The following is a 56,552-nucleotide window of genomic DNA, read 5'->3' as shown; positions in this document are numbered from 1 at the left end:
AGCGGCTAAGACTGGCTCGCCAGATCAATCTGGCTGTCAGACAACTTGGTCACCGCGACCCCTTGCCGGACATGTGAGTCAAAAGGTCTTGCCCTACTGTCTGTTGTGCATCCATGCTTTGCCCGCCGGCTACTGGCCGCGCGGGCCGTTTTCGATATCGGTAATGATGCCGTTGCGCACCGTCACAAAGCGCATGAACTCGTTCTTGCCGAAGTTGTAAGTCCAACGTTCACCATATTTGACCTGCACCATGTTGCCAAACTGGTTCTCCTCGTTACGGGTAATATCTTCCCGCAACATGGGCTCGCCGCACTTGAGCAGCATCTCGGCGGTGCTGTCACCCTCGCTGATCAGGGCGTTCTTGCAGCGCATGGCATCGGCACTGGCCGGAATGCTCAGCAGCAACAGAGCAAGCCCCGCTACATTCTTCATCTTATTGCTCATCGGGTTCTCCTTATCCTCTCTAATGAGTCGCAGTATGCCTGTTCCCGTTTCTGAAAAAACCAGTAAAAAGCGTAAAAGTGCCGCCCTTTTCTGCTCTCCAGCCCGCTGGTCGCGACAAATGCTGTCTATCACATAGCCCAAAAACAAACGGCGACCCGAGGGTCGCCGTTTGCATCAAGCCAGCAGGATCACAGGATGTCCAGCAGCTCGACTTCAAATACCAGTGCAGAGTAAGGCGGGATGGAGCCCGCGCCACGGGCACCGTAGGCCAGATCGTGGGGGATGTAGAGCTTCCACTTGGAACCAACCGGCATCAGCTGCAGCGCTTCAACCCAGCCAGCAATCACGCCGGTCACCGGGAATTCAGCCGGCTGGCCGCGAGCGACGGAGCTGTCGAATACACCACCGTGGGTGAAGGTACCGTGGTAGTGCACACGCACGGACTGACCGGCTACCGGAACGGCACCGTTGCCTTCTACCAGCACTTCGTACTGCAGACCGGAGTCGGTCACCTTCACTTCAGCGCGCTTGGCGTTGTCAGCCAGGAAGGCTTCGCCGTCAGCAGCGGCGGCCTTGGCGGCAGCTTCCTGCTCTTCTTGCATACGCGCAGTGATCACCTGGAAGGCATCATTGATATCGTCACGGCTGACCGCGAACTCCAGACCATTCAGGGCATCTGCCAGACCTTGTTGCAGAGCCGGGATATCGAGACCGGCGAAGGCTTGCTGCGCCAGCTGATCACCCATGTTGCGGCCGATGCCATAGCTGGCCTTCTGTTCGATAGAGTCGTATTGGGACATTGAGATGTTGCTCCAGATCCATGTAGTAAAGAGGCGGGATAATATCAGACTTTTGGCCGGGGTGCTGCCGGGGGCGCCCCTGATTTCCCCGTCAGTGGGAGGAACTTCACACAAGATGCGGATGAACGCCGCCCAACGGCGGCGATCTGCTTAACCGCGATCCAGCAAGGCTCTGACCGCAGCCACCTTGGCGCCATCGGTGATATTGACCCGACCATCATCCGAAGTGCCCATATTCACTCCGTGCGGCACCATGCCACCGCGCCAGCCCATGCCGGACATATGCACTTCGCTCACTCCGGTGAACTCGATGATGGTACGCACATTGTCGGCATTGACCCCGGCGCCCGGCATCAGGCTGGCTCGTCCCGCCAGCGCCTGTTGCATCTCTTGCAGGGTTTCCAACCCAGCCAACGCGGTCGGCGCATGGCCCGAGCTTAAAATGCGCTCGCAACCGGCAGCGACGATGGTCTCCAGATCGAGGCGCCAGTCGGAGGAGAGGTCGATGGCGCGATGGAAGGTGACTCCCAACGGGCCAGCGGCATCCACCAGCTGTTTGAGCTTGGCAGCAGGCACCCGCCCCTCCTCATCCAGCAAACCGACCACCACCCCTTGCAGCCCCGCAGCGCGTGCCGCCGCGATATCTTGCAGCATCATCTCGAACTCGCCGTCATTGAAGCAAAAATCTCCGGCCCGTGGGCGGATCATGGCGTAGACCGGCACAGTAGCGTGGCGGGCAGCCAGCAGCATAAAGCCGTAGGAGGGAGTCAGGCCGCCCAGACCCAATGCAGAGCAGAGCTCGATGCGATCCGCCCCGGATTGCTGGGCGGTGAAGAGGGATTCCAGGTTGTCGATACAGATTTCAAGACGGGTCATGAGGACTCCTTTTTCGGGGAGATCAGACCCCACATCTGATCTCATAGATTGAGCAAGGCTGCGCCGCGCACACCACCAGCACCACCGAAGCGGGCCTGGCGGATCTCGGGCAGGGCGACCCCGGGCAGTAAGTGACCGGGCAGACGCAGCGGCAGCTGTTCATAGAGGGCGGGCAGGCCGCTCAGGCCGCCCCCCAACACCACCACCTCGGGATCAATCACCGAAATGGCGGTGGCAAGCCCGGCGGCCATGATCTCCAACCAGCAGTCGACCGTCTCGACCGCATGGGGTTCATGGGACTCGAAGCGTCCCACAATCTGGTGACCCGTGGCACGTTGGCCATGGAAATGGTGATAGAGACGCTCCAGACCGGTGCCGGAGGCATAGGTTTCAAAACAGACCAGACGGCCACACCCGCAACGGGGACGGGGCAACTCGGGATACTTCATCAGCATGGTCGCGGGCAAGGGGTAGTGACCAATCTCGCCAGCCAGCCAGTTGCGCCCCTGAATAAGCTTGCCCGCCAGATAGACGGCGCCGCCGATACCGGTGCCGATGGTGACGCCGAGCGCACTGCCTGCGCCGTCGGCTGCCCCTTGATGCACTTCGGACCAGAGGAAGCAGTTGGCGTCGTTATCCACCTTGACCGGCCGCTCCAGCAGCTCGGCCAGATCGGCCCCCAGATGGCGACCATTGATGGAGGGCAGATTGGCCGCCACTATGCTGTGATCGTGGCTGTTGATGACACCGGGAAAACCGATACCGACCGAGCCCCGAGCCCCGAAGCGGGCATCCGCCTGCTCGACCCGGGAGCGGATCAGCTGCTGCAACCCCTCGTAATCGTTGCCCGGGGTACTCATGCGCTCCTCGTGGCAGAGGTTCAATGCACCGTCATAGACCGCGAAGGCGATCTTGGTGCCACCGATATCAAAGCCGTAATACATGCCAGCACTCCCTTGTCAGCCCGTGTTTATCCAACTCTGTTTCATGGGGGACATTGTATTAATTCGCAAAAAAAATAAAGTGACCGGGGGCGAAAAACGGGAGAGTGATCAGAGCAAACGGCTCATTTGTCGCTGCAGGCAGGGCTGCCCGAGGCTTATCAGGGTTCGCTCTTCACCATCAAAGACGAAGCCGCGGCGCAGGTAGAACCCCTCGCCGATGTGGTTGCCATCGAGCAGCCACAATCTGACGCTATGACAACCGGCGCGGCGCATCTGCATCGCCACCGCCTGCCACAGCCGTTTGCCATAACCTTGTCGCCAATGGTCGGGATGGAGGTAAAAAGCGCGGATCAGGGCATGGCTCTGCCCCGCTTCCTGTTGTGGTTGCCAGTAGAGCAGGCCAATCACCACCTCATCGAGACAAAGCAGCATGGGCCTTGGGCCCGGCTCGGCCAGACGGCTCTGCCAAATCTGCAGATGGGCGGTGACGTCCAGCTGCTCCAGCAGGTCAGCACCGAGCACCTGGCCATAGGCAGCGAGCCAGCTGGCTCGCTGCATCACCGTCATGGCGGCGGCATCGTCGCTGCGCGCCATGCGCAGGCTTATGCCTTGCATTGGGGCACCAGACCGTTGGCGCGGGCCTGCTCATAGAGCGGCAACACTTGCGCCTGTTGCGCCTGCAACTCGGCGATCCGGTTCTCGTTGCTCGGGTGGGTGGAGAGCAGTTGCGGCGGGGAGTTGCCACCGGCGGCGGCACTCATGTTTTGCCACAGGGGGATCGCCTCGGCCGGATTGAACCCGGCACGCGCCATCAGCTCAAGTCCGAGCCGATCCGCTTCGCTCTCCTGAGTGCGGCCGTAGGGCAGCATCACCCCCACCTCGACCCCGAGGCCAAGGGCGGCCATGGTGGCGCCGCGATACTCGCTGGTGCCCATGGCAATGTCCGCAGCCGCCAGACCGATCCCCGCCAACTGGCTGCGCGAGAGTCGTTCGTTGGAGTGCTGGGCCAGCACGTGAGTCAGCTCGTGGCCGATGACGGTCGCCAGCTGATCCTGATTCTTGGCCACCTTGAGCAGGCCGCTGTAGACCCCGATCTTGCCGCCGGGCAGGGCGAAGGCGTTGACCTGTTTGGAGTCAAACACCACCACTTCCCAGTTGGTGATGCCATAGCTGGCCGGCACCTGGGCGGTCACCGCCTTGGCGACACAGGAGACATAGGCGTTGAGTTTGGCATCCTTGCTCACCTTCTCCTGCTTCTTCATCTGCTCGAAGGAGTCGGCGCCCAGCTGGTTCATCTGCTGGGGAGAGTAGAGCAGCATCTGGCTGCGGCCGGTCGGCGACTGGGCGCAGGCGACCAGCAGGGAACTACAGAGGGCTACCATGCCAAACTTGGTGAGGGACGCAATCATGAAGGGATCCTTTGCCATAACGTTGCCCTATTCTCGGAAATGCCGCCCGGCTACGCAAGGGAGCCAGCCCCCGGCTGGCGGAAAAATATCCATCCTGCGCTATTAACAAAACTGACAGCCGCCAAAAACAAAACGAGCCCGCTTGGGGCTCGTTTTATCAGGGCATGCTGACTGCAGGCAGTTACATGATACCCAGCTTTTTCAGGTCAGCCTGTACCACCTTGGCCGGCACCGGCACGTAGCCATCTTTGGCAACGATGTTCTGGCCTGCTTTGGAGAGCATCATCTTGACGAACTCTTGCTCCATCGGGGAGAGCGGCTTGTTCGGATGCTTGTTCACGTAAACGTACAGGAAGCGTGACAGCGGATACTTGCCGGTGATGGCGTTATCGGAGGTCGCTTCGATGAAGGTCTTGCCATCTTTGGAGAGCGGTACCGCACGCACGCCGGAGGTGACATAACCGATACCGGAGTAGCCGATACCGTTCAGGGAGGCAGAGACAGACTGCACCACGGAAGCAGAACCCGGCTGCTCGTTCACGCCGCTCTTGAAGTCGCCGTTACACAGGGCGTGCTCCTTGAAGTAACCGTAGGTACCGGATACGGAGTTGCGACCGAACAGTTGCAGATCCTTGCTGGACCAGTTGCCATCCAGACCCAGATCAGACCACTTGGTGGCAGCCTTGGCTTCGCCGCACTTGAGGGTGCTGGAGAAGATGGCGTCGATCTGCGGCATGGTCAGCCCCTTGATGGGGTTGTCCTTGTTGACGAACACCGCCAGGGCATCGACTGCAACGCGGATGGCAGTCGGCTTGTAGCCGTAACGCTTCTCGAATGCTTCCTCTTCACCAGCCTTCATGGCACGGCTCATCGGACCGAACTGGGCAACACCTTCGGTCAGGGCAGTCGGGGCGGTAGAAGAACCGGCGGCCTGGATCTGCACGTTGACGTTGGGGTACAAGCGCTTAAATTCTTCGGCCCACAGGGTCATCATGTTGGCCAGGGTGTCCGAGCCGACAGAGGACAGGTTGCCCGAAATGCCGCTGGTCGGTGTGTAATCCGGCAGGTCTTTATCCACACCGGCAGCCAGGGCGCTGACAGAAAACAGGGTTGCTGCGGTGAATCCGATTACACCAGCCAGTTTGTTGAGTTTCATCCAATCTCTCCAAAGTTACAGAAGGTCCGTTCTTAAGACGGCGCCAGTATCTGACCTGGCAGTGACAAATTTATGGATTTAATGTGACACTTTAATGACATGACGACAGATTTGAACAAATGAAAAGAGGGCCCGTTCAAAGGCCCTCTTTTTGCAGCTAACTCATTGCCATAAAAGACTATTTAATCACCACCATACGGCTCGGGATGAGAAAGCTGAAGCGGCTGCCAAGGCCGACCCGGCTCTCGATATCGAGCTGGCAGTCATGATGACTGAGGGCATGCTTGACGATGGCAAGGCCCAAGCCTGAGCCGCCGGTATGGCGCGAGCGTGCCTTGTCGACCCGATAGAACCGCTCGGTCAGCCGCGCCAGATGCTCGGGGGCAATCCCCTCCCCTTCATCGCTCACGGCAAACAGCGCCATCGCCCCCTGCTTGCGCCACTCCACGGTAATTTTTCGCCCCGCCGGGGTGTAGTGAATGGCGTTGTAGACCAGGTTGGAGACGGCACTGCGCAGCTGCTCCTGATCCCCGCGCACCAACAGATTGGGCTGCACCACAAATTCGAGCTGGTGGGCCCGTTCGCCCGAGAGCGCTCGCGCCTCCTGCTCCAGCAGCCCCAGCATGGCAGGCATGTCCACCAGATGGGAGAGATCCACGGTCGGAGCCGCCTCGATACGGGAGAGGGTGAGCAGCTGATTGACCAGATTATCCATCCGGATGGTCTGCTCCATCATCACCCGATGCGCCTTGGCCCACATGGCGGGCGGGGGCGGTTCCTCGGTCATCTCCAGATAACCCTTGAGCACGGTCAGCGGAGTGCGCAGTTCGTGAGAGACGTTGGAGACAAAGTGCTTGCGGGTCTTCTCGAGACTGCGCAAGCGGGTGACATCCCGCACCACCAGCATCGCCTGATCGGAGGCGTAGGGCATGATACGAAACTCAAGAAACTTCTCCTCATTGACCGGGGAGTGCATCTCGAGGGGCTCGTCATACGCCCCCTTGCCCAGATAGGCGTTAAAGGCAGGATTGCGAATGAGGTTGCCGATATGCTGGCCGGCATCCTCCGGCCAGCGGAAACCGAGCAGTTGCTCCGCCAGCCGGTTGCACCAGAGGATGCTGCCATCGGTGCGAAACACCACGGCGGCATCGGGCAGCGCCTCGGCCCCCTCCCGGAAGCGGCGGATCAGCCCCGCCAGCTCGCGGCGACGGGCGCGGTGACGCTGCTGCAGCTTGTAGATACCGTTGAAGATGTACTCCCAGCTGCCATTGCCGCTGGGGGGCACCAGGCTGCGGTCGTGCCACAACCAGTCAGAGAGCCGCTTCTGGAAGCGATAGTGCCAGCCCAGATGCAACACGGCCGCCACCAGCAGGCAGAGGGCAAGATGATCAATCAACCAGCCAACCAATGCGAAGGGGGCGTAGAAAAACGCCATTCGCCACAACTGTCGCCGCCAGGCGTAAGGTTGCAACATAACTGCCTCTAGAGACGGGTTGAGAAGCGGTATCCGGCTCCACGCACCGTCTGGATCAATCTGTCGTGCCCTGTCTCTTCAATCGCCTTGCGCAGGCGACGAATATGCACATCCACGGTTCTGTCCTCGACGTACACATTGGTACCCCAGACATTATTGAGCAGCTGTTCACGGCTGTAGACCCGCTCGGGGTGAGTCATAAAGAAGTGAAGCAACTTGAATTCGGTCGGCCCCATGTCGAGCGCCTTCTCTTCGGCACTGACCCGGTGGGAGACAGGATCGAGTTTCAGCCCCTGCACCTCGATCACCTCATCCACCGAGGTGGGCGACACGCGGCGCATCACCGCATGGAGGCGAGCGGTCAGCTCCTTGGGCGAGAACGGCTTGGTGATGTAGTCGTCGGCTCCGGCCTCCAGACCACGCACCTTGTCCTCCTCTTCACCGCGAGCGGTGAGCATCACCACCGGGATCTGGCGCGTCACCTCATCCTGCTTGAGCTGCTTGATAAACTGGATGCCACTGCCGCCCGGCATCATCCAGTCGAGCACGATGAGTTCGGGGTAGGGTTCGCGCACCTTCGCCAGTCCATCGGCGTAATCTTCCGCTTCAATCGTCTCATATCCCTTCTGCTCCAACACGAAGCAGAGCATTTCGCGGATCGGTGCTTCGTCCTCGACCACCAGAATTCGCTTAGCCATTCCCTTCTCTCTCCTCTGTGAAGATGGGTGCGCCAATTATTAGAATTTTCTGTGACACTTTTATGACTTTATGACAGGCGGGATGATAAACGTTTTCAGATTCAGTTGGCAGCAGTACGTTGCAACAAGTCCCACCGGTTGCCGCTGATATCCTCAAACACCACCACAGCGCCATAAGGCTCGTCACGAGGCTGTTCACAAAAATGAACACCGTACGCCTGCATGCGCTGGTAATCCCCCCAGAAATCAGTGGTCTCGAGGAACAGAAATACCCGGCCACCGCCCTGCTGGCCGATGGCGGCCTGCTGCTGCGCATTGGCCGCTTGAGCCAGCAGCAACGCGGAACCGGGGGCGCCTTTGGGGGCAACCCGCACCCAGCGCTTGCCCGGTTTGCCCGGTTCATCAAGCCGGGTGTCCTCCAGGAGCGCAAAGCCAAGTCCCTCGGTAAAAAAGCGAATGGCCTGATCGTAATCAGCCACCAGCAGGGTCAGCGCCCCTATGTGTTGTGTCATAACTGCTTGCTCATTTGTTGAAAGCGATATTGGAATAAAGCACACGGCATCTCGACGCATCGCAGTCAGTGGCTCGCAACCCGGTTGCGACCCTGCGTCTTGGCCTGATAGAGCGCCTCGTCGGCACGTTTGAGCACCTGCTCTGGCGACTCACCCGCACGCTCAGCCACCCCGAACGAGGCGGTCACCCGCAATCCGGACGGCCAATGGATATCAGCCTCCAGGGTAGCGCGCAACCGCTCGGCCAGCGCACAGGCCCGCAGCTCATCGTAGTGAAGGCAGACCAGCACGAACTCCTCACCGCCCCAGCGCACCAGATGGCAGAGCGCATCACAATGGCGCAGGATCTCGCTGACCAGATGCTTGAGCACCTCATCACCCACCGGGTGACCGTGGATGTCGTTGATCTGTTTGAAGTGGTCAACGTCGATATAGATGAAGGAAAACGACAGATCAGCGATATCGGCCAGCAGTCGCTCACCACCAAGCCGGTTGAAAGCACCGGTCAGTGGATCATAACAGGCCTCCTCACGGGTGCGGCGATTCTCTTCGCTCAGGGTACGGTTCAGCACCTCCACCTCAAGCTTGGCCTGATGGGCATGCAACAAACGCTGCTTCATGGCGAGGTGGTTAACCAGAAAGACTGCACAGCCATAGATAAACCAGACAAACAGGATCAACCGGTAGAAAAGGGTAGGCTCAAGCCAGTTGCCATGAAACTGCAGCTCCTCGATCACCACGCCATACTCACCCGGCGACATATATGACCCCGCAGCAATCTCGATGGCGTAGACCCGGCTCAGATCAGGCCCCTGCAACTGTAACGGCACCTTGTAGCGCTTGATCCACCAGGTTCCCGGGGTAAACACGTCGAGAGGCACCTCGTGGTCCTTGCCGTAATCGGCAGGGCGAAAGATGATTTCGTTGAATTTGGACTGCAACGGGTCATCCATCTTGTCGACAAGCTGATTGTAGTTGCGCAAGTAGAAACGCCAATCCTGCTCCTCGCCCCCCGTCACGCTCAAGCGGATATGGAGAGTGTTAAATCGGGCAAGATTGATACCCTTTTCGCGCGCGGTCAGGGTGAGAACCAGACCACAGCTGGGATAACTCTCGGGGCTCGCAGTCAGTACACACTCTACGCCGGGATTACCATCGGCCGAGGGACGGTAACTCACCGCTTCCGGTGCAGCATCCACCGCCTTCAACACGCTTACCGAGAGCGGCCACTCCTTGATATCAAGCACCCGCTCGGGGCCAAACTCGAACAGCAGGATGGAGCAGCCAGTCAGCGCCAGCAAATACCAGAACAGCAACTCGGCAAAACGGGAACTGGAAGCGATCATGCTGACCCCATCGCGTCAATAGGAATACCCGTACAACTGGAACAGGCGGTGGCACCGGATAGCACGCGATAACAAGCCACTATGATAACCCCGTGAATCACAAAAAACATGCCACTTATCAATGAGTTCACCGCTCTCTGTCACGTTTTTAAAGCGCAGTGCCAACCCGCATTGCCGACTGCTGGCGATAACGCTGGGGGGAGCAGCCCAGCTCCCGGTTGAACATGGCGATAAAGGCCGAGGTGGAGCCGTAACCGAGCCGCCAGCTGATCTCCTGAATGGGCATGTCGCCCTTGAGCCAGGCCAGTGCCTTGAGCAATCGCAGCCGCGCCCGCCACTGACCGAAGCTCATCCCCAGCTCCCGCAGGCAGCGCCGCGCCAGGGTGCGCTCGGTGGTGTGCAGTTGTCCGGCCCACTGAGCCAGAGTACGGGGATCGGCAGGATCGCTGTGTAACGCCGCCAGCATGGGAGCCAGCAGCTTGTCCTGACTCATCGGCAGGTAGCTCTCCTGACAACGGGTGCACGCCAGTCGCACCACCAGCAACTCGGCCTGACGCTGATCCCACTCATCCACCATATGGCTTACCCGCCGTTCGCAAAAGTCGCTCAGCAGGGCGCGGATCAGCGGGGTGAGCAGCAGCAATCTGGGCTCTGGCGGCAGCTTGGCCGCCAACTCGTGGCTGACGTAGATGGAGGTGTAGTCGAGGGTCTGCTCGTTGTAGGAGGTGTGGTCGAGATCCGCCGGTACCCAGATAAGATAGTCGGCAGGGGCCACCAGTCGCTGCTCCCCCAGCTCTATCTCCATGATACCCAGGCTGATCATGTTGAGCTGGCCCCAGGGGTGGGAGTGCAGCACGGTCGCGCTGTCGGCCAGCATCTGTTGGTAACTGAAATAGAGCGGATTGGGAGCGGGCAGAACGACATCTACCGGCTGAAACTGGTGAGTGGCCATCAGCGTCCCTTGTCAGCGAAAAAGAGGAACAGGCGTGATGCAACGCCCTGTTGGCTCGGTCTCCGGCACAGGCCAAAAGCAGCCATCAGTTGCGGGCAGACGCTGCCCGTGTGGGCCGGAATAAGGTGCATCAGAAAGAGTTGTCTTTTCTGCTGGGTCAGCTGTCTGTTTTACGCTACTTGATAATATAAAGACAAGGGTAGACTTGGCCCCCTGTTAATAAGGAGCCTCTGATGCGAATCTTTTCCCCTCTTCTCTTTCCGCTGATGGCGGTGCTGATCTGGGCTACCAATACCGTGGTTTCCAAGGCGGCCGCCAGCGTACTCGACCCCGCGGCTATCTCCTTCTATCGCTGGGTGATTGCCGCCCTGGCGCTGACCCCCTTCTGTCTGCCAACCCTCTGGCGGCGACGCAGTGAGGTTCGCCCCTGGCTCGGCAAGCTGCTGGTGCTGGCGGCGCTCGGTATGGTGCTCTACCAATGCCTCGCCTATTACGCCGCCCACAGCACCTCGGCTACCAATATGGGGGTGATCGGCTCCCTCATTCCACTGCTCACCCTGCTGCAAGGGGCGCTCTTCTTCGGCCAGCGTCCCGGCAAACAGGCACTGCTCGGCATGAGTATCTCCCTGTTCGGGGTGCTCTGGCTGCTTGGCAAGGGCGAACCACTGGCCCTGCTCCACAACGGCATCAACCCGGGGGATGGCATGATGTTGCTGGGCTCCGCCAGCTACGCCCTTTACGGCCTCTTGATCCGCCGCTGGCAACTGCCGTTTGGCCCCTGGCTCAACCTCTATATGCAGATCCTGCTGGCAGTGCTACTGCTGGTGCCGCTCGCTCTCAGTGCCGACTCGATGGCGGTGCCGGCCGAAGGGTGGGGACTGGTGCTCTTCGCCGGGCTCGCCTCCTCCCTGCTGGCGGCCTACTGCTGGATGCGCGGCCTCGCCTGCATGGGCGCCGAACGCACATCGGTCTTTATGAACCTGATGCCACTCTGTACGGCGCTTATCGCCGTCGTCGGGCTGGGCGAGCCGATCCACGGCTATCACCTGCTGGGTGGCGGGCTGATCCTTGGCGGGGTGATGGCCTCCCAGCTGAAGGGGCGCGCGCCGGTAGCTGAACGGGAAGCCGCCTGAGAACCAACATCGTCCGGAAACAACAAGGGAGCCCATGGCTCCCTTGTTGTTTCTGCAATGCACGCCAGTGCGCATCTCAACCGGCCCGGCGCCAGCGGTAGCGCCGCTCCGGCCGCCCCCGCTGACCATAGTTGAGATCCACATCCACCCGGTCTTCCGACTCCAGATATTCCAGATAGCGGCGCGCCGTGGTGCGGCTGAGGGAGAGTCGCAGCGCCACCGTGTCGGTGGAGAAGACGTTCTCCGGCTCACCCGCCAGCAGATCCAGCACCTGACGCAGGGTGATGCTGTCGATCCCCTTGGGAGTGACGCGCATCTCCTTGATCTGGGAGCGCCCCCCCTTGCCCAGCAACTTGTCGAGATCTTCCTGCTCCAGCCGACCTCGCTCGCACAGACGGCTATGCAGTTGCAGGATCTCGTCCAGGCTCTGCTGAATGCGAAACAGCCGCAATGGTTTGATGACGTAGTCATGAACCCCCAGGTTGAGGGCCTGCTGGATGGTCTCCACATCCCGCGAGGCAGTCACCATGATGACATAGGCTTCGCGGTTGTGACTGCGCAGGCGGCTCACCCACTCAAGGCCGGAGCCATCGGGCAGGGAGACATCCACCAGCAGCAGTTGGGGCACCACACCGGCCATCATGGCATCGGCCTGGGCCAGGGTGCCGGCCCGCCCCAGCAGGGAGAAACCGGGTGTCGCCGCCACCAGTTCTGACAAGATGGCACCGATCCGATCGTCATCTTCAATAACAAGCGTGATTATTGGGTCCATGGCTCACATTAATTGGTTTTTATTCAAGTAGATACCAAACAGGGTGGTCTGCTCGGCGGTTCGCCGCCATTCTATCACACCCTCGTGCCGACCCACGGTCTCCTTGACCAGGAACAGACCCACCCCGTGATCGCCGCTCTGGCGACTCACCCCGTAATCGAACAGATGATCGGCCAGCTCCTCGTCGACCCCCTCGCCGCTATCCTCCACCTCGATCACCAGTCGCCGCCCCACATCGCACAGAGAGAGCAGCACCCGCGGCGGCCGCTGCTGGCGGTTGCGCCAAGCCGCCTGCAGGCCGTTGTCCAGCAGGTTGCCAATGAGGGTGATGAGATCGGCCGAAACCGAAGCCGGATACTCCGCCAGCGCCGAGTCGGGATCGAGTTCCAGGGTCACCCCCAGCTCGCGAGCCCGGCTGAACTTGCCGAGAATAAGCCCCGCCACCGGCTTGTTGTCGATCAGCCGCAGCAGCTCCTGCAGCATGGTCTGGCACGCTTCGTTCTCCTGCTGGATCAGCTCCACCGCCTGATCCACATGGCCCAGCTGCAACAGGCCGGAGAGGCTGCTCAGCTTGTTGGCAAACTCGTGGCTCTGCATCCGCAGCATCTCGGCATACTGGCGCAGGTGGGTCACCTGCACCCCCAGACTGGCAGCCACCTCCGGACGGCTGAAGATCAGCAGCCGCCCCGGTGCCTTGCCCTGCACCGCCTGCCAGCGACCGACAAAGGACTCCCCCTGAATGGTAAAGCTCACCTCGCCCCCCTCCTGCTCCAGACAGGGGGCAAGGGGCGGCACCAGCTCCGCCAGCGACTGCCCCTGCAGGGCATGGCGCCCGGTGACCGGCAGCCGCAGCTGATAGCTGGCGGTGCTGTTGATCATGTTGATATTGCCGCGGCCATCGAGGGCGATCACCCCTTCGGTGATGTGCTCCAGCACCAGATCCTGCAGGGTGAAGCGGCGCACGATCGCCTCCGGCTCCAGATCGAGCAGGGTCTTGCGCAGCAGGTATTGCACCCAGAGTGCCAACAGCAGGCCGCACCCCAGCACCGCCACAATGGCGCAGATGAGCAGGGCCACCCGCTCCATATAGATGCCCTCCACCTGCTGCATCAGGTAGCCAACCACCACGGCCCCCATGACGCGCCCATCCCCGCCAACCACCGGGGAGAAGCAGCGGATCGCCGGCCCCATGGTGCCCCGATCCTTGGAGCAGTAGCTGCGCCGCTCCTGCAGTGCGGGCCAAATATCCTCGCCGCGGAACTTCTGCCCCACCAGCTCGGGGTTGGGGTGGCTGAGGCGGCGACCATGCTCGTCGGTCACCACCATATAGGTGGCGTCGGTGCGGTTGCAGACGGCCTCAACGTAGTCGCGCAGGGTAGGATCACTGCCCTGACGCAGAGCTTCGACCACCCGGGTATCCGCCGCCATGACCCGTGCCAGATCGCTCCCCTTATCCTGCAGATTGCTCTCCAGCAGATGGCGGATAAAGAGGGCCAGCAGACTGCCCAGAATGAGGATCAGCAGCAGGGAGAGCCCAAGAGAGAGGGTGACCAACTGGTGGCGAAGTTTCATGCACATACCTTAAAACGTCAGGACGCTGCCCAATAGTGCGGATGCCACCAGGTCTGGTCAATCAAAGGTGCCGGATCACCGGCAAAATCGGCCAAACCCTCCTCACGGGCGCAGAGCGCTACCGCTCTGGCGACGGCGCGAGCCACCTCCCCCACCTGTTCGATGGGAGGCAGCAGCCGACCCGCCAACAGCGGATAGGCACCGACCGCCCGTACCGCGGCCAGCAACATGCCATCGCTGATACGGCGCGCCTTGACGGCGCAGGCTCCGAGACCAATCCCCGGGAAGACATAGACGTTGTTGCACTGGGAGACCACCCGCCGCTCACCGGCCACCGTCACCGGCGCAAAAGGGCTACCGGTAGCCAGCAGGGCGCGGCCATCTGTGGCGGCCCACACCTGCTCGGGGGTGGCCTCGGCGCTGCGGGTCGGGTTGGAGAGCGGCAGGATCACCGGCTGATCGCACACCTCCCCCATCGCCTGCAACACCTCGCCAGTAAAGAGGCCGCCCTGACCGCTCACCCCGATCAGCACCACCGGGCGAACTTGACGGATGGTCTCCAGCAGCGAACTGCGCCCCTCCTCCACGGCACGGGCAAATGGCTGTTGTGCGCGAGTCAGGTTGGGACGATCGCTGCAGACCACTCCGTCCTGATCAAACAGCCAGACGCCGTTGTGACTCCCCGCCAGCTGGGCCAGCATGGCGGCGATGCCGCAACCGGCAGAGCCCGCCCCGACGATCAGCACCGGGGCATCGCACAGGGCGGTCCCCGCCTGTTGCAACCCGGCCAGCACGCAGGCAGAAGCGACCGCCGCCGTGCCCTGAATATCGTCGTTGAACATGCAGAGCTCGTCCCGATAACGGGTCAGCAAGTTGGCGGCGTGCTTGCCGGCAAAATCCTCAAACTGCAGCACCACCTGCGGCCAGCGCTTGCGAATGGCGGCCACCACCTTGTCCATAAAGTGGTAGTAGCTCTCGCCGTCGATACGCGGGGATTGCCAGCCGAGGTAGGAGTCATCCTCCAGTAGCTCGGGGTTGTTGGTGCCCACATCGACGCAGAGCGGCAGGGTACGCGCCGGGTTAATGCCACCCGCGGCGGAGTAGAGCGCCAGCTTGCCGATACAGATCCCCATGCCGCCGATACCGAGATCGCCGAGCCCCAGCACCCGCTCGCCATCGGAGATGACGATCACGTCCACCTCCTGCTCCACCGACTCGAGGATGTCGTCAAGATCGTCCCTGTCATGCCAGGAGAGGTAGAGGCCGTGGCTGCGCAGATAGAGGTCACTGTGGCGCTGGCACGCCTCTCCCACCACCGGGGTGTAGATGATCGGCAGCAGCTCCGGCAGGTGGTGGCGCACCAGATCGTAGAAGAGTACGGGGTTGTCCTCCTGCAGCTGGCGCAGCAGAAGATGCTGGTCAAACGGACTCTGCATGGCACTGACCAATCGGTAGATCCGGCGCCGCTGCTGGGAGAGGGACTCCTCCTTATGCGGCATACGCCCCCGCACCCCCTGACGCTTGCGCTCGGCATAGGGCAGGCTGGTGCCCATCATGATGTCGTTCATCTTGTTTGTTCCTCAATCCGGTATCAGGCGAGCAGGGAGATAAGGGCGGTGGCCAAGATCAGCATCACGGCGCCGCCAAGGCGAGAGGAGATCTGGGCAAAAGGCATCAGCTTCATCCGCTGGGCCGCCGAGAGCACAGCCACATCGCCGGTGCCCCCCATGTTGGCCATGCAGAGTCCGCCGGTGATGGCCGCCTCGATGGGATAGAAGCCGATCAGCTTGCCGACCAGCGCCGCACCGAGGGCGCCACCGATCACGGTGACCATGACCAGCACGAAGTAGCTGATGGAGAAGGCGCTGATCAGCTCCGGAATACTGGTGTAGGCGACACCGATCCCCACCAGCAGGGAGGGAGTGAGGTTGCTCACCACAAACTGATACCAGTCGGCCGCCGCCTGCTCATAACGGCGCGGCAGCAGGCCACTCACCTTGATAAAGGCGACCGCCAAAATCATCAGGGCGAAGGGGTGCATGGGGATAAAGTTGCCAAGCAGGGAGCCCAGCACAAACATGCTGGAACTGATAAAAAGACCCATGCCCAGACTCTGCAGGGTCGGCGCTTCGGCCTGCTCATCGGCAATGCTCCGGCTACTCTCTTTAACCATCAGCTTGCCGTTGCCAGTCAGGGAGGGGTAACGGCGACCGAGCCGCGCCAGCAGGGAGCCCACCAGAATGGCCAGGGTATTGGCGATCACCACCGCCGGTACCATGCGCGACAAGAGATCCGCACTGGACATCTGCATCGGGCCGGAGAGGATCTCCACCAGAGGCACCGCGCCAGCCCCCATGCCGCCGCCCATGATCGGCAGGCCGATCAGCAACACCGCATTCTTGAAGCCATACCCCATCAGGGAGCCGACCAGCCCCACGCTCAGCAATGCCAGCGCTACGCCGCCAAGAATGACCGGCAGATAGCGCATGGCGGCATTTTTCAGCAAAGCGCCGCTCATGCCAAACACGGAGCCAGTCACCAGACTGGCGATAAAGAAGTTGAGAAAGCCCCCCTCCTTCATGAAGTTGGTGATGACCTGCCCCGCCTGCACCGGCAGCAGCTGGTATTCAAACAGAGCGGCGCCGCCAAAGATGGCGAGGATGGTACCACCCCCCAGATATTCACGGATCGGCATGATCCGCTCCCCCAGCTCGGTCAGCAGGGTGCCTAGCACGAACATCAGCGCCAGCGCACCGACCATGCCCAGCGGCAGCGAGCCGTTCCAGCCGGAAAAGAGAACGCAGGTCGCCAGCCCTAGAAATATAAAGAGCGGCATACCGGCAATTTGTTGGCCGCCCATAAAGGCGGCCTTTTCGTGTGTGGTTTGTAGGGGTAAGAGGTTTTTCATTGTTATGTACTCTGCGTGTGATTGTGACCGCTACTTTATTGATCCCCCTCGCCTCTGTCGGTTAGCCAGATTGCAAAGCCATATAAAAACATTAAAAACTTAAACATCATGGTGCCGCCAACGTGCGCTGCACAATAGAACACCAGACCATCGATGCCCTGCTCGACCAGGAAATAGGGCGATAAAACGAGCGAACCCAATGGCGGATATTGGGATGATCAGCAGTAATAACGATGCGATGATCTCTCCCCCTTCGGGGAAATAACAGAGCCAGATGACAAGCTCTGCGACCATTAATCGCCACAGATCCTGTGAGTGATAATCAGCGGGCAACGTCATCGCCACGACGCGAGTGCCACGGCATGTCACATCAGGGTTTAAGTCAGAGTGCAGGAAGCACGCACGATGAAAAAGGGTGAGGAGAAAGATGCAAAAAGGGGAGATTGAAATAGTGATGAGTCAAGCCAGCGAATACCAGAGCACTGGCTTGAACTCACAAGGATCACACACGGTCAGGTCTATTCTGCCAACAGCAATGGAATATTGGCGGGGTCAAAATCATGACTGATATCGGTACTTCTGATTGCGCCTTCCCGATTCACGCCATGGTGTGACTCTGCACCATATTCTCCATCACTCAACAGCGCTTCAATTGCCAGATACACACATCCACTGTCATATCCATCCACAACCCGTTTCCCCCCTTGTTTTATAACCCCATCAATATTAGCGGATAAAAAAAGAGCTGCTCACTGAAGCTGAAAATTTCATGAAAATAATCGCCGGATATCCTCCATTCACGGCGCAATATCCGAATCGGCAAGAGAGCCTCGAGTGGATCAGCCCCGAGAATAATATCAGAGTCTCGAATGATACCAGCTCGCACCAGCGAAAGATCCGACCAGAAACATGATACGCATCACACTATTAACTTAGCCTGCTAAACAAGTATGATACTTAGCAGGCTAAGTACATTGAGGATGAGAAGATGACGGATCTGGAAAGGTTGCGCGAGCTGTCGCTCGCCGAGCAGATAGCGCGGATGCACCGGCTATGGCGTACTGCCGCCGACCTGGAGCTGGCTCCCCTTGGCCTCACCCATCCCCGCTGGACCGCGCTGTGGAAACTCTCCCGCATGGGGAACCATGTCAGCCAGAAGACCCTGGCCGAAGCCCTCGAGATAGAGCTCCCCTCCCTGATGCGCACCTTGGGCCAGCTGGAAGAGCAGGGACTGATTGAGCGCCACTGCTGCAGTCAGGACAAACGGGCCCGCATCGTCTGCGTGACCCCGGCTGGCCAGACCCTGCTCGATCAGATCGCCGACCGCATCATGAATATCCGCCGGGAGCTGCTGGGGGGCATCGACGAGCAGACCCTGCAGCTGTTTGAAGCCACTGTGCAACGGATCTCGGCCAACGCCCTCAGCAAAATTGAACAACACCACGACCGACAAGCCGGAGGCGATACAAGTCCTCCCGAGACCGACACAGAGAGAGAATAAGATGACCCCGGATCAACAATTTACCCGCTGGATCAAATGGTCCATGGCGGGCTTTGCCACCTTGTTTGCCTATTTTCTGATAGCCGACCTGCTGATGCCCCTCACCCCTCAGGCGATGGCGACCCGGGTGGTCACCAAGCTGGCCCCGCAAGTGAGCGGCAAGGTGGTCGAGGTCGCCGTTCACAACAACCAGCAGGTCAAGAAAGGAGAGCTGCTGTTCAGGCTGGATCCGGCCCCTTTTGAACTGGCAGTGGAGCAGGCCCGCCTTGCGCTGGCGCAGGCAGAGCAGCAGAACAGTGAACTGGATGCCGCCCTGACCGCCGCCGTTGCCGAGATCAACGCCAAGGAGACCCTGGCCAGCCAGAAGTGGCGCGAGGCTGAGCGGATCGATGCGCTCTACCAACGTCACATGGTTTCGCTGCAACAAAAAGATGAGGCTGACAGCGCCCTGCGCAGCGCCCAGGCCAACCTGCGCGCCAGTCAGGCCAAACTGGCCCAGATCAAGGCCAGTCGTGGCGTGACCGGTGAGGATAATCTGTTGCTGCGCCAGGCCCGCAACAAGCTGGCGCAAGCGCAACTGGCCCTCTCTTACAGCCGGGTCCACGCGGATCAGGATGGCACCATCACCAACTTGCAGCTCAAGCCGGGCAGTATCGCCAGCGCTGGCAGCCCGCTGCTGGCGCTGGTGTCGGAACAGGTCGATGTCATAGCCGATTTTCGGGAGAAGAGCCTGCGCCATGTTGGCGAGCAAACCCGCGCACTGGTCGCCTTCGATGGCGAGCCGGGTCAGCTCTATCCTGCTCGGGTAAGCAGTCTGGATGCCGGGGTGAGTGCCGGTCAGTTTGATGCCAACGGTCGACTGGCCGCACCGGTGGAGTCGGATCGCTGGGTAAGAGATGCCCAGCGGATGCGGCTGCACCTCGAGCTGGAGCAGCTCCCCGACCATCTGCCAGCCGGGGCGCGGGCCACGGTGCAACTGCTGCCGGACAATGCCCTGACCGCCATGCTGGCACGGGGCCAGATCCACCTGCTCAGCCTGCTCCATTATGTCTACTAACCACGCCACTCACCCGTTGGCCAATACTACCCCAGCCCACCCCGTCGGCGGTGCTGCCACTCACCTCTGGTATCGGCCCCTCACCGGCAACGAGCTGCGCCAGTGCCTGCGCATCGCCTTTGGCTGCACCACGGGCTTTCTGCTCTGCAAACTGTTTGGCTGGAATTACGGTGTCTTCTATACGGTCACGCCGGTGCTGCTGCTGGGGATGGTGCCGGTGATGAATGGCCATGCCGCGCGCCAGCTGATCGCGGCGGCGGTGGTCTGTGGGGTGGAGGTCGGGCTGCTGGGGGGGCTGTTTGGCAGCCATCCGGCGCTGATGACTCCCATCGCCTTTCTGCTGTTTCTCTACCGTTTCGCCGCCATGTCGCGGGGCAGCCTGTTTCTGTTCGGAGCCAACGGGGTGCTGAGCCTCAGCATCATGCTGCACTTTGCCAGCTATCCGCAGACCGACCTCAACGACCTGATCCTCAACAATATCTGGGCGAGCGTGCTGTCGGTGCTGATCGCTTACCTGATGACCATGCTGATCCCGGATGTGGAGGCCAGACCCAAGCCAGCCTCGGCCCCCAAGGCGCCGCACCGGATGCGCCATGAAGCACTGCTGGGTGCCACTGTGGCCACCCTGTCGTTTCTGGTATTTCAGGTGTTTGACCTGCGCGACTCCATGTCTGCCCAGGCCACAACCCTGCTGGTGCTGTTCCCCATGCACTGGAACGGCGCGCTGAGCTATGCCCGCAAACGGGCGATGGGCACCTTGCTGGGGGTCACCTTCGGCTTGCTCGGCCAGCTGCTGCTCTATGACTGGTCAGGGCAACTGCTGCTGGTCGCCCCGTTACTGTGGCTCGGCGCCATGCTGTTCAGCCATGCCCATGTCAAGGAGGCAGGCGGCTCTGGGGTCGGCTTTGGCGCCCTCACCACCCTCGGCATCCTGTTTGGCCAGTACCTCACCCCGGGCAACGATCTGGTGTTCAGCGCCCTCTACCGGGTGAGCAGCATACTGTTTGCCATCGTGGTCACCCTGCTGGCCTGCTACCTCGTCCACCGGTTGCTCAACCGCTTCGAGGCCACCCGCTTCGGTTATTGATTTCCTGTTGTAAGCACTGTTGTCAGCCCATGGATGAGCTCTCTTTCGCCCCGTCGCCTGCCGGGGCGTTTTTTCTCTCGCTCGTTTACCTCCCTCACCAATACTCCTGCCACTACAAGTCAGCGCAGAAGTGTGGCTATGCTTGTAAGGCTGCTGTCGATGAGGTGTACCTATGGTCGCGTTGTTAAAAAAATGGCTGGTTTGTCTGATGCTGTTGGCTACCAGCCCACTCGGGGCCACCCCGCTTGTCATTGGTGCCGAAGATGACTGGGCCCCCTACTGCGAGCGCGACAAGGACAATGAGGATGACCAGCCCCACGGACTGGCGCCTGAGCTGGTCAAGGCGGTGTTCGCCGCCGAAGGGATCGAGATTGTCTTTCGCACCCTCCCCTTCGCCCGCTGCATGCACGATGCGAAAAGCGGCAAACTTGCGGGGTGCTTCAACGCCACCATCACCGAAGAGAACCGCTACCAGTACCACTGGCACGACACCCCCATGTTCGAGGAGGATCTCGCCATCTTCGCCCTCGCCAGCGAACCGCAACGGGATCTCAAGCTCACCTCGCTGGAAGGCAAGCGGGTGGGCATCACGCTCGGTTACACCTATCCCACCGATTTTATGGAGAACCCCAGGATCACTCGCTTTCAGGCCAAATCTGATGCCCAGATCCTCGAGATGCTGGTGCGCGGCCGGGTTGACTACATCCTGATGAACGGCATGCCGGGCTACCTGAAGATCCAGCAGAAGCAGCTGACCGGCAAGGTGGTCAAGGTTGGCAAGCTCTCCACTGATGGCTTCTGGCTCGCCTTCTCCCGCAACACACCTCAAGGGGAAGCGCTGGCCAAGCAGTTCGAACAGGGGCTGCAGAAGATCAAAAACAACGGCATCTATGAGACGCTGATCCGCCAGTTTGAAACCAGACTTGGCCTCTACTGATTGACGATGCCTTCCTGATTGCGCCCCCCTCATACTCGCGGGGTATGCCGGACAGCAAGCGACGCACCGAATGGCCGTGCGGATTGCACAATAACGGCAACCTGTTAGGCTCACGCCCGTATGACACCAATGGAGCTGTAATCATGAATAAGGTACATATGATGGCCGCTGGTGCGCTGGCCCTCGGCCTGCTCGCTGGCTGCAATCAGGGCAATACCCTCTCAGTCACTGGTGGCGAACCGGTCAGTTACCAGTGCGAGCAGGGCAAGAAGGTGCAGGTGCGCTACTTCTCCCTCTCCGACGAAAGCCTCAACTTTATCAAGCTGTCACTGCCGGACGGCAAGGATTACACCCTGCCCCAGGCCATTTCGGCCTCCGGCGCCCGCTATACAGACGAGCACGAGGCCGTTTGGTGGAACAAGGGGGATGAGGGCTTTGTCGAGCTTCGGGATCAGGATGGCGAGTGGCAGACCGCCTACAACGACTGCAAACAGCAATAAACGTGACCCCGGCCTGGCCGGGGTCTCTCGTTCTCTGGCATCAGAGTGATCGGGGGATCAGTTGATCTCGATTTCGAAGTGGTTGGTCACCTCGACCGGAATGGCATCCGGGTTGCCCTCAGCCGGGCTGTAGCGGATCCGCGAGAGGGTCGCCAGCGCGCTCTGTTCCAGCTCGCCGGGGGGCTCGGCCGCCACCACTTCCGGCTTGACCGGCGTGCCGCTGGCGTCGATTTGATAGCGAACTTCCACATACCCCTTGACCGGTTTGGCTGGCAGGGCGGGCTCGTCATTGCCAAGCCATGACCACTGCTTCTCCTGAACCCAGTAGCTGGACAACTGCTCGAGAGGGATAGCGATCGGAGCGCGCTCGTGCGCCACCTCCTGACGGGATGAACACCCCAGCAACAGTGTCACTGCCAGACCTGACCATACTGCGACTTTCCAATTCATGTAACGCTCCTTGTTCTTTGCCGGTGCTTGTTGCCGGACTGCAGGGCGCTCAACGCGGCCCGCTTGGTCAGTCACCCATCCTAACGAAAAAGTATTCGTATGAACATGAACAAAAGGGCCAACCCCGAGAGGTTGGCCCTTTTATCGTCAATGAGCTCACTAACCAGCCGAAGGTATCAGCCGCGTTTGTCGCTCACCACCAGCCAGAGCGCATGGACCATGCCCGGCAGACCGCCCAGCAGGGTCAGCACTATGTTGATTAAAAAGTGCAGGCTAAAACCCACCTGGATAAACGCGCACACTGGGGGCAGGAAAATGGCCAGCAGGATCTTGAGCAGATTGTTCATCTCGGCTCTCCTCTTCATGAATGTCGTCAGGATTGGAATGGGCTAACCATAAACATCCCGGGCTTCAACTGCAAACCAGACAGGGTATTCGCTCACCCGCATCACGCCAGGCGTTGAGGTCGTGGATCTGCTGATTGCTGCTGCCACGCCAGAGCAGGCCAGGGTCTGCTAACGCCTTTTCAAACTTGCCATCCACCAGCACATCCAGCAAGGCCACCAGCTCGCGCTGGGCATCCGAGAGCTCGCCGAGCAGATAGCCGGTCCAGCACCAGATATCCTTGCCCGGACACTCGGCGCGCACCCGTTTCACCAGCGCCAGCACGTGGGGCACGTTGGCCGGGTGGAGCGGATCGCCGCCGGAGAGCGACAGACCTCGCCGTTTGATGCGGCTGTCGTTGAGATCCGCAATGATGCGATCGCTCATCGCCTCATCGAACGGCTTGCCGCCATCGAGCCGCCAGGTGCTCTGGTTGTAGCAACCCGGGCACTGATGTTCGCAGCCCGAGACAAACAGGGTGGCACGGGTGCCGGGGCCGTTGATCACATCGACCGGATAGTATTGGTGGTAGTGCATCATCTCTCTCTATTACGGCCCCCTCATCCCCGCCCCTTCTCCCGCGAGGGGAGAAGGGAGCAAAGCAGCGCAAACAGTACATCGGCCGGTTCCCTCTCCCCTTGGGAGAGGGCTAGGGTGAGGGCTCGGCTTACATATGTTTGACGCGGCGCTTCACCTCTTCCTGCTTGCCCGCATTGAAGGGGCGCGCATCCGGGCTGCCGAGGTAGCCGCAGACACGGCGGGTCACCGACACCTTGGCCGGGTCGTGGTTGCCGCAGCGCGGGCAGGTAAAGCCCTTGGAGGTACATTCGAACTCACCGGTGAAGCCGCAGTCGTAGCACTCGTCGATGGGGGTGTTGGTACCGTAATAGGGCACCTTGTCATAGCTGTAGTCCCAGACGTTTTCGAGCGCTTCCAGATTGTGCTGGATGTTGGGGTACTCGCCGTAGCAGATGAAGCCACCGCTGGCGATGGGCGGATAGGGCGCCTCGAAGTCCAGCTTGTCGTACGGGTTGACCTGTTTCTCCACATCGAGGTGGAAGCTGTTGGTGTAGTAACCCTTGTCCGTCACGCCGGATACCACGCCAAACTCTTTGGCATCGATGCGGCAGAAACGGGTGCAGAGGTTCTCGCTCGGGGTGGAGTAGAGGCTGAAGCCGTAGCCAGTCTCCTCTTTCCACTCGTCAATGGCTGCCCTGAGACGGGCGATGATGGCGATGGCCTTCTGTTGCAGCTCAGCGCTGTCAAACAGGTGCACCTTGTCACCAAACAGGGCGTTGATGGTCTCGTGAACCCCGATATAACCGAGGGAAATGGAGGCGCGGCCGTTCTTGAAGATCTCGCTGACGTTGTCGTCCGCCTTGAGGCGCACGCCGCAAGCCCCTTCCATATAGAGGATCGGTGCAACCCGTGCTTTCACCCCATCCAGACGGGTGATGCGGTACATCAGCGCCTTCTTTGCGACCCGCAGGGAGGCATCGAGACGATCCCAGAAGTCCGCTTCGTCACGGGATTTCAGGGCTATGCGCGGCAGGTTGAGGCTCACGACACCCAGGTTGTTGCGACCTTCGTGGATCAGCTCGCCATTCTCCTCGTAGGCACCGAGGAAGGAGCGGCAACCCATGGGGGTCTTGAAGGAGCCGGTCACTTTCACGACCTGGTCGTAGTTGAGGATGTCCGGATACATCCGCTTGGCGGCACACTCCAGCGCCAGCTGCTTGATGTCGTAGTTGGGATCGCCCTGCTTGTGGTTGAGGCCATCCTTGATGGCAAACACCAGTTTCGGGAACACAGCGGTCTTCTTGTTCTTGCCAAGACCAGCGATACGGTTGCTGAGGATGGCGCGCTGGATCATCCGCGACTCCCAGCTGTCCCCCAAGCCAAAGCCAAAGGTGACAAACGGCGTCTGACCGTTGGCGGTGTGCAGGGTGTTGACCTCGTACTCCAGCGACTGGAAGGCGTCGTAGCACTCTTTCTCGGTGCGGGCCATGGCGTAGGCTTCTACGTCGGCAATGCCCCACTCTTCGGCCACTTCACGGTGCTTCTGCCAACTGATGGTCACATAGGGGGCCAGCACTTCGTCGATGCGGTTGATGGTGGTGCCGCCATAGATGTGGCTCGCCACCTGGGCGATGATCTGGGCGGTCACCGCCGTGGCGGTGCTGATGGATTTCGGGGTATCGATCTCCGCATTGCCCATCTTGAAGCCGTGGGTCAGCATCCCTTTCAGATCGATCAACATGCAGTTGAACATCGGGAAGAAAGGTGAGTAATCGAGATCGTGGAAGTGCAGATCACCGCTCTCGTGGGCCTGAACCACATCACGGGGCAGCATGTGGCTGGTGGCATAGTGCTTGGCGACAATACCGGCCAGCAGGTCGCGCTGGGTCGGGATCACCTTGGAGTCTTTGTTGGCATTCTCGTTGAGCAGGGCAGCATTGGTCTGCTCGACCAGACCGCGGATCTCCTGCGCCAGACGGCCGCGCGCCTCGCGAGCCTGATCCCTGTCGTGGCGATATTCGATATAGGCACGGGCGATGGCCTTGTCGTCGGAAGCCATCAGGTGGTTTTCGACCCGGTTCTGGATCTCGTGGATATCAACTTCACCACGCCCTTCCAGCTCCTGACTCACCGCATTGGCAATGCGGGAGGCGAGTGCCGGATTGGCCTGATTGACCGCTTCCGCCGCTCGGCTGACCGCCTCTGCAATCAGCTGGGCATTGAATGGTGCGCGACATCCGTCACGTTTGATCACAACCGGTTTCATGGATTTTCCCCGTTAAAAGGCCAGGCATTTGCCTCTGGCTCACCCTTGTTGGGCCCCCCTCCCGGCATCTCATCCTGGACGCAAATAAATTCAGCCGAGGCTTGACAAGCCTGGGCTGAAGATAGGAAGGGAACAGCTTATACACAGCTTAATAACACAACATATAGGGATTAAAAACGAATGCGTCCCTATATGTGGTGTCTATTAGGCACCAAAGCGCAGCCTCATTTCTTGATCCAGAACAGGTTTTTCAGCGAGCGGGACAGTTCACGACCAACCCAAAAGAGCCCCATTCAAATCCAATCTCAAGCAGGGTGCGGGCTGGCGTCCGATCCACCCACCCGAAAAAAATCGCCCCCCGCCGCACCGGTTTCGAGATGACAGCGTCAACCAAAACCGCCCATACTGAACAAGAACTCTCTCCCCCTCGACAAGGGACAACCCATGCGCACCTCCCTGCTATTGCTACTGCTATCCACCCTCTCTCTGCCGCTCTGGGCCGCCAACATTCTGGTGATCAGCAGCTACCATCCCGAATACCTGTGGGACCAAAGCTACAACAAAGGGCTGCTCGATGGCTTGCAGGGGGAGCACAAGATCACCCACTTCTATATGGATACCAAACGCCATCCACGGGAGAAGTTCGACGAAATCGCCCAGCAAGCCATCGCCTTTTATCTGAAGAGCAAACCGGATCTGGTGGTACTGGGGGATGACAACGCCATCAACTATCTGGCCAACGAGATCGCCTCGCTGGGTACCCCGGTGGTCTTTCTCGGCATGAACGAGAACCCCCGCCTCAAGGGCTTTGTCGGCCACCCCAAGATCACCGGCGTGCTGGAGCGCCCCCTGCTCAAGCGCAACATCAGCGAAATAAGCCAGATGATGGGGGGGCTCGACAAAGCACTGGTTCTGTTTGATTCCAGCAATGTGGCCCTCACTGCCATTGAGGATGAATTCAAGACCCAGACCGAGCTGCGGGTCGGTCAGACCCGGATCAACAGCCAGCTGATGGGGGATTACAGCCTCTGGCAGGAGGCGGTGCTCAACGCCAAGAAGAACGGCTATCAGGCGATCTTCCTCGACCTCTACCACACGCTGGTCGATGACAATGGCAAGCATGTGAGCGAAAAGACGGTGTTGGAGTGGACCAGCGCCAACACGCCGGTGCCGCTCTTCTGTTTCTGGGAATTTACCGTCGGCAAGGGGATGGCCATCGGCGGGCTGGTGCTGGACGGCCACGATCAGGGGATACAGGCAGCCAGCCTCATCAACACCATACTGGCGGGCACCCTGCCCCGTACCATCTCCCCGCGCGCGGCCCTGCGCGGCGAATATGTCTTCAGCAAGAGCGAGCTGGCCCGCTGGCAGCTCACCGTGCCCGACAAATGGCGCCACAAGATCCTCTGGCGTGAGTAACCGCCGAAACAAAAAAGAGAACCCGGCCATGCCGGGTTCTCTTTTATCAGGAGCTGCGGTTAGCAAGCTTGGTGAGGGCTATCAGCCCTGCAACGCCTGTTGCAGCTCCTCTTCGGTCCAGATGGTAATGCCGAGCTCCTGCGCCTTGGTCAGCTTGGAACCGGCCGCTTCCCCCGCGACCAGCACATCGGTCTTGGCAGATACCGAACCCGCCACCTTGGCCCCCAGCGCCTGCAATGCCGCCTTGGCGTCGTTGCGCGACAAGGTGGTCAGGGTGCCGGTCAGCACGAAGGTCTTGCCGGCAAAGGGTTGCTCCGCGGCCTCTTTCTTCTCGATAGCGGGCCAGTGGATGCCGGCAGCCAGCAGAGCCTCCAACACCTCCACGTTGTGGGGCTGACGCAAGAAGTAGTAAACATGCTTGGCCACCACCTCGCCCACATCGGCCACGTCGAGCAGCTGCTCCACCGATGCAGCGCGCAGGGCATCCAGCGTGAGGAAGTGGTTGGCAAGGTTGAGCGCAGTCGCCTCCCCCACTTCGCGGATCCCCAGAGCAAACAGGAAGCGCGGCAAGGTGGTACTGCGCGCAGCATCGATGGCGGCTACCAGATTGAGGGCCGATTTTTGCCCCATCCGCTCAAGACCGGCCAGCTGGATGGCATTGAGGCTGAACAGATCCGCGGGGGTCTTCACCAACCCCTTGTCCACCAACTGCTCGACAATCTTGTCGCCAAGGCCATCCACGTCCATGGCGCGACGGGCGGCGAAGTGCTTGATCGCCTCCTTGCGCTGCGCCTCGCAGAACAAGCCACCGGAGCAGCGGGCAACAGCCTCTCCTTCCAGCCGCTCGACCGCAGAGCCACAGACCGGACACTCGGTCGGGAAGAGGATCGCGCGGGCGTCGCTTGGGCGCTGCGCCTCCACCACGGCGACGATCTGCGGGATCACATCCCCCGCCCGGCGCACGATCACCGTATCGCCGATCATCACGCCGAGGCGCTCAATCTCGTCAGCGTTGTGCAAGGTGGCGTTGGAGACGGTGACGCCGCCGACAAACACCGGTTTGAGCTTGGCGACCGGGGTCACGGCGCCGGTGCGGCCGACCTGAAACTCGACGTTCTCAAGCAGAGTCATCTCCTCCTGCGCCGGGAACTTGTGGGCGGTCGCCCAGCGCGGCGCCCGGGCCACAAAGCCCAGCTCCTCTTGCAGGGGGATGGCATCGACCTTGTAGACCACGCCATCGATCTCATAAGGGAGCTCGCCACGACGGGCCAGAATGTCGTCGTGGAACGCCTGACAGCCGGCGGCCCCCTCTTTGAGCTTCACCTCGGGACTAAGCGGCAGCCCCCACTCCTTGAGCTGATTGAGGCGACCAAAGTGAGAGTCACCGAGCAGCTCGCCGCCAACACCGACACCGTAAGCGTAAAAGCTCAGGGGACGGCTGGCGGTGATGCGTGAATCGAGCTGACGCAGGCTGCCAGCAGCGGCATTGCGCGGGTTGACGAATACCTTCTCGCCCGCTGCCAGCGCCTTGGCGTTCATCGCTTCGAAACCGGCCTTGGGCATAAAGACTTCGCCACGCACTTCCAACCGCTCGGGCCAACCAGAGCCCCGCAATGCGAGCGGAATGGCCTTGATGGTGCGCACGTTCTCGGTAATCTCCTCACCGGTGGCGCCATCGCCCCGGGTGGCCGCCTGCACCAGCTGACCATCCACATAGAGCAGGCTCACCGCCAAACCGTCGAGCTTGGGCTCGCAGCAGAAGGTGAAACGCACGTCACGCTTGAGGCGATCGCTCATCCGCTGTTCGAACGCCTGCAACTCTTCGCTGCTAAAGACGTTATCCAGACTGAGCATGGGGATCTCGTGACGCACCTGACTGAACGCCGTCAGCGGCTGACCGCCGACCCGCACGCTGGGTGACGCCGGTGTTTTCAGCTCGGGATGCTCGGCCTCCAGCGCAATCAGTTCGCGCATCAGGCGATCGTATTCGGCATCCGGCACTGTGGGGTTATCCAGCACATAGTACTGGTGACCATATTCGGTAAGCAGTTCACACAATTGACGGTGGCGGGAGAGGGTGTCGCTCATGAAAAAGTCTCGAAGTGTGATTGAACATCCGGCCGGGATAGAAACAAAAATGCGGTACCAGGGTACCGCACTTTTTCTTCACTCGACCCGCATGGCGTATTAGTCGCGACTGGCCTCGTAGGCAGCCAGCTCGTGACGGTAACGGGCAATGGTCTCGTCGCTCAGCGGGCTGCGATCCATATCTGTCAGCATGGCATCGAGATCGCTGGCCAGCTGATCGGCGGCCTGCAGCATGTCCTCGAAGGCAAATGCGGCATTGCTGCGCAGCGGCAGTTGCATGAACAAGGAGACACCCGGCGTGGTGAACTGTTCCATCCGGTACGGGTTGAAGGTACCCGGCTTGACCATGTTGATCATGGAGAAGAGCACTTCACCCTTGCCGTTGGGATCTTCGTGGCGGTGGAAAATATCCATCTCGCCAAACTTGAAGCCCAGCGCCATCAGGGATGAGAGCAGGGTCGCACCTTGCAAGTCGTGACCCGGACGGCCCATCAGGTTGATGACATAGACATCCTGCCAGATCTTCTCGACCGGTTGGGGCGCCATGCGCGGCTCTTCCACCACAGGTGCAGGTGCCACATAGGCCGGCTCTTCATACACAGGCTCGGGAGCCACATGACGGGGCTGCGGCTGATATTCCGGCTCGGGAGCACGCACCGGTTCGGCACGAACGGTGTCAGCGGTACGGACTGTCTCTGCACGGGCACCAAAAGTCGGGGCGGTCGCGTAAGCGGGCTCGACCAGCGGCTCGTCATCCAGCGACTGCATCATGGGCTCGCGCTGGGGACGGGAACGGTAGACCGGGGTACGACGATTGACCTGAGCAGGTTTGCGCACCGGCGCGGCGGGCGCCTCGTCGATCTCCTCGGGCAGCGGTTCGTCGAACGCTTCCTCTTCTTCATAGACAGGAGGCGGCGTAACCGGGCGGGCAGCAGGCTTGCGCACTACGGGCGGCGGCAGATCGTCCTCGTCATCTTCATCATCAAAGGCGGGGACGGCAGGGCGACGACCGAGTTCCGGCTGGCGGCTCTCTTCACTGCGCAGCTTGGGCTCGGCACGACGGCCACCACTGACCACGCGTACCTGGCCGATGCCATCGCTGTCGAAGGCGTCGTTATCACGATCCCGCGACTTGGAGTCCATCCGTCCAATCGGTTTCTCTTTGATCGGTGCCTGACGATTCTTTTTGTTGCTCCACAACCCGTGAATGAGCAATGCCGCAATAGCAATACCGCCCAGGGCAACCAAGATGTAACGCAATTCCTGCATTAGCTGCTTCTCTTTCTAGTTTTGCTCAGCCAAAGCGACGGCTTCACCGATATCGACCGACACAATGCGAGAAACCCCGGGCTCTTGCATCGTGACGCCAACCAGCTGCTCAGCCATCTCCATGGAGACCTTATTATGACTGATGTAAACGAACTGTACTGTGCTCGACATCTCTTTGACAAGAGAACAGAAGCGACCGACGTTCACTTCATCGAGCGGTGCATCCACCTCATCCAGCAGACAAAAAGGTGCTGGGTTGAGTCTGAAGATGGCAAAAACCAGCGCAAGCGCGGTTAACGCCTTCTCCCCCCCGGAAAGCAGGGCAATGGTAGCATTCTTCTTACCCGGAGGTCTCGCCATGATGCTCACTCCGGCCTCCAAAAGATCATCGGAGGTAAGCTCAAGCCAGGCACTGCCCCCACCGAACACTTTTGGAAACAGGGATTTTAAATCTTCGTTGACCTTATCGAAAGTGTCCCGGAACCGTATTTGTGTCTCTTTATCAATTCTTTTAATGGCTTGGCTCAAGGTTTCCAGCGCTTGCTCGAGATCCTGACACTGATTTTCAAGATAGGTTGCCCGGGTTTTCGCCTCTTCGTACTCCTCCAGCGCCGCCAGGTTGATGGCGCCGAGCGCCTCCACTTGCCCCTCCAGAGTCTGGATCTCCTGCCGCAGCTTGCTGCGATCAGCGGCGATCAGCACCGCCTGATCGAGATCTACCAGTCGAACCCCCAACTCTTCGAACTGCTCGTGCAGCCCTTGTCGACGGGTGAGGTTGCGTTCGCGCTCAAGGCGCAGGGTTGCCAGCTTCTCTTGCAACGTCACCAGCTGCTTGTGATCGGCACTTCTGGCCTGTTCCAGCTCACCGAGCTGGCGCTCCAGCTCCGCAAGCCGTTGATGGCAGGCGAGCTGCTGCGCCTCCAGATTGCGCTGCTCAGCCAGCAGGGGCGCCAGATCCGGCACTGCCTCGCTATCCGGCCCTTTCAGCCCAGCCAGCTCCAGTCCGAGCCTCGCCAGCTCCTCTTCACCCAGGGTAATGAGTTGGCGCAGATTGCCCAACTCCAGTTGCAGACGCTGGCAGGTCGCTTGTTGCTGTTCGCGCCGCGCACGGGCCTCGTCGACCGCCCGCTCGCAGCGGGTCAGCTGCTCCTGCGCGACCTGCAACCCTTGCGTCAGCGGCTCCCCCTGCTCCTGCAACTCGGCAAGGCGCGCCTCATCGAGTTCCAGTTGTTCACGGGCGCTGGCCAGTCGCTCTGCCTCTTCGGCCTGCTCCTGATCGAGCCGGACCAGCTCTTCGCCGAGCTGACCGAGCCGCTGCAACCGCTCCTGCCGCTGACCCTGCTGCAGGCTCCAGGCTTCGCGCAGTTGTTGCCATTTCTGCTCTTGCTCGCGCAAGGTTCGCTGCGACAACTCCTGCGCACTGGCAAGCTGGGCACGCCGGGCATCGGCAGCCACAAGTTGCTCGCTCAGCTGTGCCAGCCCTGCGGCAACCCTCTCCTGCTCGGTATGCAACCGCTCACGCTCACCGAGCAGCGCCATGGTGCCGAGCGCCGCGCCCTGCCCCAGATCTGCCCAGTTTGGCCCCAGCCAGTCGCCAGCAGGAGTCAGTACCGACTCACCGGCCGCAAGGCTTGGCTGGCGGGCCAATGCGACCTCCCGGCTCTCGACCAGCCAGATGGCATTGAGGAAGGCGGGAATATGCTCGCCGCCCAGTTGCGCCGCCAGCGTACCGGCAACCGCCGGTTGCGCCGGGCCAATCCAGAGCCCCTCTTGCGCCAGATTGCACTCGTCCGCCGGCGTTGCGGTGAGCCAGCGACCCAGCACCTTGTCGAGCGCCGGTGCCCACTCGGGGGCAACCTGCAACCGGTCGGCCAGGGTCGCCCCCTCCATCTGTTCGCCGAGGATCTGATCCAGAGTCGCCAGCCGCGCTTCCAGCTCCCGCTGCAGGCTCAACTGCTGGCCATGCTGCTGCTTGAGTAGTTCATGGGCGTCGACCGCCTGCGCCAGCTGCTCGGTCAGCTCGCTATTGGCCGCCCGCGTCAGCTCCAGCTCACCACTCAGGGCATCGAGGGCCGGTTGCAGGTCATCGGCCTCAGCGCCGAGGGGGCCTGCGCGTTCATCTTCCAGTTTGAGGCGTGCCAGCCGGGTCTTGGCTTGCAGCTCCTGCAAACCACCCAACCGGGTACGGGTCTGATTGAGCTGCCCCTGCACCCCGGCCAACTGTTGCTGCCACTGCTGCTGGCGCAAGCGGGCTTGTTCCAGCTGCTCGCTGGCGTGCTGGCGAGCCTCCTGCTGCTCGGTAAGCAACTGCTCACACTGCTCCAGCCGGGCGCTCTCCTGCTCAGCGCGCAATACCCCTTCGGTCAGTTGATCCTGCTGGCTGGCAAGCTGCGCCTTGCGGGTGGCAATCCGCTCGCCCAGCGCCTCTGCACGGACCTGCCAGTCGCGCCCCAGTTCACTCTGGTGCAGTTGCTGCTGTTCGAGACGGGCGATGGCCTGCCCGCCGAGAAAAATCTGTTGCTGACGGCTCGCCTGCTCGGCTTGCGCCTCTTGTCTGGCGACCGACAGGGTGACGTGGCGCCCCTCATCGGCGGTGCGCTTGGCATCGAGCGCCGCCAGCGCCTGCTCGGCCTGTGCCAGCTCTGTTTTAGCCTCACCAAGACGCGTCTCCAGCGCCCACAACTCGGAGCCAATCAGCTCGGCGCGAGCGGCGCGCGAACGACTCTTGAGCTGTTTGTAGCGCTCGGCCGTTTCGGCCTGGGCTTTGAGGTGGTCAAGGCGCGAACCCAGCTCGCCGCGAATATCGCCGAGGCGCTCCAGATTCTCCTGAGTGTGGCGAATGCGCTGCTCGGTCTCGCGGCGCCGCTCCTTGTAGCGGGAAACCCCGGCAGCCTCTTCCATAAAGAGCTTGAGATCGGCCGGACGCGACTCCACCAGTCGGCTGACAGTGCCCTGCTCAATGATGGCGTAGCTGCGGGGGCCAAGACCGGTGCCGAGGAAGAGGTCGGTCACATCCTTGCGGCGGCACTTCTGGCCGTTGATCTGATAGTGGTTGGAGCCATCGCGCAGCACTTCGCGGCGCACCGAGATCTCGGTAAAGCGGCCGAACTCGCCGGGCACCCGGTTATGGGGATTGTCGAACACCAGCTCCACCGAGGCGCGCCCGTGCGCACTGCGATTGATGGAGCCGTTGAAGATGACATCGGTCATGTTCTCACCGCGCAGATGGCGGGCGGAGCTCTCCCCCAGCACCCAGCGCACCGCGTCGATGACGTTGGATTTGCCACAACCGTTAGGGCCCACCACGGCGGTCATGTCTGCCGACAGTTCGATGCGGGTCGGCTCGACGAACGACTTGAAGCCGGCGAGTTTGATCAGTTTCAGACGCATGGCGACCTGTATCAGTGGCTAAATAAAGAGGATGCGGGCAGGTGACTTTACCAAATCCAGACCCGGCTTTGTGTGTAATATGCAGGCATCATCCCCATTCATGCCCGATTTTTGGTCGCCACGGCACGAAATAAGGAATAGTCGGCGACTTTACCAAATCAAAGGCTTGTTTGTAATATGCTGGCAGTTCTCCCATGCATAGATGGAGCTCACATGAGCCAATCACCCCATATGGTCAAAGATTCAATCAGCGGTGCAGACTACTTTCTGCGCGGATTTTCCCTCATTCGCCAACCGGGCATCCGCACCTTTGTGCTGATCCCCCTGCTGGTCAACTTCGTGCTGTTTGCCGGGGCCTTCTATGCCCTGCTGCTGCAACTGGACGGCCTGTTCGCCTGGCTCCACCAGCAGATCCCCGCCTGGCTCGACTGGCTGGACTACCTGCTCTGGCCCATCGCCCTCATCACCATACTGGTGGTCTTCTCCTTTATCTTCAGCTCGGTTGCCAACTGGGTAGCCGCCCCCTTCAACGGCCTGCTGGCGGAGAAGGTGGAGCAGATCCTCACCGGTCAGCCCGCCAATGACGGCGGCATGCTGGATATCGTCAAGGATGTGCCACGCACCTTCGGCCGCGAATGGACCAAGCTGAAGTATTACCTGCCCAAGGCCATCGGCTGCCTGATCCTGTTTCTGATCCCGGTGGTGGGCCAGACCCTGGCGCCGGTGCTCTGGTTCCTGTTCAGCGCCTGGATGATGGCGATCCAGTATGTGGATTATCCGTTCGACAACCACAAGATCGACTTCATCACCATGCGCGATGCCTTGAAGCAACGCCGTGGCAAGTGTCTGAGCTTCGGCGCTTTGGTGACCCTCTTCTCCGCCATTCCGGTGGTAAACCTCTTCGTGATGCCGGTCGCCATCTGTGGTGCCACCGCCATGTGGGTCGATCACTACCGGCAGGAGCAGTTGGGGCGCTAACCCTTGAACATTGATTAGAAAAGGCACCCGAAACGGTGCCTTTTTCGTATTTAGCATGAATTAAATTAATGCATGCATTCGATAGCTTGTCCCATATGACACGAGTTGGTAGGATTCTGGCCTTTCTCGTTCCCTGGGATATCTCATGTTACATGCACTCTTCTTGGTTGGCTTGGTGGCCGAAGGGATGACCGGCGCGCTGGCCGCGGGTCGGCGACGGATGGATCTGTTTGGTGTGGTGATCATCGCCTCGGCGACGGCCATCGGTGGTGGCACCATTCGCGATGTGCTGCTGGGCCACTATCCGCTGCTCTGGATTGAACATCCGGAATACGTGCTGCTGGTTGCCGCAGCCGCGATGGCGGGTGTGGTCTCCGCCCCCCTGATGCGCTACCTCGGCAAGCTGTTCATGGCCCTTGATGCGCTGGGACTGGTGGTCTTCTCTATCTTCGGTGCGGCCCGAGCGCTGGATATGGGCCACGGCGCCGGTATTGCCTGCATCATGGCGGTGGTGACCGGGGTCTTTGGCGGTGTGCTGCGGGATCTGCTCTGCCAGCGGATTCCGCTGGTGTTTCGTCGCGAGCTCTATGCCGCCATTTCGCTGATCACCGCAGCCCTCTACTGTCTGGCGCTGGATCAGGGCTTGCCGACCAACTGGGCGGCGTTCGGTTCCATCGGGATCGGCTTTGTGCTGCGGCTGCTGGCGGTACGCTTCAAGTGGGGTCTGCCCACCTTCAACTACCAGTACGCGACCCACTGAGTACGCCAGCTTCTGGCCAGTCGGGTTGGATTGCGAGCAACAAAAAAGCGCCCGAGCGGCGCTTTTTCATGGACGGTCTGCGACTCAGTTAATCCCTTCCGAGCTGAAGAAGGTCGCCTTGTCGGCGATAAAGCGGATCTTGATGTTCTTCCCTTCCCCGCCCCAGAGGCAGCTGGTAGTGCCCAAGGCATCGTCACAACGCTCCGCCTTGCCCAGAATGGTGCTGGCCTCGGCGTAACTCATCCCCATCTTCAACTGGTCGTAATTTTCACGGTTGAGCTTGCTGCAACCGGTCAACAACAGGGCGATCAGGCCGCCAATCACTATCTTTTTCATCGCTATCTCCTCTCTGGTGGGAAGAGCTTGGCAGCTTGCCATCCCCTTTACCAGCTGCGCACCGGGCCGGTATCGAGGTGAACGAAGTTGTCACGGGGATAGTAACCAACCCCACCCACCTTGAGCTGGAGCGCCGCCTTGCGCAGATGGGCCAGCTGTACGCCGGGGATCCGCACATCCACCGCCTGCCCCAGGGTGTGGTAACTGTGCTTGGCCACGCCGCGGCTCTTGTGACGCTTCTGGCGATTGGTGGCCGGGGCGCGATAGCCGGAGATCAGCTGAATTTCGCTGCGCCGACCCAGCTTGTGCTGCAACAGGAACAGCTGATCAAACAACTTCTTGTCGATGTTGAACACTTCATTGCGCCGGTAATCGCGGAAAATGTGGTTGAGCTCGGCCAACCCGTCGCTCAGATAGTGGCCATTTTCCCAATAGCTGGCGCGCACCCGCTCGCCGGTATTGAGATTGAAGAAACTGAGTTCACGCCCGGTGGTACTGCGGCTGGCCAGTGCAGGGAAGGAGATCAGCGAGCTGCCCAACAGGCAACCGGCTCCCAGCAACAGGCGACGTCGACTTATCTCTTGTTCCAGCATAAGGGGTTCGTCCATCGCAGATTCAAGCGAAAATAGTTGAATAAGATCACTGATTGAATGTGATACAGGCGCTTGAAACTACCCTCCGGCGGGGGGCCCTGTCAAACCGCAATCGCCCATAGAAAAGCCCGGCACAGGCCGGGCTTTTCACTCTGTGGCAAGGATCACAGCAGGCGGCTCTGGAAGCTGACCCGATCAAATCCGTAGATGTCGTTACGCAATTGCTGGCGACCATTTTCGTCGATCCAGCTGCTCCAGTAGACGGTAAAGACCGGGATCGGCGTGGTGAGCGGCAACCATTTGGTCTGGCTCTCCTTGAGGATATTGGCCACCTTGTCCGGCTGATAGCGGGAGTCCGCCAGCAACAGCTCGGCCAGATCGTCCGCATGTTCCACCCGGATGCAGCCCGAGCTGAAGGCGCGCGCCCCCTGCTCGAAGAGCGCCTTGCGCGGGGTGGAGTGCAGATAGATGGCGTCATTGTTGGGCAGGTAGAACTTGTAGCGCCCCAGGGCATTGTGATCACCCGGCTTTTGCCGCAGGCGATAGGGGAAACCGGCGGCCAGCGCCTGATGCCACCCCTCTTCGGTGAACTGGACCGGATTGCCCTCGCTGTCGATCACCTCGAACTGCTCACGACTCAGATAGGCGGGATCGCGACCCAGCTTGGGCAGGATGTCCTTGCTCAGGATCGAGCGCGGCACATGCCAGGAGGGGTTGAGCACGATGGAGCGAATTTCGCTGGCCAGAATGGGGGTGGCCCGCTGCTCCTTGCCGACGATGACCCGGCTGGTAAACACCTCGTTGCCGGACTCCACCACGCTCAGACGGTAGTCGGGAATATTGACCAGCACGTAGCGGCCACCGGCGAGCTGATCCACCAGATCACGACGCCACAGGTTGCGCAGCAGCAGGCTGGCGCGCACTTGCGGGCCGGTATTGAGCCAGGAGCGGGTCTGACGACCGATGATGCCGTCCGCGGTGAGACCGTGACGACGTTGAAACTGCTTGATGGCCTGCTCGGTATCACCATCGTAAATCTGATCACCATGGCTCGGGGCGCTGTCGCCCAGCTCGTTGAGCATGGCGCGGATTTGGCCGAGCTCGGCTGAGCTCTCTCCGGCACGCAGGGTCGGCATATCGAGGGTCGGCCACTTGCTGGCCATCGGCATCGCCAGCAGCTTGTGCACTTTGGCTCGCACCGCCTCGTATTCAGCCACCTGGGGGCGCAGGGATTTCACCTGGGTGAGCAGGTCATCATCGCTGGGCTGGGTCACTACAGGGCGGTTCAAATCGAGCTTGAGGGTCTTCATCTGCTCGCGAGAGACCAGATCCATCCCCCGCCAGGCGTGCTGGAAACGGCTCAGCTTGGTAAAAATGTCGTCATATATGGCACCACGCTTGTCTGCAGGGGTGGCCTGCAGACGCTTCCACAGCGTGAAAAAATCGGGATGCAGCTGGGCAAGCACAGCCTCTTGCAACTGCTGCTCCAGCTCGACACGGGCCTGTTCGGCCTGACTGCCCTGATACCAGTCGTGTCCGGTTTCACTGGCCGCCACCACAACTTGTGCTTCGGTCGCATGTACCGCGCCAGCGGGCAAACATCCCAGCCACACCAGATTGGCAAGGGCCAGCCAATACTTCATCCCCATGGGTACCTCAAAACGGTTTGTTCACTCTGTCAGGCCTGACAAGCAGACCCGATGCTCAGGCCGCTCATGATGCGTGAACGGCCAATACTTTGCTAGCGCCCGGGGGCATAACGCTGCCAGATAATGTCATACGCATCTGTCTCCTTGAACCGCGCCAACGCCTGATTAAATTGTTGCAAGAACTGCGGCGAAACGCTGCGTTTGCCCAACATAAAGAAGCTCGGCGATTCAGATACCACCATGGGGTGACTGGTGAACAGACCGCTCATCCCCTCCTTGTTAAGAGCGCTGGGGGTAGCCAGCATGTCACCAAGGAAACCGTCGATCCGCCCGCGGGCCAGCTTCTCAAAATTTTGCTGGTCGCTCACCGCACTCACCTGTTTGGCATAGCGAGCGAGCAGCGACATCACTTCATCACCATAGAAGTACTCTTTGGTGACACCGAGGGAGTAACCACTGGCCAGCCAGCTCGCCAGATCCTGCTCGGGATAGTGGCTGCCCTTGCGGATCCACAGCAAGGTCCGCCCCGGGTTGTAGGAGTCGGAAAACCAGGCATAACGAGCGCGCTCATCATTGATATTCGCCTCCATCGCCATGTCTATCTCGCCATGCTCCATCTCGTGCAGTATCCGCTTCCAGGGCAGCTCCACATAGTTGACCTTGCAGTGCATGGAAGTGAGCACAGCCGTCAGCACCTCTGCGGCATAACCGCGCACCTCTTGCGGTGAATCGGCTTCGTAATAATGGTAGGGGGGCCAGTTATCGTAACCGATCTGAATGGGCTCGGGACACAGGGCCCTGGCCAATGTCATTGGCGCCCATAATCCAAGCAACAGACAGCAAGAGAGCCACTTCATATATCATCCTTGACGAATAGGTGAGTCATCATAAATCGCTCCCTGCAAAATGGCGATAGAGGCCAGATGACTATCGCATCCGCTAGAAAATGACGCAGCAAAGCACGTCTATTTGCCAAATACCCCGCCGGAGCACCACTGGCAACCGGCGCCCCGCCAGACCTGTTTAACCGGGAAACAGCAACGTTTGGAACAGGGGTAAAAAGGGGTTAATATGTGACCAAATATTTTTTTGTGATCCACTATGCTTTTTTTGCAATTGGATTAGCATATGCGCGACATCGGCCTACCCATTCTGTCAGGCATAGAGAGTGATATGACGTACAAAAAGTTCGGTTTTTTGACTGCCATTCTGGCGTTAAGCGGTTTTTATCTTTACACCCTCTATCTGGCTGCTCACCCCAACGTGAGCCTGGCCTACAAACTCTATTATCTGGAAGGCAAGACCCGCTTCTGGGAACACAACTCCAGCATGACCTATCAGCCGGGTAACGAGCTCAATCTGACCAAGCCAAGCCGCTTCCTCTCCAGCGAAGGCTGGGCCAAGAAGCCGAGCGACGAAGGTACCCTGCTCAGCGGTCAGGGCGGTCTCTACTTTGTGCTGCCCAAGCAGGCGGCCAATCCGGATCAACTTACCGTACAGGCCCGCATCAATAGCCCGGAAGCCGGTGCCCTGTTGAAAGTGGCGCTGGGTCACGACTTCACCACCACGGTGAAACTGGCCAAAGCGGGCATCAACGAAATCCGCCTCAGTTTGCCCGGCGACTCGCTCACGGCAGATCCCAAGCGCCCCAATTTTCTGGCGCTCTCGGCACCTACTCCCATCAATGTGCAGTCGGTACGTTTGACCGTAGCCCAGTGATCCTTGCCCCGAATACCATTTTATAAAAACAACTATCCCAAATAAGGACGTTCTTATGTCGCATACAGATTTTCGACTCTCTCTGGTCGTTCCCGTTTACAACGAGGAAGAGAGCATCGATGCCTTCATCAACGCGATAGACAACGAACTGGCCCCGCTGAAAGACCAGCTTGAAATTGTATTCGTCAACGATGGCAGCCGTGACCGCACCCGTGAAGTGGTCGAACAGGCCATCGCCCGTGACCCGCGCGTGACCCTGGTCAACCTGGCACGCAACTTCGGTAAAGAAGCGGCCCTGACCGCCGGTCTGCATCAGGCCAAAGGGGATGCTATCGTGCCGATGGACGTGGATCTGCAAGACCCGCCCGCCCTGATCCTGGAGTTCGTCAAACTGTGGCAGACCGGTGACTATGACACCGTCTACGGCATCCGCGTCGATCGCAGCGCCGATACCCCGATGAAGCGCCTGACTGCCGGTGGCTTCTACCGCTTCTTCAACGCCCTCTCCACCAGCACCAAGCTGCCGGAAAACGCCGGTGACTTCCGCCTGATCGACCGTCGCGTGGTCGAGGCGATCAAGCTGCTGCCGGAACGCAACCGCTTCATGAAGGGTCTGTTTGCCTGGGCCGGTTTCCGTGCCGTTGGCGTCCCCTACGAGCGCCCGGCCCGTCACGCCGGTGAAACCAAATTCAACTACTGGAAACTGTGGAACTTCGCCCTCGACGGTCTGCTCAGCTTCTCCAGCTGGCCGCTGCGGGTCTGGAGCTATGTGGGGGTCAGCGTCTCGCTGGTTGCCTTCCTCTATATCCTGAAAATCATCACCCAGGTGATCTTCTTCGGCATCGACGTGCCCGGTTACGCCTCCCTGATGTCTGTAGTGCTGTTCCTCGGCGGTATCCAGCTGTTGTCGCTCGGCATCATCGGCGAGTACATCGGCCGCATGTTCGTGGAAGTGAAACAGCGCCCGGTCTACCTCATTGAAGGGGTCTATGGCCAGTATGCCAAGCAGGATGCGGCCAAACCGCAGAGCGCTGACAGCAACCCGCAAGAGCAGCAGGAGCAAGCGCCTCAATGATCTCCCGCGAGGAATTCTGGCGGCTGGTACGTTTCGGTTTTGTCGGCGGGGGGGCTACCCTCGTCGACCTTGGCACCTCCATCGCACTGTTTCATACCTGGCCCACCATCTCGGAGCACCTGGTTACCACGCTGGCTTTTGCCATCGCGTTCTGGTTCTCCTTCTTTGGTCACCGCTACATCACCTTCCAGAAGCAGGGAGCCGCCAGCAAGTTTCTGCTGGTCGCCCTCTTCTCGCTGGCGGTGCGTAACCTGATCCTGAGCGGCCTGCTGTTTGCGGGGCTCTCCGGTCTGCTGCCGGTGGTCATCGCCACCCTGACCGTTACCGTCCTCACTTACGTTCTCTCTCGCGTCTGGGTTTTTGCCTGATGAATGATATGACCAATACTGCCCCGCTAACCGGGGCTGCACTCCCCTATCGCCCGTCACTGCGCATCAGCGGTCGTGACTGGCTGATGATCATCGCCGCCTTCATGCTGAGCCGGGTGGCGCTGTATGGCATGGGTTACTTCGGTGTCCAGCTCTATGGCTCCCCCGACATCGGCCCGCTGCAGGCCTATTGTCAGTTCGACTGCGTCTGGTTCCAGCGCATCATCGAGAACGGCTACGATCTCTACCCGCGCTGGCTGAGCAAGGGCAATGCGGCCAACTGGGCCTTTATGCCGCTCTATCCGATGGTCTCCGGTGCCATCTCCAACCTGTTCAATGTCGAGAGCCTGATCGGCCTCATCATTGTTACCAACCTCTCCTTCTTCGCCAGTTTACCGCTGATGCTGCTGGTGTTGCGTCAGCTCAAGCTGGGTGACGATACCGCCCGCTTCGGCGTCTGGCTGCTCGCCTTCTCCCCCTTCTCCGCCTACTTCGTCTCCGGTTATACCGAGTCGACCTTTATGGCGCTGATGCTGGGGATGTTCCTGTTCGCCTATCGGGAGCAGTGGCTGATGGTGGCCGTGCTGGGGGTCGGTATCTCCGCCACCCGCAACCTGGGGGTGATGATGGTCTTCCCGGTGCTGATCCTGGCGCTGCAAGCTTACGGCTGGCGGGAATTTTTCCGCTTTACCGAGCGTGCTTTCAAGGTGGTGTTCACCCTCTGGATGATCCCGTTTGGCCTGTTTGCCTACATGGTCTACCTCTATCACCTGACCGGCGATGCCTTCGCCTTCAAACACATTCAGGTGGCCTGGGGTCGCTACATGGACAGCCCGCTGGACTGGTGGCTGAGCGGTTTCGAGCTGGGCGGTCGCAAGGCTTACCTCTCCATCATGGTGATCTTCGGCTGGTGCCTGAACGGCTACCTGTTCAGCCAGAAACGCTGGGCGGAAGCGACCCTGATGTTCATCTGCTGCACCATCCCGCTGATGACCGGCCTCAACGCCATGCCACGCTACATGTTCGGGCTCTACCCGACCCTGCTGGCCATCATTCTGCTGACCCATCGCTGGCCCGCCATCCGCCCGGCAGTACTCTGCATCAGCGGCATGGTTGCTTCCTTCATCGCGGTGGCCTTCGTCAACTTCAAGTTCTTCACCGTCTGATGTGACGACAATGCCTGACACCCCGAATGCCGGTCACCTGACCGGCATTTTTTTATGGCCACTATTTTTATCGACAGGGCGTCCCACCTCCTCTCCATCACACTTTCCTCGGCTTGAAAACGTAACCATTTGAACTGATGTCACAAATCGACGTTTTGCCGATCCAAGGCGCGCTTTGCTGCTCCTAGAATGGGCCCTTGTCCGAACTGCCCTGCTCAAGGAATGGCTTATGCGTCGTGCTCATCACTTATCCCCTCTCTGGCTCGCCCTGCTGGCCGCCCCTCTGTTCACCCAACAGGCGATGGCCGCCCCCGAGGTTCGCCTCTATGTGGATGGTCAACCGGTGGCGGCCCCGATCGCGCTGGACAAGGGCACGGTGGAGCTGACCCATCCCCTTGCCAAGGGGAGCCACCAGATCCGCATCAGCGACGCAGGCAACAGTTGCGGCACCAGCTTTGGCCCGAGCGAGAGCAAGCCACTCCCCTTCGGCACCGCCCAGCCCATGGACAAATGCAGCAAGGATCAGAGCTTTACCCTTCGGGTGATGCTGGCCGGGGAGTATCAGTTCACCTTCAACCCGGATACCCCCAGCCTCAAGGTGCTGCGGGCGACCAAGAAGAGCGAATTCAAACGCCAGCCACCAGAAGAGCCCTGCATCAGCTGGGATGGCGGCCCGGTCACTGTATCCCTGAAAGGGGTTTGGCCCGAGGGTACCCGACTGAGGGATGCCTACTCGAAACAGGAGGCGGTGGTCAAACAGGGCAAACTGACCCTGACCCCGAGCAAAGAGAGCGGCGGCCTGCTGCTGCTCGAGCCGGTCAAGGCAGCCAAGCCAGCACCATTCAGCTGGGATCAGGCGAGCGTCTATTTTCTGCTGACCGATCGCTTCCACAATGGTGACCCCGCCAACGACCACAGCTTCGGCCGCCAGAAGGATGGTCAAGACGAGGTGGCCACTTGGCACGGCGGCGACTTCAAGGGGCTGACCGAGAAGCTCGACTACATCAAGAGCCTCGGCATGAACGCCATCTGGATCACCCCCATGGTGGAGCAGGTTCACGGCTTTATCGGCGGTGGTGAGCAGGGCAACTTCCCCTTCTACGCCTACCACGGCTACTGGGCGCTCGACTTCACCAAGATTGACCCCAACTACGGCGATGAAGAGAGTCTGAAAACCCTGGTGGATGAGGCCCACAAGCGCGGCATGCGGATCATCCTAGACGTGGTGATGAACCACGCCGGTTACGCTACCCTCGCCGACTTGCAGGATTTGGGGCTCACAGAGCTGGCCCAGAACACAGCCAAGCTGCCGACCGTCTGGAACCAGTGGCGCCCGAGCGGCGGCCTCAACTGGCATGGCTACAACCAGTTCATCGACTATCAATCACCCGCGTGGAACAAGTGGTGGAGTGGTGACTGGGTGCGCGCCGGTCTGCCCGGCTACCCGCAGCCAGGCACCGACGATGTCACCGGCTCGGTGGCGGGGCTACCGGACTTTCTGACCGAATCGACCAAACCGGTAGGGCTGCCGCCGTTGCTGGCCGCGAAAAAGGATACCCTCGCCAAGGCGCTGCCCGACGCTACCGTGAGCGACTACCTGATCGCCTGGCACACCGACTGGGTGCGCCGCTTTGGCATCGACGGCTTCCGCGCCGACACCGTCAAGCATCTGGAGCCCGAGGTGTGGGCCAAGCTCAAGCAGGCGGGCACCGCTGCGCTCAAGGAGTGGAAGACTAACAACCCGGGCAAGGCCCTCGACGATCTGCCCTTCTACATGGTGGGCGAGGTATGGGATCACGGGGTCGCCAAGGATTTCTGGTATCAGAACGGTTTCGATTCCCTGATCAACTTCGACTATCAGCGTGAGTTCGCCCTGCCCCAGGCCCAGTGCATGGCCAGCGCCGAGCCCACCTATGCCAGCTACGCCAGCCGCATCAATCAGGATCCCGAGTTCAACGTGCTGAGCTACATCAGCTCCCACGACACCAAGCTGTTCTTTGGCGACTATCAGGATGTGCCGCTACAGCGCCGGGTCGCCAACAGCTTTATGCTGCTGCCAGGCGGCATCCAGCTCTACTACGGCGACGAGTCCGGCCGGGGGCTTGCCAAGGATGGCGGGGTGTTCGATCAGGCGCTGCGCTCGGACATGAACTGGCAGGATCTGGCTAGCGGAGACAAGGCTGAGCTGGTCAAGCACTGGCAGCAACTGGGCCAGTTCCGCGCCGCTCATCCGGCGATTGCGGCAGGCAGCCACCAGAAACTCTCGGATGCCCCCTACGCCTTCGTGCGGGAGAAGGGGGATGACAAGGTGGTGGTGGTCTTTGCCGGTCGGCAGAAGTAACTCTTGGGCCATATATACCAGCAACAGAGAGGGGAGCCACTGGCTCCCCTCTCTCGTTTATCTATCTGCCAAGGCTCACTGTGACTGGCGCGCCGCCACCGGCCACTGCAACCGCGCCTTGAGCAGGGTCTCCTGCCACAGAGGCCAAGAGAGCAGCGCCTGCTGATAGACTCCCGCCTGACCGGGCAACAGGATGCCGTAGCTGGCCAGCCGATACGCCATCACCGCATAGAACGCATCGACAATACCCGCCTCGCCAAAGTAGAAGGGGCCCCGCGTCTGCGACCAGATCTCCTGCAAACGGGCCAGCTCACCGACTGCCTCCACCGGGGGATCGATACGGGTTGGCGCCCCAAGAAAGAAGGGGAGCAGAGAACGGATCTGCCGAAATCCCGCGTGCAACTCGGCGCAGAGGCTGCGAGCCAGTGCCCGCTCGGCCAGCGAAACGGGATAGAGCTGGCGGTCGGGACAGAGCTCGTGAACATATTCGGCGATGGCCAGCGAGTCGTGAACCCGCACGCCATCGTGTTCGAGCCAGGGCACCAGACCGGCCGGTGCCAGCCGCTTGAGCCGGGCCAGCGACTTGGCATCCTCCAGATCGAACACCTGCTCCTGCCACGTCAACCCGCTCATGGCGAGCACCAGTGCCGCCCGCATAGCCCAGGTGGAGCCGGTGCCCACCGCCAATACCAAGGAACCCATCTGTTGCCTCCTGCATGAGTTGCCTGCGACCGGCCTGTCTGCCCTTGATGGCAAAACATCCGATGGTCGCTTCACATTTGCGCACCGGCGGGTTTGACCCTCTTGGTGAGCGATGCTAGTTTGATTTTTCAAAACAATCAGTTAGCAACAATGTGAGCCATTAACCGAAATATGGACAGCCAATTTACCATCGTCATCGCAGATGACCACCCCCTGTTTCGGGGCGCCCTCTACCAAGCGGTGCACATGGCCATCAACGACGCTCAATTGCTGGAAGCGGACTCCATCGACAGCCTGACCAACCTGCTCGGCGAGCACCCCGAAGTTGACCTGTTGCTGCTCGATCTCAAGATGCCCGGGGCCAATGGCTTCGAGGGGCTGGCCCACCTGCGCGGCCAGTATCCCGACCTTCCCATAGTGGTGGTCTCCGCCTCGGAAGATGCGGCCATCATCCAGCAGGTGCTGCGGCTCGGGGCGCTCGGCTTTATTCCCAAGTCGGTGCCGATGAAGGAGCTGGTCAACGCTCTCAATACGGTGATCGGGGGGGATAACTGGGTACCGGAAGGCATCTCGCTTCATCCCGAATCGGAAGACGGCCCCGATTTCGCCAGCAAGCTGGCCAGCCTCACCCCCCAGCAGTACAAGGTGCTGATCATGCTGCGCGATGGCAGCCTGAACAAACAGATCGCCTGGGAGCTCAACGTCTCCGAGGCCACCATCAAGGCCCATATCACCGCCATCTTCAGAAAACTGGGCGTCAAGAACCGCACTCAGGCGGTTATCGCCCTGCAACAGCTCGATATCAAGGAGAGCTGAAACCCGCGCGCAGTGACACGCCGGAGACGACATAGCCAGCCATGCTGGCTAATTGTTGCTCGACAATTAGCACGATCGTACTTTATGCTGCCAGCGCCAACGAGGAGAGAGTGATGAGCAAGGGGCGCCTGACCCGGGAAAACATTTTACAGACCGCCTTTGAGCAAGCGAGCCAGCAAGGGCTGGAGAGCCTGACCATCGGCTCGCTGGCCAGCGCCTGCGAGATGTCCAAAAGCGGCCTGTTTGCCCACTTTCAATCCCGAGACAATCTGCAGATAGCCGTGCTGGAGTACGCCGCCGAGGTGTTCCGGCTGCGGGTGATCCAGCCGGTACGTCAGCAGGAGCACCAAAGCCAGCACGACAAGCTGATCGCCCTGCTGCGGGCCTGGCAGGCGTGGAACCACTGCTTCGCCGGACGCTGCATGTTCCTCGATGCCTGGACCTCGGTGCAGGATGGCCATGAGCAAGAGAGCCCTGTGCAACAAGCCGCCCGGCAACTGGTGCGCTTCTGGCTCGACTATCTGGCCCGTCAGGTGGTGCAGGGTCAGGCCGCAGGCGAGTGGCGACAGGAGATGGATCCCTGGCGCGCCGTTTACCGCCTCTATGGCCTCTATCTGGCGGATCAGGTGTTCAACGATCTCGAACTGTGTCAGGATCCGGCCCGCCACTTCTGGCCCGAGGTGGACGCTCTGCTGAGCAGCTGGCGCTGATGTTTTGGCATCCGTTCAACACTAATTTTTAAAAACCAACAAAAAAGCACGACCGTTCGCACATAAAAACCACAGGATGACCATGAGCAGCAAGATCTACTTCAACACCCGCCGCTTCAGCCCGAGCAAATGGCTGCTGGGGATAGGCACCCGGTTGCACCACAGACTCGCCCCCACCCATGCCAAGCGTACCGCTAGCAAGTTGCTGCTCACCCCCCAGCGCAACCAGCGGGGTGGCCACGAACCTGCCGGTCTGGTGAAGCAGGCCGTCCATACCAGCGAAGGGGTATTGATGAGCTATCGGCTCGGTCAGGGGCCGCTGTGGCTGCTGATGCACGGCTGGTCCGGCAGCGCCAGCCAGTTCTATCCACTGATGAGCCATATCGCCGCGCAGGGTTTCACCGCCATTGCCTACGATCATCCGGCCCACGGCCAGAGCGGAGGCAACACTGGCCACCTGCCCCGCTTCGTACGCGCCTTCGACGAGCTGGCGACCAAGCTGGCCAGCGAAGCAGGCCCGCTGCACGGCGTCATCGCCCATAGCATGGGAGGCGCCGTCACTCTCTCCAGCCGTCAGCCGGGTATCGATACCCTGCCGCTGCTGTTGATTTCACCGGTGCTCGACTATGTGCCCCAGCTCTACGGCATGGTGGCGCGCTCCGGCTACTCCATCCGGTTGTTTGATGCGGTGGTCAAGGAGATTGAGCAAGAGTACCAGCACCCCTTGAGCACGGTCGATCCGCTGGGTCGCCTCGCCAGTCGCAGCGGCGCGGCGATGATAGTGCACGACGAGGAGGACAGATTTGCCCCGCACGGCGATTCCTTGCGGGCCAGTCAGGATGGTCATACCCGGCTGGTGAGCACCCGGGGTCTGGGCCACGGTCGCATCCTCGCCAGCGCCCCGGTATTCGCCGCCTTCGATCAGCTGGCTCGGCCGGAAAATCCTCACCGCGCCCTTTGACATGGGGCCATGAAAAAAACGGGCGAGCGCCCGTTTTTATATTTGATACAGCGCCTTATAGTTAACTTGTCAGTGGGAACATTCTTGTCAGAACACGATAAGGCGCCAGCATATGGCCAGACCCAATACAGCGTTGTTGCTCACCGGTGGCGGTGCTCGCGCCGCCTATCAGGTCGGCGCTCTCAAGGCGATTGCGGAGCTCTACCCGCGCAATCTCGGCATCCCTTTTCCCATCCTGTGTGGCACCTCGGCGGGGGCCATCAACGTCACCGCGCTCGCCTGCTACGCCTCCTGCTTCCATCTGGGGGTGCGCAAGCTGGAGTGGGTCTGGCGCCGCTTCGAGACCCACCACATCTTCGATTTTCACCCGGGGCGCCTGCTGTGGCGGCTGATGTACGAAGGGTCGGCGGGGCTGATCAATCCCCACACCAACCACGCCTTTCACCTCTTTGACAACGCGCCGCTGCACCGCCTGCTGGATCAGCTCATCGACTATCACCGCATCGATGACAACATCCTCTACGGCAGTCTAGAGGCGCTGGCCATCACGGCGTCGGATTACGATGACGGCCTCTCCACCACCTTCTTTCAGGGGCGGGCCGACCACCATCCTTGGGAGCGAGCCAGACGGCGCGGGGTACGCACCGTGCTTACATCTGAGCACCTGCTCGCCTCCTCGGCGTTGCCCTTCGTCTTTCCGGCCACCCGGATCGGCGAGAAGTTCTACGGCGACGGATCCATCCACCAGCTGAGCCCGCTCAGCCCCGCCATCCATCTGGGTGCGGAGCGGATCCTGTTGATCACCCTGGATCCGCCGGCGCACTCGGCGCCGACCCATCATCACGGCCATCTCACCAGCTCCAATATCGCCAGCCATCTGCTCGATACCGTCTTTACCGACACTCTCAACTCCGATCTGGAGCGGCTGTGGCGTATCAACCAGACTCTGGATCTTATCCCTGAGCGGGAGCGCAATCGCCTCAAGCTGAAACGGGTGGAGACCTGCGTGCTGAAACCGAGTCAGGATCTCGACACCATCGCACTGGCCTACCTGCGCAAACTGCCGCTAAAGTTGCGCCGCCTGTTGCGGGTGCTGGGCGTGAAGGGGGATGAGACCAGCAGTCTGGCCAGCTTTTTGATGTTCTATCCGGGTTATTGCCAGCAGCTGATCAAGCTGGGCTATCAGGACACCCTGAGGGAGCGGGAGAGAGTCGTCGCCTTCCTCGATATCGAAGGGCTACCAAAAGAGCGGGAGTAAAGGGGGCAACCGATGAGTGCAAGGTGACTCAGCGCCCCTCCAGCAAACGCTGCTCAGCCTGTTCCATCGCCACCACGGTACCAAACAAGATCAGCCGATCCCCAGCCGCCAGCACCAGCTCGGGTCTGGGCTCCAGACTCTGATCGCCGCGCTGCACCTCCTTGATCCGCACCTCATCAAGCGGCAGCTCGCGCACTTCATGGCCCACCGCCCACGCCTGATCGTGCAGCAACAGCGGATGGAGGCGTTCAAGCAGCTGATCTGCCTCCAGATTGCTGGCACTCTGATCCCCCCAGTAGAAGCCGTGCAGGAAGCGATACTGGCTGCTGCGCTCCAGCTCCATCCGGCGGATCACCCGACCGATGGGGATATCGCAGTTGAGCAGCAGGTGGGAGACCAGCATCAGGGCCCCCTCCTGGGATTCAGGGATCACCTCAAACGCCCCCGCCTGCTTGTACTGCTCCAGAAAACTGTCATCCCGGGTGCGCACCAGCACCTTGAGATCCCCCGCCAATTCGCGGATCAGTGCCAGCATCGCCTCCACCCGCTTGCGATCATCGAAGGTGATGATCACCAGCCGTGCCCGCAACAACCCGGCGGCCAGCAGAATATCGCGGCGGCTGGCATCGCCGAAGGCCACCTGCTCCCCCGCCAGCTTGGCCTCGCTCACCCGCTCCGGGTCAAGATCGAGGGCCAGAAAGGGGATCTCCTCGATCTTGAGAAAGCGGGCACAGGTCTGCCCGGCCCGGCCAAACCCGGCGATGATGACATGCTGGTTTTTGCTCAGGCCCGACTGGGCGACTTCGGAGCGGGTAAGCAGCGCCGGGTCGGTGAGGCTGCGGGCCAGCGAATGGGCCTGAGTCACCAGCCAGGGGGTCATGGCGATGGAGATGATGCCGATGCCGATCAGCAGGGAGACCAGTTGCTGATCCAGCAGGCCGTGGTGCAGTGCCAGTGCCAGCAACACGAAGCCGAACTCCCCCACCTGACTCAGCATGATGCCGGCGGCCATGCTGTCGCGCTTTCGCTCCCCCATCAGCCGCCCGGCCAGCAGCACCAGTAGGGATTTGCACAGCACCAGCAACACCACGCAGATCAGCACCTGCCACCAAGCCCGCGCCACCAGCTCCCACTCCATGGCCATGCCGATGGTGATAAAGAAGAGCCCCATCAGCACGTCGCGAAAGGGCTTGATGTCCACCTCCAGCTGATGACGGTAGTGGGACTCCCCCAGCATCATCCCCGCCAGAAATGCCCCCAGCGCCATCGACAACCCGAGCGAATGGGTCATGTAGGCAGCCAGCAGTGCCACCAGCAGGGCACTCAGCACGAACAACTCGTCGGAGCGGGCTCGCGCCACCTCGTGAAACAGCAGCGGCAGCAACCACTTGCCCACCGCCAGCAGAGTGAAGAGAGCAAACAGCCCCTTGAGGGTGGCCCAGGCGATCTCGGCGGCCAGGGCGCTCCCTTGTACTTCCGGCTGGGCGAGAATAGGGATCATCACCAGCAGGGGCACCACCGCCAGATCCTGAAACAGCAGCACGCTCACCCCCAGCTGGGCGCGGCGGGTATGGAGCTGCTTCTGCTCGCCGAGCTGCTTGATCACCACCGCCGTCGAGGAGAGTGCCAACGTTCCCGCCACCACCAGCGACTGGGCCAGACCCAGCCCCCACCACCAGCCGATGGCGAAAAAGAGCAGTGACGTGAGCAGCACCTGCAACATCCCGACCCCCAGCACCAACCGGCGCATCGCCAGCAATTTTGGCAGGGAGAACTCCAGCCCCAGCGAGAACATCAGAAAGACGATCCCCAGCTCGGCAATGGTCTGCATGATCGACTGACCGGTGATCACCGCCAGCCCGTGGGGGCCGAGCAAGACGCCGGCAATCAGGTAGGCAAGGATGACCGGCAAGCCGAGGCGCCGGAAAGTTGCCACCAGCAGAACAGCGGCGAACAGCAGGATCAACAGGTCGGTGTACAAATTTCCCTCTCCTTTTATCGACTTAAGCTTAGTCAGCCGATCTGGCGGGCAGGAAAGATATATTGGGCATGCCAATTGCAGGGAGGAGACAGTAGTCAGGTGTTACAGGTGGAAGACCATGGAAAATACGTCGTCACTTAATGGCTTTAGCCATGGCATCGAGCAGTGGGTTCGCCAGATGGAGCGGCTCACGCCGTTGCCCAGCGTTGAACGCAACCAGTTGCTCGAGCAGTTGTTGGGGCAGAGCGATCTCGGTGGTCTGCTGACAACTTTTGCCGATCGTGCGGCAAGAATTGTCAGGATCCACGGTCTCTACCTCGATTGTGGCCAGCCCCATGTGCTGATCCAGCACCCGCCGCTGGCCACCCTCAACCTGCACAACTATCCGTTCGAGCTGCGCGGTCAGCATGGCCAGCTGCTCGGCCAGCTCCACTACGAGCTGGAACATCCGCTGAGCGGCAGCCAGCAACGGGTACTGATGCAATACCATCAGCTGCTCTGCCTGCTGCTGCCCCTCTATCTGCGGCTGGAAAAACTGGATCAGCTGGTCCGGCTCGATCACCTGACCGGCCTTGGCAACCGCTCCTACTTTGACGAGGCTATCGGTCGCGCCATCGAGCAGCACAGCCGCGAGCCCCACGGTCTGGTGCTGGTGCTGCTGGATCTCGATCGCTTCAAGCAGATCAATGATACCTGGGGCCATCCGGTGGGGGATCTGGTGCTGAGCCGCTTCGCCCAGCTGCTCAAGGGGTGCATCCGCAGCACGGATCAAGCCTTCCGGCTCGGGGGAGATGAATTTGCCCTGCTGCTGCAACCGGCCGAACCCGAGGCGTGGCGCCCGGTCTGGCTGCGACTGCAGCACATGTTGATGACCAACAAGGAGCTCAGCACCTTCTCGGTCGGATGCAGCCTTGGCGCCGCCAGCTGGCAATCCGGGGTCGATGTGCCGAGCCTCTACGAGGCGGCCGACAGTCACCTCTACGCCCGCAAGAAAGCAGGCAAGGCCAGCCCTAACGAATAATCCCGAACTCTTCTTTGCTCCGGCACATGCGAGCCATGTGACCGGAGCTTCTTTTTTTGGGGCTAATCCTCCCTCACACCGAGGTCACCTCAGGCAAGATCCTGCTCGGGTAGAACCGGAACTGCACCGCCCCCCTGCCAGTGACAGACCAGCCCGGCCCCCTGTGCCATAAAACCGTCGCAGACAAAGAGCCCCACCACCGCCGCCACCTGTTCGCCATAGTAGAGGATGGGGATGCGCCCCCGCTGCCACGAAGGCACGCCATACTCCTGCAGCAGCTTCTTCATCCGCCGACTACCGCTTCGCCCCACCGGTTTGAGGGGGATCCCGGGCGCTACCTGAAAACGCACCGAGAGCGGCTCGTCCGTTCGGGGGGAGCGCAGCCGATCCTCGCCGTGCTCCGCCATGCGCACCACCAGCTCGCCCAACCCGTCCGGCAGGGTCAGCGGCTCACCCACGGTCAACGGCAATACCTGATGGCAAGGTTGCAGATCAGGGCTCACCAGATAGAGCCGCTCCTGAAAACGGCGGCAGCTCTGGCGCCCCCAGTTGAGCTGGGGATTGGCATCGCCGCGCGCCAGCGCTACCTCCTGCCAGAGCCGGGCAAGCTGCTCACGAGATGGCATATCCCCCCCCTGACGGCGGATCCAGTAGCGCAGCAGGTTGTTGCGCCGGGTAGGTGAGAGGGCGTGCAGCGGGCCGATATGGAGCGCCTCCCCCTCGCCCGCCAGCTGCCAGTCGCTCTCGGCAAGCTCCTCCAGCAGCGCTTCCTGCTCGGCGCACAGGGCCATGCTGCGCGCCGCGGTCTGGGCCATGGCGGGCCAGCGCGCCTTGAGCTGGGGGATAAGCGTCTGGCGCAAAAAGTTGCGGTCATAGCTCACATCCTGATTGCTCTCATCCTCCACCCAGCCAAAGGGGAGGCTCGCCGCCGCCTCGGCCAGCTCGGCGCGACTCATATCGAGCAGCGGCCGCAGCAACAGGCCGCCAGCAAAGGGCTGGTTTGGCAGGATCCCCGCCAGTCCACGCAGACCGGCGCCGCGCTTGAGGGCCAGCAGCAGGGTCTCCAGCTGATCGTCCTGATGGTGGGCGGTGAGCAGCCACTCCCCCTCCCGCATCCGGGCGGTCAGCCGCTGGTAACGGGCGGTGCGGGCCTGCGCCTCCAGACTTTCGCCATTGCCGCGGGCCAGAGTCACTCGCTCGACCAGCAGCTCCACCGCCAATTGCTGACACACGACTTCACAATGAGTGACCCACTCATCGGCATGGGAACTGAGGCCGTGGTGCACGTGCAGGGCGCGAACTGGCAGGCCGTGCTCGCGGGCATACTGCGCCGCCAGCACCAGCAGCAGGGTGGAGTCGAGGCCGCCACTGAAGGCCACCAGCAGACCGGTGGAACCTTCCGGCGCTGGCATAGTCAGACAAAAGCGAGAATAAAGATGAGAAATCATAGGCTTCCCCAAAACGGACCGGCCGATCTTAGCAGAGTCGGGCTTATCAAGCTGCAACCCTGCTGCTAGAGTGAGGCTCGCCCTCCCTCTCCACCAGGCTGGCCGCAAGGCGGTCGCACAACAGGTTGGAGCAAGGAAGATGGGCAGGGAAGCAAACAACCCGAATTGGAATCAAACAAGATGAACAATAAGAAAAGCTTACTGGCCGGCCTGATTGGACTGGCCCTGCTGGCTGGCTGCAGTCAGGCACCGCAAGAATCCCCCAAACACTCCGGGCTGGCGCTGGCCAATATGGACACCCAGGTCAAACCCGGCGATGACTTCTTCCGTTACGTCAATGGCAAGTGGCTCGCCACCGCCAAGATCCCCGACGATCGCCCCGCCGATGGCGCCTTCTACATGCTGCGGGACAAATCCCTCGCCGATGTGCGGGTGCTGGTCGAGGGGCTGGCCAAGCAGGAGGCCGCCACCGGCACGCCGACCCAGCAGATCCGCGATCTCTACGCCAGCTATCTGGATCAGGCAGGTCGTGACGCCAAGGGGCTCACCCCGCTGGCACCGGCGCTGGCCGACATCGATCGGATCGGTGATCAGGCCGCGCTGGCCCGTGCCTTTGCCCAGTCGGGCCGCATGGGCGGCGGCGCGCCGTTTGGCATCTGGATCGACGCCGATGCCAAGTCCCCCGACCGCTATGCAGTCTACCTCTATCAGGGGGGACTGGGGCTGCCGGATCGGGACTACTACCTCAAGCAGGATACCGAGAGTCAGGCCCTGCGCCAGAAGTACCAGCAGCATATCGCCGCCATGCTGAGCCGCCTCGGGGAATCTGACCCGAGCGGCAAGGCCAAACGGATTCTGGCCCTCGAAACCCGGCTCGCCACCATCCAGTGGGACAACGTCACCCTGCGGGATCGGGAGAAGAACTACAACAAGCGCCCCGCCAGTGAACTGGCACGGCTCGCCCCTCATCTCGACTGGCAGGCTTATCTCAATGCCGCGGGCATTGCTGGCCAGCCGGAGCTCATCATCGGCCAGCCGACCTATCTGAGCGCGCTGGATCAGGTGATGGCCCAGACCCCCATCGCTGACTGGCAGGCCTACCTCAAGTGGCAACTGCTGACCGACTACGCCCCCTATCTCGACAGCGAGACCGACCGCGCCAACTTCGCCTTCTACGGCACTACATTGAGCGGCACGCCCAAGCAGCGCGCCAGCTGGGAGCGGGCGCTCGGGGTGCTGAACGATCATCTGGGTGAAGCGGTCGGCCAGCTCTATGTGGCCCGCTACTTCCCGCCAGCGGCCAAGGAGCGGATGGAGCAGCTGGTGGAGAACCTGCGCACCGCCTACGGCCAGAGCATCAAGGAGCTCGACTGGATGTCGCCCGAGACCAAGACCCAGGCGCTCGAGAAGCTGGCCAAGTTCCGCCCCAAGATCGGCTACCCCGACCAGTGGAAGGATTACAGCGCCATCACCATCAAACCGGATGATCTGGTGGGCAACCTGCAACGCTCGCAAGCCTTTGAATACGCAGACAGTCTGACGCGCCTCGGCAAGCCGGTCGACCGGGACGAGTGGCACATGTCGCCGCAGACGGTGAATGCCTACTACAACCCGAGCAACAACGAGATCGTCTTCCCGGCGGCCATCTTGCAGCCCCCCTTCTTCGACATGACGGCGGATGATGCGGTCAACTACGGCGCCATCGGCGGGGTCATTGGCCACGAGATGGGCCACGGTTTTGATGATCAGGGGGCCAAATCCGACGGCGACGGCATGATGCGCGACTGGTGGACGCCGCAAGATCTCAAGGAGTTCCGCTTTCGCACCAGCCGGCTGGTGGCCCAGTACAACCGCTTCGAGCCCATCAACGGCCAGTTCGTCAACGGCCAGTTTACCCTGGGGGAGAACATCGGCGATCTGGGCGGTCTCACCATCGCTCACAAGGCCTACGAACTGTCGCTCGATGGCAAGGAGGCACCGGTGCTGGATGGCTTCACCGGCGAACAGCGCTTCTTCCTCGGCTGGGCTCAGGTGTGGAAGGGGATGTATCGCCCCGAGCTGATGCAGATGCTGCTGCGCTCCGACCCCCACTCGCCGCCCGAGTACCGGGTCAACGGCGTGGTGCCGAACATTCCCGCCTTCTACGAGGCATTCAACATCCAGCCGGGTGACAAACTCTATCTACCGCCCCAGAAGCGGGTGAAGATCTGGTAGCAACATCACGGCGGGCTCCCCGGGAGCCCGCACTCAAGAGACAGCAAGAGGTTGCAAGATGAACAGAGCATTGATGATGGCAGGGCTGCTGACCCTGCCGCTGGCGGCACAAGCACAAGCCGAAGAGGGATTTAGCAAGCAACTGACCCTCCCCTCCGGGCAGGTGATCAGGGTGGCGCAGGGGACCGGTGAGCCCGCCTCCATCGGCAGCTATGACGTGCGGCTCTATTCGGGCCAGAACGCCCAGTTTCCACTGGATGAGTTTCAGGATGGCAAGGTGATGGCTCGCAACGGCTTTATCCGGGAGCTGAAACTGGTCGATTTGAATGGCGACAAGCAGCCCGAGCTGGTGGTCATCATCGAGAGCGCCGGCAGCGGCAGCTATCAGGATGCCGATGCCTACACCGTCAGCCCGCAAGGGGAGCTGGAGATCTTCAATCAGGTCAAGGAGCTGGAGCCCAAAGAGGATGTGGTCAAGGCGCTCAAAAGCCCGCAGGACTAAGGAAGGTGCGAACAAGTCCCTGATATGAGATCATGTTTGTCATCTGGAGCCATGAAAAAGGGTTCATCATGAGTCATCAGCTCACCTTCGC

53 protein-coding genes (1 of these 53 running past the window's edge) are annotated in these 56,552 nt (G+C 60.8%); 22 read left to right on the top strand and 31 right to left on the bottom strand.

Annotated elements, in window-relative coordinates; translation table 11 throughout:
* On the top strand, positions 1-77 hold the final stretch of the coding sequence (locus tag AB5Y90_RS15800; protein ID WP_005338403.1) for a DUF1107 family protein. 142 nt of this gene lie to the left of the window's left edge; 77 of the gene's 219 nt are visible here — the last part of the coding sequence; its start codon lies off the left edge, out of view; it ends in the stop codon at positions 75-77.
* A gap of 52 nt (positions 78-129) precedes the next feature.
* On the opposite strand, the gene AB5Y90_RS15795 is transcribed toward AB5Y90_RS15800, so the two are convergent.
* From AB5Y90_RS15795 to AB5Y90_RS15740, 12 genes are all read right to left on the bottom strand, one after another.
* Entirely contained in the window at positions 130-444 is a 315-nt protein-coding gene (locus AB5Y90_RS15795; protein WP_368167208.1) for a DUF2845 domain-containing protein, read from the bottom strand.
* A gap of 188 nt (positions 445-632) precedes the next feature.
* Positions 633-1,244 (bottom strand): FKBP-type peptidyl-prolyl cis-trans isomerase, encoded by a 612-nt coding sequence (locus AB5Y90_RS15790; RefSeq protein WP_005338405.1) that lies wholly within the window; start codon positions 1,242-1,244, stop codon positions 633-635.
* A gap of 150 nt (positions 1,245-1,394) precedes the next feature.
* Positions 1,395-2,120, bottom strand: a complete 726-nt coding sequence (locus AB5Y90_RS15785; RefSeq protein ID WP_100654276.1) for a copper homeostasis protein CutC — start codon at positions 2,118-2,120, stop codon at positions 1,395-1,397.
* A 41-nt stretch (positions 2,121-2,161) separates the two neighbouring features.
* Positions 2,162-3,064, bottom strand: coding sequence for an ROK family protein (locus AB5Y90_RS15780; protein ID WP_100654277.1), 903 nt, complete (start codon positions 3,062-3,064; stop codon positions 2,162-2,164).
* A 108-nt stretch (positions 3,065-3,172) separates the two neighbouring features.
* Complete coding sequence (locus AB5Y90_RS15775; protein WP_100654278.1) at positions 3,173-3,679, bottom strand: GNAT family N-acetyltransferase; 507 nt, start codon at positions 3,677-3,679, stop codon at positions 3,173-3,175.
* On the bottom strand, positions 3,667-4,473 hold the full coding sequence (locus AB5Y90_RS15770; protein WP_100654279.1) for a M48 family metallopeptidase: 807 nt from the start codon (positions 4,471-4,473) through the stop codon (positions 3,667-3,669). Before AB5Y90_RS15770 ends, AB5Y90_RS15775 begins: the two co-directional genes overlap by 13 nt.
* A 181-nt stretch (positions 4,474-4,654) precedes the next feature.
* Positions 4,655-5,629: a PstS family phosphate ABC transporter substrate-binding protein gene (locus tag AB5Y90_RS15765; protein ID WP_005338411.1), complete on the bottom strand. Its 975-nt coding sequence runs from the start codon at positions 5,627-5,629 to the stop codon at positions 4,655-4,657.
* A 178-nt stretch (positions 5,630-5,807) separates the two neighbouring features.
* Positions 5,808-7,103 (bottom strand): phosphate regulon sensor histidine kinase PhoR, encoded by a 1,296-nt coding sequence (gene phoR, locus AB5Y90_RS15760; RefSeq protein ID WP_005338413.1) that lies wholly within the window; start codon positions 7,101-7,103, stop codon positions 5,808-5,810.
* A gap of 8 nt (positions 7,104-7,111) precedes the next feature.
* Positions 7,112-7,801: a phosphate regulon transcriptional regulator PhoB gene (phoB, locus tag AB5Y90_RS15755; protein WP_005338414.1), complete on the bottom strand. Its 690-nt coding sequence runs from the start codon at positions 7,799-7,801 to the stop codon at positions 7,112-7,114.
* Positions 7,802-7,902: 101 nt separating this feature from the next.
* Positions 7,903-8,313 (bottom strand): VOC family protein, encoded by a 411-nt coding sequence (locus AB5Y90_RS15750; protein ID WP_168176948.1) that lies wholly within the window; start codon positions 8,311-8,313, stop codon positions 7,903-7,905.
* A 65-nt stretch (positions 8,314-8,378) separates the two neighbouring features.
* Entirely contained in the window at positions 8,379-9,659 is a 1,281-nt protein-coding gene (locus AB5Y90_RS15745; RefSeq protein ID WP_368167205.1) for a GGDEF domain-containing protein, read from the bottom strand.
* Between the two features lie 148 nt (positions 9,660-9,807).
* The gene (locus AB5Y90_RS15740; protein ID WP_100654281.1) at positions 9,808-10,611 is read right to left on the bottom strand and encodes an AraC family transcriptional regulator; all 804 of its coding nucleotides are present in this window, start codon (positions 10,609-10,611) and stop codon (positions 9,808-9,810) included.
* 233 nt (positions 10,612-10,844) lie between these two features.
* Between AB5Y90_RS15740 and AB5Y90_RS15735 the strand changes: the two genes are divergently transcribed.
* The gene (locus tag AB5Y90_RS15735; RefSeq protein ID WP_100654282.1) at positions 10,845-11,744 is read left to right on the top strand and encodes a DMT family transporter; all 900 of its coding nucleotides are present in this window, start codon (positions 10,845-10,847) and stop codon (positions 11,742-11,744) included.
* Between the two features lie 76 nt (positions 11,745-11,820).
* On the opposite strand, the gene AB5Y90_RS15730 is transcribed toward AB5Y90_RS15735, so the two are convergent.
* The 5 genes from AB5Y90_RS15730 to AB5Y90_RS15710 all read right to left on the bottom strand — a co-directional run bounded on the left by AB5Y90_RS15730 (position 11,821) and on the right by AB5Y90_RS15710 (position 17,685).
* Positions 11,821-12,516: a response regulator gene (locus AB5Y90_RS15730; RefSeq protein ID WP_005338420.1), complete on the bottom strand. Its 696-nt coding sequence runs from the start codon at positions 12,514-12,516 to the stop codon at positions 11,821-11,823.
* 3 nt (positions 12,517-12,519) lie between these two features.
* Complete coding sequence (locus AB5Y90_RS15725; protein ID WP_069526286.1) at positions 12,520-14,088, bottom strand: sensor histidine kinase; 1,569 nt, start codon at positions 14,086-14,088, stop codon at positions 12,520-12,522.
* 17 nt (positions 14,089-14,105) lie between these two features.
* Positions 14,106-15,656 (bottom strand): NAD-dependent malic enzyme, encoded by a 1,551-nt coding sequence (locus tag AB5Y90_RS15720; protein ID WP_368167203.1) that lies wholly within the window; start codon positions 15,654-15,656, stop codon positions 14,106-14,108.
* A gap of 23 nt (positions 15,657-15,679) precedes the next feature.
* Positions 15,680-16,996, bottom strand: coding sequence for a 2-hydroxycarboxylate transporter family protein (locus tag AB5Y90_RS15715; RefSeq protein WP_368167201.1), 1,317 nt, complete (start codon positions 16,994-16,996; stop codon positions 15,680-15,682).
* A gap of 518 nt (positions 16,997-17,514) precedes the next feature.
* Complete coding sequence (locus AB5Y90_RS15710; RefSeq protein WP_162838752.1) at positions 17,515-17,685, bottom strand: hypothetical protein; 171 nt, start codon at positions 17,683-17,685, stop codon at positions 17,515-17,517.
* A 299-nt stretch (positions 17,686-17,984) separates the two neighbouring features.
* Between AB5Y90_RS15710 and AB5Y90_RS15705 the strand changes: the two genes are divergently transcribed.
* The 5 genes from AB5Y90_RS15705 (at position 17,985) to AB5Y90_RS15685 (ending at position 22,078) form a co-directional block, all read left to right on the top strand.
* Positions 17,985-18,497, top strand: coding sequence for a MarR family transcriptional regulator (locus tag AB5Y90_RS15705; RefSeq protein ID WP_005349886.1), 513 nt, complete (start codon positions 17,985-17,987; stop codon positions 18,495-18,497).
* 1 nt (position 18,498) lies between these two features.
* Positions 18,499-19,554: an HlyD family secretion protein gene (locus AB5Y90_RS15700; RefSeq protein WP_151286697.1), complete on the top strand. Its 1,056-nt coding sequence runs from the start codon at positions 18,499-18,501 to the stop codon at positions 19,552-19,554.
* Complete coding sequence (locus AB5Y90_RS15695) at positions 19,544-20,641, top strand: DUF2955 domain-containing protein (RefSeq protein WP_236268054.1); 1,098 nt, start codon at positions 19,544-19,546, stop codon at positions 20,639-20,641. Before AB5Y90_RS15700 ends, AB5Y90_RS15695 begins: the two co-directional genes overlap by 11 nt.
* A gap of 208 nt (positions 20,642-20,849) precedes the next feature.
* Complete coding sequence (locus AB5Y90_RS15690; RefSeq protein WP_279489003.1) at positions 20,850-21,578, top strand: ABC transporter substrate-binding protein; 729 nt, start codon at positions 20,850-20,852, stop codon at positions 21,576-21,578.
* A gap of 143 nt (positions 21,579-21,721) precedes the next feature.
* Positions 21,722-22,078: an MliC family protein gene (locus tag AB5Y90_RS15685; protein ID WP_005338437.1), complete on the top strand. Its 357-nt coding sequence runs from the start codon at positions 21,722-21,724 to the stop codon at positions 22,076-22,078.
* Positions 22,079-22,135: 57 nt separating this feature from the next.
* Here the strand turns inward: AB5Y90_RS15685 and AB5Y90_RS15680 are convergent, their stop codons facing one another.
* From AB5Y90_RS15680 to nrdD, 4 genes are all read right to left on the bottom strand, one after another.
* Positions 22,136-22,528, bottom strand: coding sequence for a TonB family protein (locus AB5Y90_RS15680; protein WP_368167199.1), 393 nt, complete (start codon positions 22,526-22,528; stop codon positions 22,136-22,138).
* 176 nt (positions 22,529-22,704) lie between these two features.
* Positions 22,705-22,875, bottom strand: a complete 171-nt coding sequence (locus AB5Y90_RS15675) for a YqaE/Pmp3 family membrane protein (protein ID WP_005343870.1) — start codon at positions 22,873-22,875, stop codon at positions 22,705-22,707.
* A gap of 64 nt (positions 22,876-22,939) precedes the next feature.
* A complete protein-coding gene (nrdG, locus tag AB5Y90_RS15670) occupies positions 22,940-23,449 on the bottom strand; it encodes an anaerobic ribonucleoside-triphosphate reductase-activating protein (protein ID WP_236341500.1) in 510 nt (169 codons plus the stop codon).
* A gap of 130 nt (positions 23,450-23,579) precedes the next feature.
* On the bottom strand, positions 23,580-25,697 hold the full coding sequence (gene nrdD, locus AB5Y90_RS15665) for an anaerobic ribonucleoside-triphosphate reductase (RefSeq protein WP_368167198.1): 2,118 nt from the start codon (positions 25,695-25,697) through the stop codon (positions 23,580-23,582).
* 444 nt (positions 25,698-26,141) lie between these two features.
* On the opposite strand from nrdD, the gene AB5Y90_RS15660 reads away from it, so the two are divergent.
* On the top strand, positions 26,142-27,116 hold the full coding sequence (locus AB5Y90_RS15660) for an ABC transporter substrate-binding protein (protein WP_368167196.1): 975 nt from the start codon (positions 26,142-26,144) through the stop codon (positions 27,114-27,116).
* A gap of 81 nt (positions 27,117-27,197) precedes the next feature.
* Here AB5Y90_RS15660 and ligA read toward each other — a convergent pair whose 3' ends face one another.
* From ligA to AB5Y90_RS15645, 3 genes are all read right to left on the bottom strand, one after another.
* Positions 27,198-29,204: an NAD-dependent DNA ligase LigA gene (gene ligA, locus AB5Y90_RS15655; RefSeq protein WP_368167194.1), complete on the bottom strand. Its 2,007-nt coding sequence runs from the start codon at positions 29,202-29,204 to the stop codon at positions 27,198-27,200.
* Positions 29,205-29,303: 99 nt separating this feature from the next.
* Entirely contained in the window at positions 29,304-30,473 is a 1,170-nt protein-coding gene (gene zipA, locus AB5Y90_RS15650) for a cell division protein ZipA (protein WP_368167193.1), read from the bottom strand.
* Positions 30,474-30,488: 15 nt separating this feature from the next.
* Positions 30,489-33,863 carry an AAA family ATPase gene (locus AB5Y90_RS15645; protein WP_368167191.1) on the bottom strand — a complete coding sequence of 1,125 codons (3,375 nt, stop codon included), beginning with the start codon at positions 33,861-33,863 and terminating at the stop codon, positions 30,489-30,491.
* Between the two features lie 213 nt (positions 33,864-34,076).
* On the opposite strand from AB5Y90_RS15645, the gene cysZ reads away from it, so the two are divergent.
* Positions 34,077-34,841: a sulfate transporter CysZ gene (gene cysZ / locus AB5Y90_RS15640; RefSeq protein ID WP_100654293.1), complete on the top strand. Its 765-nt coding sequence runs from the start codon at positions 34,077-34,079 to the stop codon at positions 34,839-34,841.
* Between the two features lie 145 nt (positions 34,842-34,986).
* Positions 34,987-35,601, top strand: coding sequence for a trimeric intracellular cation channel family protein (locus AB5Y90_RS15635; protein ID WP_005338456.1), 615 nt, complete (start codon positions 34,987-34,989; stop codon positions 35,599-35,601).
* A gap of 84 nt (positions 35,602-35,685) precedes the next feature.
* On the opposite strand, the gene AB5Y90_RS15630 is transcribed toward AB5Y90_RS15635, so the two are convergent.
* From AB5Y90_RS15630 to AB5Y90_RS15615, 4 genes are all read right to left on the bottom strand, one after another.
* Positions 35,686-35,937 (bottom strand): hypothetical protein, encoded by a 252-nt coding sequence (locus tag AB5Y90_RS15630; protein ID WP_005338457.1) that lies wholly within the window; start codon positions 35,935-35,937, stop codon positions 35,686-35,688.
* 47 nt (positions 35,938-35,984) lie between these two features.
* The gene (locus tag AB5Y90_RS15625; RefSeq protein WP_005338458.1) at positions 35,985-36,530 is read right to left on the bottom strand and encodes a DUF882 domain-containing protein; all 546 of its coding nucleotides are present in this window, start codon (positions 36,528-36,530) and stop codon (positions 35,985-35,987) included.
* A 164-nt stretch (positions 36,531-36,694) separates the two neighbouring features.
* A complete protein-coding gene (locus tag AB5Y90_RS15620) occupies positions 36,695-38,179 on the bottom strand; it encodes a murein L,D-transpeptidase (protein ID WP_005358830.1) in 1,485 nt (494 codons plus the stop codon).
* Positions 38,180-38,271: 92 nt separating this feature from the next.
* Positions 38,272-39,036 (bottom strand): ABC transporter substrate-binding protein, encoded by a 765-nt coding sequence (locus tag AB5Y90_RS15615; RefSeq protein ID WP_100654294.1) that lies wholly within the window; start codon positions 39,034-39,036, stop codon positions 38,272-38,274.
* A 316-nt stretch (positions 39,037-39,352) separates the two neighbouring features.
* On the opposite strand from AB5Y90_RS15615, the gene AB5Y90_RS15610 reads away from it, so the two are divergent.
* The 5 genes from AB5Y90_RS15610 to AB5Y90_RS15590 all read left to right on the top strand — a co-directional run bounded on the left by AB5Y90_RS15610 (position 39,353) and on the right by AB5Y90_RS15590 (position 44,848).
* Positions 39,353-39,898: a hypothetical protein gene (locus AB5Y90_RS15610; protein WP_041202288.1), complete on the top strand. Its 546-nt coding sequence runs from the start codon at positions 39,353-39,355 to the stop codon at positions 39,896-39,898.
* A 55-nt stretch (positions 39,899-39,953) separates the two neighbouring features.
* A complete protein-coding gene (locus tag AB5Y90_RS15605; protein ID WP_257123486.1) occupies positions 39,954-40,973 on the top strand; it encodes a glycosyltransferase family 2 protein in 1,020 nt (339 codons plus the stop codon).
* A complete protein-coding gene (locus AB5Y90_RS15600; RefSeq protein WP_005338463.1) occupies positions 40,970-41,341 on the top strand; it encodes a GtrA family protein in 372 nt (123 codons plus the stop codon). Before AB5Y90_RS15605 ends, AB5Y90_RS15600 begins: the two co-directional genes overlap by 4 nt.
* A complete protein-coding gene (locus tag AB5Y90_RS15595) occupies positions 41,341-42,507 on the top strand; it encodes a hypothetical protein (protein ID WP_265784131.1) in 1,167 nt (388 codons plus the stop codon). The genes AB5Y90_RS15600 and AB5Y90_RS15595 overlap by 1 nt, the downstream gene beginning before the upstream one ends.
* A 229-nt stretch (positions 42,508-42,736) precedes the next feature.
* Positions 42,737-44,848 (top strand): alpha-amylase, encoded by a 2,112-nt coding sequence (locus tag AB5Y90_RS15590; RefSeq protein WP_368167189.1) that lies wholly within the window; start codon positions 42,737-42,739, stop codon positions 44,846-44,848.
* Positions 44,849-44,923: 75 nt separating this feature from the next.
* On the opposite strand, the gene AB5Y90_RS15585 is transcribed toward AB5Y90_RS15590, so the two are convergent.
* A complete protein-coding gene (locus AB5Y90_RS15585; RefSeq protein WP_368167187.1) occupies positions 44,924-45,550 on the bottom strand; it encodes a glutathione S-transferase in 627 nt (208 codons plus the stop codon).
* A gap of 171 nt (positions 45,551-45,721) precedes the next feature.
* Here AB5Y90_RS15585 and AB5Y90_RS15580 point away from each other — a divergent pair, with 171 nt between their 5' ends.
* The 4 genes from AB5Y90_RS15580 to AB5Y90_RS15565 all read left to right on the top strand — a co-directional run bounded on the left by AB5Y90_RS15580 (position 45,722) and on the right by AB5Y90_RS15565 (position 49,295).
* Positions 45,722-46,366 (top strand): response regulator transcription factor, encoded by a 645-nt coding sequence (locus AB5Y90_RS15580; RefSeq protein ID WP_076492859.1) that lies wholly within the window; start codon positions 45,722-45,724, stop codon positions 46,364-46,366.
* A 113-nt stretch (positions 46,367-46,479) separates the two neighbouring features.
* On the top strand, positions 46,480-47,076 hold the full coding sequence (locus AB5Y90_RS15575) for a TetR/AcrR family transcriptional regulator (RefSeq protein ID WP_106842413.1): 597 nt from the start codon (positions 46,480-46,482) through the stop codon (positions 47,074-47,076).
* 82 nt (positions 47,077-47,158) lie between these two features.
* The gene (locus AB5Y90_RS15570) at positions 47,159-48,037 is read left to right on the top strand and encodes an alpha/beta hydrolase (protein WP_368167185.1); all 879 of its coding nucleotides are present in this window, start codon (positions 47,159-47,161) and stop codon (positions 48,035-48,037) included.
* Between the two features lie 112 nt (positions 48,038-48,149).
* Complete coding sequence (locus AB5Y90_RS15565; protein ID WP_005347843.1) at positions 48,150-49,295, top strand: patatin-like phospholipase family protein; 1,146 nt, start codon at positions 48,150-48,152, stop codon at positions 49,293-49,295.
* Between the two features lie 28 nt (positions 49,296-49,323).
* On the opposite strand, the gene AB5Y90_RS15560 is transcribed toward AB5Y90_RS15565, so the two are convergent.
* Positions 49,324-51,276: a monovalent cation:proton antiporter family protein gene (locus tag AB5Y90_RS15560; RefSeq protein WP_005358805.1), complete on the bottom strand. Its 1,953-nt coding sequence runs from the start codon at positions 51,274-51,276 to the stop codon at positions 49,324-49,326.
* A gap of 118 nt (positions 51,277-51,394) precedes the next feature.
* Between AB5Y90_RS15560 and AB5Y90_RS15555 the strand changes: the two genes are divergently transcribed.
* Positions 51,395-52,297 (top strand): GGDEF domain-containing protein, encoded by a 903-nt coding sequence (locus tag AB5Y90_RS15555; RefSeq protein ID WP_005347848.1) that lies wholly within the window; start codon positions 51,395-51,397, stop codon positions 52,295-52,297.
* An 89-nt stretch (positions 52,298-52,386) separates the two neighbouring features.
* On the opposite strand, the gene tilS is transcribed toward AB5Y90_RS15555, so the two are convergent.
* Positions 52,387-53,745, bottom strand: coding sequence for a tRNA lysidine(34) synthetase TilS (gene tilS / locus AB5Y90_RS15550; protein WP_368167183.1), 1,359 nt, complete (start codon positions 53,743-53,745; stop codon positions 52,387-52,389).
* A gap of 180 nt (positions 53,746-53,925) precedes the next feature.
* Here tilS and AB5Y90_RS15545 point away from each other — a divergent pair, with 180 nt between their 5' ends.
* Together AB5Y90_RS15545 and AB5Y90_RS15540 are read left to right on the top strand one after the other, a co-directional pair.
* Positions 53,926-55,959: a M13 family metallopeptidase gene (locus AB5Y90_RS15545; RefSeq protein ID WP_368167182.1), complete on the top strand. Its 2,034-nt coding sequence runs from the start codon at positions 53,926-53,928 to the stop codon at positions 55,957-55,959.
* 58 nt (positions 55,960-56,017) lie between these two features.
* Positions 56,018-56,461: a PliI family lysozyme inhibitor of I-type lysozyme gene (locus tag AB5Y90_RS15540; protein WP_160881046.1), complete on the top strand. Its 444-nt coding sequence runs from the start codon at positions 56,018-56,020 to the stop codon at positions 56,459-56,461.
* The last annotated feature ends 91 nt before the right edge of the window (positions 56,462-56,552 follow it).

Origin of the sequence: Aeromonas sp. R4-1 (genome assembly GCF_040908325.1) — a bacterium.
GTDB classification, from domain to species: Bacteria; Pseudomonadota; Gammaproteobacteria; order Enterobacterales; family Aeromonadaceae; genus Aeromonas; species Aeromonas veronii.
Note: the sequence above shows the minus strand (reverse complement) of the source record. Positions and strands in the feature narration are given on the sequence as shown.

Excerpts from the sequence above, each read along its gene's own strand:
- AB5Y90_RS15575 (WP_106842413.1), top strand. The coding sequence starts at position 46,480 with ATGAGCAAGGGGCGCCTGACCCGGGAAAACATTTTACAGACCGCCTTT.
- AB5Y90_RS15690 (WP_279489003.1), top strand. The coding sequence starts at position 20,850 with ATGCTGTTGGCTACCAGCCCACTCGGGGCCACCCCGCTTGTCATTGGT.
- AB5Y90_RS15735 (WP_100654282.1), top strand. The coding sequence starts at position 10,845 with ATGCGAATCTTTTCCCCTCTTCTCTTTCCGCTGATGGCGGTGCTGATC.
- AB5Y90_RS15595 (WP_265784131.1), top strand. The coding sequence starts at position 41,341 with ATGAATGATATGACCAATACTGCCCCGCTAACCGGGGCTGCACTCCCC.
- AB5Y90_RS15600 (WP_005338463.1), top strand. The coding sequence starts at position 40,970 with ATGATCTCCCGCGAGGAATTCTGGCGGCTGGTACGTTTCGGTTTTGTC.
- AB5Y90_RS15630 (WP_005338457.1), bottom strand. The coding sequence starts at position 35,937 with ATGAAAAAGATAGTGATTGGCGGCCTGATCGCCCTGTTGTTGACCGGT.
- AB5Y90_RS15695 (WP_236268054.1), top strand. The coding sequence starts at position 19,544 with ATGTCTACTAACCACGCCACTCACCCGTTGGCCAATACTACCCCAGCC.
- AB5Y90_RS15590 (WP_368167189.1), top strand. The coding sequence starts at position 42,737 with ATGCGTCGTGCTCATCACTTATCCCCTCTCTGGCTCGCCCTGCTGGCC.
- AB5Y90_RS15645 (WP_368167191.1), bottom strand. The coding sequence starts at position 33,863 with ATGCGTCTGAAACTGATCAAACTCGCCGGCTTCAAGTCGTTCGTCGAG.
- nrdD (WP_368167198.1), bottom strand. The coding sequence starts at position 25,697 with ATGAAACCGGTTGTGATCAAACGTGACGGATGTCGCGCACCATTCAAT.
- AB5Y90_RS15745 (WP_368167205.1), bottom strand. The coding sequence starts at position 9,659 with ATGATCGCTTCCAGTTCCCGTTTTGCCGAGTTGCTGTTCTGGTATTTG.
- AB5Y90_RS15700 (WP_151286697.1), top strand. The coding sequence starts at position 18,499 with ATGACCCCGGATCAACAATTTACCCGCTGGATCAAATGGTCCATGGCG.
- AB5Y90_RS15795 (WP_368167208.1), bottom strand. The coding sequence starts at position 444 with ATGAGCAATAAGATGAAGAATGTAGCGGGGCTTGCTCTGTTGCTGCTG.
- ligA (WP_368167194.1), bottom strand. The coding sequence starts at position 29,204 with ATGAGCGACACCCTCTCCCGCCACCGTCAATTGTGTGAACTGCTTACC.
- AB5Y90_RS15775 (WP_100654278.1), bottom strand. The coding sequence starts at position 3,679 with ATGCAAGGCATAAGCCTGCGCATGGCGCGCAGCGACGATGCCGCCGCC.
- AB5Y90_RS15680 (WP_368167199.1), bottom strand. The coding sequence starts at position 22,528 with ATGAATTGGAAAGTCGCAGTATGGTCAGGTCTGGCAGTGACACTGTTG.
- AB5Y90_RS15660 (WP_368167196.1), top strand. The coding sequence starts at position 26,142 with ATGCGCACCTCCCTGCTATTGCTACTGCTATCCACCCTCTCTCTGCCG.
- AB5Y90_RS15725 (WP_069526286.1), bottom strand. The coding sequence starts at position 14,088 with ATGAAACTTCGCCACCAGTTGGTCACCCTCTCTCTTGGGCTCTCCCTG.
- AB5Y90_RS15580 (WP_076492859.1), top strand. The coding sequence starts at position 45,722 with ATGGACAGCCAATTTACCATCGTCATCGCAGATGACCACCCCCTGTTT.
- phoR (WP_005338413.1), bottom strand. The coding sequence starts at position 7,103 with ATGTTGCAACCTTACGCCTGGCGGCGACAGTTGTGGCGAATGGCGTTT.
- AB5Y90_RS15545 (WP_368167182.1), top strand. The coding sequence starts at position 53,926 with ATGAACAATAAGAAAAGCTTACTGGCCGGCCTGATTGGACTGGCCCTG.
- tilS (WP_368167183.1), bottom strand. The coding sequence starts at position 53,745 with ATGATTTCTCATCTTTATTCTCGCTTTTGTCTGACTATGCCAGCGCCG.
- AB5Y90_RS15790 (WP_005338405.1), bottom strand. The coding sequence starts at position 1,244 with ATGTCCCAATACGACTCTATCGAACAGAAGGCCAGCTATGGCATCGGC.
- AB5Y90_RS15605 (WP_257123486.1), top strand. The coding sequence starts at position 39,954 with ATGTCGCATACAGATTTTCGACTCTCTCTGGTCGTTCCCGTTTACAAC.
- AB5Y90_RS15685 (WP_005338437.1), top strand. The coding sequence starts at position 21,722 with ATGAATAAGGTACATATGATGGCCGCTGGTGCGCTGGCCCTCGGCCTG.
- AB5Y90_RS15770 (WP_100654279.1), bottom strand. The coding sequence starts at position 4,473 with ATGATTGCGTCCCTCACCAAGTTTGGCATGGTAGCCCTCTGTAGTTCC.
- AB5Y90_RS15620 (WP_005358830.1), bottom strand. The coding sequence starts at position 38,179 with ATGGGGATGAAGTATTGGCTGGCCCTTGCCAATCTGGTGTGGCTGGGA.
- AB5Y90_RS15565 (WP_005347843.1), top strand. The coding sequence starts at position 48,150 with ATGGCCAGACCCAATACAGCGTTGTTGCTCACCGGTGGCGGTGCTCGC.
- AB5Y90_RS15635 (WP_005338456.1), top strand. The coding sequence starts at position 34,987 with ATGTTACATGCACTCTTCTTGGTTGGCTTGGTGGCCGAAGGGATGACC.
- AB5Y90_RS15555 (WP_005347848.1), top strand. The coding sequence starts at position 51,395 with ATGGAAAATACGTCGTCACTTAATGGCTTTAGCCATGGCATCGAGCAG.
- AB5Y90_RS15570 (WP_368167185.1), top strand. The coding sequence starts at position 47,159 with ATGAGCAGCAAGATCTACTTCAACACCCGCCGCTTCAGCCCGAGCAAA.
- cysZ (WP_100654293.1), top strand. The coding sequence starts at position 34,077 with ATGAGCCAATCACCCCATATGGTCAAAGATTCAATCAGCGGTGCAGAC.
- AB5Y90_RS15740 (WP_100654281.1), bottom strand. The coding sequence starts at position 10,611 with ATGGCCACTCACCAGTTTCAGCCGGTAGATGTCGTTCTGCCCGCTCCC.
- phoB (WP_005338414.1), bottom strand. The coding sequence starts at position 7,801 with ATGGCTAAGCGAATTCTGGTGGTCGAGGACGAAGCACCGATCCGCGAA.
- AB5Y90_RS15705 (WP_005349886.1), top strand. The coding sequence starts at position 17,985 with ATGACGGATCTGGAAAGGTTGCGCGAGCTGTCGCTCGCCGAGCAGATA.
- AB5Y90_RS15615 (WP_100654294.1), bottom strand. The coding sequence starts at position 39,036 with ATGAAGTGGCTCTCTTGCTGTCTGTTGCTTGGATTATGGGCGCCAATG.
- AB5Y90_RS15610 (WP_041202288.1), top strand. The coding sequence starts at position 39,353 with ATGACGTACAAAAAGTTCGGTTTTTTGACTGCCATTCTGGCGTTAAGC.
- nrdG (WP_236341500.1), bottom strand. The coding sequence starts at position 23,449 with ATGCACTACCACCAATACTATCCGGTCGATGTGATCAACGGCCCCGGC.
- AB5Y90_RS15785 (WP_100654276.1), bottom strand. The coding sequence starts at position 2,120 with ATGACCCGTCTTGAAATCTGTATCGACAACCTGGAATCCCTCTTCACC.
- AB5Y90_RS15730 (WP_005338420.1), bottom strand. The coding sequence starts at position 12,516 with ATGGACCCAATAATCACGCTTGTTATTGAAGATGACGATCGGATCGGT.
- zipA (WP_368167193.1), bottom strand. The coding sequence starts at position 30,473 with ATGCAGGAATTGCGTTACATCTTGGTTGCCCTGGGCGGTATTGCTATT.
- AB5Y90_RS15765 (WP_005338411.1), bottom strand. The coding sequence starts at position 5,629 with ATGAAACTCAACAAACTGGCTGGTGTAATCGGATTCACCGCAGCAACC.
- AB5Y90_RS15750 (WP_168176948.1), bottom strand. The coding sequence starts at position 8,313 with ATGACACAACACATAGGGGCGCTGACCCTGCTGGTGGCTGATTACGAT.
- AB5Y90_RS15780 (WP_100654277.1), bottom strand. The coding sequence starts at position 3,064 with ATGTATTACGGCTTTGATATCGGTGGCACCAAGATCGCCTTCGCGGTC.
- AB5Y90_RS15625 (WP_005338458.1), bottom strand. The coding sequence starts at position 36,530 with ATGCTGGAACAAGAGATAAGTCGACGTCGCCTGTTGCTGGGAGCCGGT.
- AB5Y90_RS15715 (WP_368167201.1), bottom strand. The coding sequence starts at position 16,996 with ATGAAAAACCTCTTACCCCTACAAACCACACACGAAAAGGCCGCCTTT.
- AB5Y90_RS15720 (WP_368167203.1), bottom strand. The coding sequence starts at position 15,656 with ATGAACGACATCATGATGGGCACCAGCCTGCCCTATGCCGAGCGCAAG.
- AB5Y90_RS15675 (WP_005343870.1), bottom strand. The coding sequence starts at position 22,875 with ATGAACAATCTGCTCAAGATCCTGCTGGCCATTTTCCTGCCCCCAGTG.
- AB5Y90_RS15540 (WP_160881046.1), top strand. The coding sequence starts at position 56,018 with ATGAACAGAGCATTGATGATGGCAGGGCTGCTGACCCTGCCGCTGGCG.
- AB5Y90_RS15585 (WP_368167187.1), bottom strand. The coding sequence starts at position 45,550 with ATGGGTTCCTTGGTATTGGCGGTGGGCACCGGCTCCACCTGGGCTATG.